A 57,671-nucleotide genomic window follows, 5' to 3' on the forward strand; every position below is an offset into this window, starting at 1 on the left:
GCGTCGGCGCGTGGTCGCGGGCCGAGATCGCCGCGTTCGTGGACAAGGTGGTCGCACCCCGGGCCGCCGAGTTCGATCAGACGGCTCGGATCGACCCGAGCATCATCGCCGAGTTCGCCGGACGAGGCCTGTGGGGTGCGGTGCTGTCGGAAGCCGACGGCGGCACCGGCGCGGGCATGACCACCCTCGCGGAGGTGCACGAGGAGGTGGGCCGCGGCTGTTCGTCCATGCGCAGCCTGCTGACCGTGCACTCGATGGCGCTGTACGCGCTGGACCGCTGGGGGACCGAGACGGCCAAGCAGCGGTGGAAGGCCGACCTCGTCGCCGGTAACGCGCTCGGCGCGTTCTGCCTCACCGAGCCGGAAGCCGGTAGCGACTTCGCCGCGTTGCAGGCCTCGGCCCGGCGCACCGACGACGGGTGGGTGCTCGACGGCCACAAGCTCTGGGTCACCGGCGGCCAGCTCGCCGACGTGCTGCTCGTCTTCGCGCGCACCGCGGTGGGGCCGGCCGCCTTCCTGGTGGAGGCGGCGAACCCCGGTATCAGCCGAATCCCGGTGCGCGACATCACCGGAACCCGCGGCAGCCAGGTCGCCGAGATCGTCTTCGACAACTGCGAAGTCGGCGCCGACGCGCTCATCGGCCCCGAGGGCATGGGGCTGGCCATCGCGACTGGTGTGCTCGATATCGGGCGGTTCAGTGTCGCCGCGGGGTGCGTCGGCATCCTGCAAGCGTGTCTGAATGCCTGCGTGAGTTACGCCAATACGCGCCATCAGGGCGGCGCGCTGCTGCGCGAACACCAGCTCGTGCAGCAGATGATCGCCACCATTGCCACCAGCACCCGGGCGGCCCGGCTGCTGGTCTGGCAGGCCGCGCGGCTCAAGGACACCGGCAGCCCCGACACCATCATGGCGACCTGCATCGCCAAACAGTTCGCCGCCACCGCGGCGGCGGCCGCGGCCAACGACGCGGTCCAATTGCACGGTGCGCGTGGCTGTACCGACGAGTATCCGGTCGGCCGCTACTTGCGGGATGCCAAGGTCATGGAAATCATCGAGGGCAGCACGCAGATGCAACACATCCTCATCGCCGCCGACGCGTGCCGAAATCAGGCGCGCGTCATCCCCATCGACTGATGCACGACCGGAACTGCGCAGAGGCTAAGGAAATTCGATGAACTCCGATGTCGGTAAGCGTCCCCGCCAGATCAAGTGCGTGGTCTGGGATCTGGACCACACCCTGTGGGATGGTGTCCTGCTGGAGAACGCCACGGTCACCGATCTCAAGCCGGGGATCCGGGAAACCATTGCCACGCTGGACGAACGCGGGATCCTGCATTCGGTCGCCAGCCGCAACGATCCGGAGATCGCGCTGGGCAAGCTCACCGAGCTGGGGATCGCCGAGTATTTCCTGTATCCGCAGATCGGGTGGGACAACAAGTCCGCCTCCCTCGCGGCGATCGCCGAGCGGCTCAATATCGGGATCGATACGCTCGCCTTCGTCGATGATCAAGAGCTCGAGCGCGATGAGGTCCGGTTCGCCCATCCCGAGGTGCTCTGCATCGACGCCGTGGACGCCATGTCCCTGCTGGACCGGCCGGAATTCCAGCCGAAGCACGTGACCGCGGACTCACGCATGCGCCGCCACATGTACCGGGCGAGCATCGAACGCACCACCGCGGAGGAACGGTTCTCCGGCACCAATGAGCAGTTCCTGGCCACCCTCGGTATGCGCTTCGCGATCAGTCCGGCCCGCGCCACCGACATCGGCCGGGCCGAGGAACTCGTCGTCCGGACCAATCAGCTGAACTCGACCGGAACCATGTATTCGGCGGAAGAGCTTGCCGCCCTTGCTGAATCCGACGATCACCTGCTGTTGATGGCCGAACTGGAAGACAAGTACGGGACCTACGGGCAGATCGGCCTCGCACTGGTGGAGCGTGGTGCCACACAGTGGCGGCTGAAGCTGCTGCTCATGTCGTGCCGGGTGATCTCGCGCGGCGTCGGGACGGTGCTGCTCAACCATGTGGTGCGGCTGGCCCAGGCCGAGGGTGCGCGGCTGGTCGCCGAATTCGTGCCCACCGACCGGAACCGAATCATGTACATCACTTACCGATTCGCCAATTTCGAGGAGCTCGGCGCGGAGGACGGCGTCACGTTGCTGGGCGCTTCGACGGCACCGCCCCCGCCCCCGCCGGACTATCTGACGGTAGAGACGGCGACCACGGCGGCCCGACTATGAACGCTCCCACCATCGATACCCGCAAGTGGATGCCGTACCCGCCGATCGGCGGCGCGGCGACGACTCTGTACTGCCTGCCGCACGCCGGCGCGGGCGCCTCGACCTACCTGCCGTGGCGCAAACAACTGCACCCCGACATCGACGTGGTGCCGCTCCAGCCGCCGGGCCGCGAAATGCGCACGCGGGACGAGCCTTTCGAGCACCTGACCCCGCTGCTGGACGACCTGCTCGCGGCGATGGCGGGTGCGTGGCGGACGCCGTTCGTGCTGTTCGGGCACAGCTTGGGCGCGCTCATCGCCTACGAGCTGGCGCGTCGGCTCTGCGCGGGCGAGGGGCCGCGTCCGGCGCGGCTGATCGTGTCCGGACGCCGTGGGCCGCAACACCCTTCGCGGTTGCCGTGGATCCGCTTCGCCTCGGACGAGATGCTACTGGATATCGTGCGGATGCTCGGCGGCACCCCGGCGGAGGTGCTCGCCGACGAACAGATGCGGCAGTCGGTCCTCACGCTGACGCGGGCTGATCTGGGAGTCGACCAGACGTATGTGTATCGGTCGGACCCGCCGCTCGATATCCCGATCACCGTGCTGAGCGGCAGCGCCGATCCGCACGTGAACGCGACCGAGCTCGAGCAGTGGCACGAGTGCGGCTCGGCCGGCGTCGATATTCGGATGGTGCCCGGCGGGCACTTCTTCCCGATCTCGCACCGCGATGCCACACTGCGCCACGTCCGGGACTGCGTGGTGGGGTCGCCATGATCGGCGGCACCGTGCTGCGGCGGACGATCGGGGCCGACGAGGTCGAACTTTGGTGGGTGCGGCTGACGGGTGAATATTCCGCCGAGGATCGCCGGGTGTTGTCCGCCGGGGAGTTCGTGCGCAGCACCCGGTTCGACACCGCCGAGTTCACGGCCGACTTCATTCGTACCCGGGCCGCGCTGCGGCGGGTGCTTTCGGCCTATACGGGAAGTCTTCCCGAGGAGCTCGCCTTCACTACCGGTCGCCACGGCAAGCCGGAATTGGCCGACAGTACAACGGCATTCAATCTCACACACACCCACGGGCTCGCTGTCGTCGCCGTTGCCGGGTCGGGATCGATCGGCGTCGACGTCGAGTCGGTGGACACCGATTTCGACCTGGACGGGCTGGCGCCACGGGTGCTCACCGCGTGCGAAGCCGCCAGGGTAGGCACCGATCGGCGGCGATTTCTGCACCACTGGGTTGCTAAAGAGAGCTACCTGAAATGGTCGGGTAGCGGACTGACGGTGTCGCCCGACGCGATCGAGTTGCGCGCCGATCAGCACGGACGCGCCGTGATCGCGGCCGTCGATGGTGAGCTGCCGACGGCGTACGTCCAGCATTTCGCCCTGAACTCGTGGCACGCCGGTGCCTTCGTCGGCGACCACCCCGAACCTCGTTTCACGCTGCGCCCGGCCGAATCGGTCTGTGTCGCAGCGAATCTCCGTCGCCGGATCTCAGGAGTGCAAGCATGACAACCAATTCCCCGGTCGAACCGGCCACCCTCGTCGAGCTGCTGACCATGCGCGCCGCCGCCACGCCGGACGAGGTGCGTTTCCAGCACCTGGGCGACGGTGACGAGGTCACCGCGACACTGACCTTGCCGGAGCTCGACCGCAGCGCCCGTGCCGTCGCCGCGCATCTGGCGGGGATCACGCAGCCGGGGGAGCGGGCGCTGCTGCTCTATGCTCCCGGCCTGGAATTCGTTGTCGCGTACTACGGATGCCTCTACGCCGGTGTCATCGCGGTGCCGGTGGCGCCGCCGCAGCCGAACAAACTGGCGGACAGCCTGGCGCGACTGGCCTCCATCACCGCCAATTCCGGTGCGCGACTGCTGCTCACCGGCGCCGAGATCGAGCCGCTGCTGACCCCGGTGCTGGCCGAGGCCGAAGGGTTCGCGGGGCTGCGCACGGTGGTCACCGATCGCATCGATCTCGCCGAGGCGGACGGGTACCGCGATCCGGGCGTCACGGCGGACAGTGTTGCGCACCTGCAGTATTCGTCCGGATCGACCGGCGAGCCGAAGGGTGTCGTGCTCACGCACCGCAACGTCCTCGCCAACCTGCGGCTGGTCACCGACGAGATCGGCGCCGGTGTCGGGGTGGCCTGGCTGCCGACCTTCCACGACATGGGTCTGCTCAGCATGGTCACCTATCCGGTGTACAGCGGCTCGACCGTTATCAGTATGTCGCCCTTGGCATTTGTGCAGCGGCCCGCCCGTTGGATAGCGGCGATGTCCCGGTTCGGGGCCACCCACACCGTCGCCCCGAACTTCTCCTTCGGGCTCGCCGTGCGGCGGGTGCCTGCCGATCAGGTGGGCAATTACGATCTGTCACCGCTGCGGGTGGCGCTCTGCGGCGCGGAACCGGTGCGCGCGGACACCATGGCCACCTTCGCAGACCACTTCCGCGCGGCAGGCTTCGACGCGCACAGCCTGTTCCCGTGCTACGGCCTCGCCGAGGCGACACTGCTGGTGACCGGCGGCCCGGCCGGCAGCGGGCTCACCACGGTCGAGGTGGACCCGACCGCGCTGGCCAAGGGGCGCGTGGAGCCGGTGTCCAGTGGTGGCCGCCGGCTGGTGGCCAGTGGTCAGCTCAACGATGCCTACGAACTCGTCCTCGCCGATACCGAGACGCTGACGCCGCTGCCGGAAGGGCAGGTCGGCGAGATCTGCCTGCGCGGCGACAGCATCGGCAAGGGGTACTGGGACGCACCGGAGGCGGTGGCCGCCACCTTCGCCGCCACCGTCACCGGTCGCACGGGGCACTTCCTGCGCACGGGTGACCTCGGCTTCGTGCACGACGGTCAGCTGTACGTCACCGGGCGCAGCAAGGACCTCATCATCGTGGACGGGTACAACCACTACCCGTCCGATATCGAAGCCTCCGCGATGTACTCACACCCGGCGCTGCGCCCGGACCGCTGCGTGGCGTTCCAGGTGCTCGACAGCGACGAACCCGCCCTGATCGTGGTCGCCGAGGTGAACCGAGGCGAGAACCCCGACGCCATCGCCAAGTCCGAGATCGTCGCCGCTGTGCGTCGAGCGGTCGGTGAGCATCACGGGTTGCGGCTCAACGACGTGGTGCTGGTGACGACCGGCTCGGTGCCGCTGACCTCCAGCGGCAAGATTCGTCGCTACGCGGTCCGCGAGCAGTATCGAGACGGCGCGCTGACCGTGCTGCCCTGATCCCGTTCATGGCCGGCGCGGTTACCGGTCGGCGCTGTTTCACCTGTGCCGGACAGGGAACGCAGTACCGATGAAGGACTCGTTGGAACGCGAAAGTAAATGGGACGTCGACCCGGCCTGCACGCTGCCGACGCTCGATGATCTCGTCCCCGACAGCCGGGTCGAGAAAACGCAGGTCGAGCTGACGAGCACGTACTTCGACACCACGGACCACGACCTGCTCGCCCAGAACGTCACCTTGCGCCGCCGAACGGGGGCCGACGAGTCCGGCTGGCAGCTGAAGGTCCCGCAGGCGGACGGCCGCGTCGAACTGACCGCCGCGCTGTCCGACGAACTGCCGCGTGAACTCGCCGAGCTGGTCACCGGCGTCGCGCTGGGTAAGGAACTGGCCCCGGTCACCACGATTCGAACCCTGCGCACCCGGCACCGCGTCTTCGGCGCGGACGGCGAACTGGTCGTCGAGGTCGATGACGACACGGTGCACACGACGCCCGCCGAGCAGGATGCGGACCCCCTCGACTGGCGTGAGATCGAGATCGAACTCGGCCCGCAAACCGACACCGCCCCCACGGTGTTGGTGGATCGCCTGGTCGAGGCGGGCGCACGGCCGTCGACGTATCCGTCCAAGCTGTCTCGCGTGCTGTCGGCGCGATCCGCCCGGGAGATAACCACCGATGCCGAACGCGCGATCCACGACTACGTGACCGCCCAGATCGACACGATCTTCGCCGGCGACATCGCGCTGCGCCGCGGCGAGAACCCGATCCACGACACCCGAGTCGCGTCCCGGCGCCTGCGCAGCACGCTGCGCGTATTCGGCAAGTTGCTGGACAGCTCGGCGATCGCCGACATCGAGGACGAGCTGAAGTGGTACGCTGGCCTGCTCGGTGAGGTACGCGACTGCCAGGTGCAACGCCGTCGCCTCGCTGACAAGATCAGCGAACTACCCCTCGAACTCGTGCTCGGCCCGGTCGCCACACGCATCGACACCACCCTGCTCAGCGAGCAGCTCACCAGCCGCAAGGAGCTCGCCGAGGCGATGAACTCTCCGCGCTACCTGAAACTCCTTGCGACGCTGCGGGAATGGAAGTCGAATCCGCCCCTCGGTCCGCGGATCAAGGGCCGGAAACTTGTCCAGCGTGCCGACCGCGCCGCCCGCAAAGCCGATCGCCGCCTCGCGACCGCCCTGCAGGATCAACGCGACGAATCCCTGCACCGCGCCCGCAAGGCCGCCAAACGTGCCCGCTACGCCGCCGAACTGCGCGAACCGGTCCGCGAAGGCGCCAAGGCGAAATCGAACATCAAGCGCTACAAGCAAATCCAAGGCGTGCTCGGCGATCACAACGACAGCGTCGTCTCCGCCGCCTTCCTCTGGCGCATCGCGACCACGGCAGGCACCGCGGCCGACGAAAACGGCTTCACCTTCGGCCTGCTGTATGCCAACGAGAAGCACGCCGCCGCCGACGCACGCGAAAAGATCGCCGAGATCGCCGCGGCCAGGTAGCCGTCGTCCGGCGTTGCACCTGCGAAACGGGAAGTTCTGGGGTGCTTCAGGACTCGCGGGTAGTGGGGATGTCGAGAATGCCTAGGAAGGCGGTGGCGGCCGGGGCCAGGGTGGCGGCGTTCCAGATGACGTATTCGATGCGAGTCGGCGCATCGGGGATGTCGATCGTCACGACGTCGGTGAGGCGGGGAGCGTAGGCGGCGGGCAGCATGGCGATGGCCAGACCGGGGGCGACCAGCCGGGTGATGTAGTCGGCGGTAGTGACCTCGAAGGCGACGTCGCGGGTGAGGCCCGCTGCGGCGAAGGCCTGGTCGGATTGGCTGCGGCCCGCGGTGCCTGCCGGCAGGTCCACGAAGACTTCGGTGGCGAGTCTGCGCAGGTCGGCGATGGGTTCGGCGGCGAGTGGATGGTCGGGTGCGACGACGGCCACCAGTCGGTCGCGGGCGAGTTCGTGAACAGCGACACCGTGCGGGGCTGCGGTGCTCGGCAGTCCGAGGAAGGCCAGGTCGAGCGCGCCGTGCTCGACCTGGTCGATCAGGTCGTCGCTGGCACCGACCCGCAAACTGATGCGCACGTGTGGGTAGCGCGCGCGGAAGTCGCGCAGGGCCTCCGGAATATCGACCGCGGCGACGGTAGGGATCAGACCGACCGCGAGACGGCCGCGGATCTCGCCGACGGCCGCGGCCACCTCGGCGGCCGCCCGGTCGGCGGCGTCCAGGCATTGGCGGGCGGCGGGCAGGAACGCCGCTCCGGCCGGGGTCAGCCGCACCCGGCGGCTGGTTCGCTCGAACAGTCGCGCACCGAGTTCCTTTTCCAGCCGGGCGATTTGGTGGCTGAGCGCCGACTGCACCACCAGGCATCGTTCGGCGGCCCGGGTGAAGCTGTTCGTCTCGGCGACGGCGAGGACGTAGCGCATCTGCTGGAGCTCCATGAATCAATCTTGGACCGCGATCAATCGGATGACAAACATGCATTGGACTCATGGATCGCCGCCGGGCCAGACTGAGCGTATGAAAAGTGCAGCAGCGCAGGAGGTTCTGAGATGAGGCGGATGCTCGGCATCGCGGTGGCACTGGCCTGCGTCGGGGCGCTCGCCCCCGCGCACCAGGCGGCCGCCCGAGAACCGTTGTTTCCCAACACGATCGACCTACCGGCGGGGTTTCGGCCGGAGGGTATCGCGATCGGAAAGTGGCCGGTGGCCTATCTCGGATCGATGGCGGACGGCGCCATCTACCGCGCCGATCTGGTGACCGGTCAGGGCGCTGTGCTGAGTCCCGGCACCGGTACGCAGACCCTCGGCCTCCAACTCGACGACCGCGGCAGGCTTTTCGTCGCGGGCGGCACCGGGGGAGACGCCCGCGTAGTGGACGCCGCTACCGGCGCGGTGCTGGCACGTTACCAATTCGGCACGCCGCCGGATACTTTCGTCAACGACGTGGTGCTGACGCCCGCGGGCGCGTGGTTCACCGACTCGCGCGCACCGGTGCTCTACCACCTGCCGATCGGCCCGGACGGCGCCGTGCCGTCGCCGGATGCGGTGGTGCGCATCCCGCTGACCGGCGACATCGAATATGTCCCAGGCGAATTCAACGCCAACGGCATTGTGCGTACTCCGGACGGCACGGCCCTGATCATCGTGCAGTCGGTGACCGGCCACCTGTTCCGGGCCGACCCGGCGACCGGCGTCACCCGGCGCGTGGATCTCGGCGCCGAGTCGGTACCGCACGGCGACGGCATGCTGCTGCGCGGCAACAGTCTGCTCGTCGTACAGAACCGGCAGAACGCGATCGCCGTCATCGACCTCGACCCCGCCGGAACGAGCGGCACAGTCCAACGGCGACTCACGGATCCCCGCTTCGACGTGCCCGCCACCGTCGCCGCGTTCGGCGACCGCCTCTATCTGCCGAACGCCCGCTTCGACACGCCACCGGAGCCGACCACGCCGTACACCGCCGTCGCGGTCGGCGACCCCTGGTAGCGGGCGCTTTACCCGGTGGTCTTCAGCTGACCGGTGTACGCGTCGACCTGCACCTCGTAGTCGTCGTCGGTGGCACCGGGCTGCTGGACATCGAACTCGTACTGCGCCGAGTTGTCCTTGCCCTCGATCTTCCACTTCTCGATCGGGCCGGGGCGGGCCTTCGAGGCGGTGGCCATCGCGTCGTTCAGCGGCACCGCCCGGTCGTAGTCGACCGCCTTGCGGGTCCGTTCGATGCCGCGTTCATCCGCGTCGAGGTTTTCCTTGTGCTCGGAGATGACCGCGCCGGAATCGGCGGCCAGCTGCACGGTGTATTTCTCCGTGTCGGAGAGCAGTTCCACCTTGTACACGTAGGTATTTCGGGTGTTGACGCCCTCGCGCTCCAGTTCGAGTTTCGACAGCGTGCCGTCGAAGTTCTTCTTGCCGGCGTTGAGGGCGTCGGTGGGGCTCACCGGGAACGAGTGGTGCGCCAGGTCGACCTGGGCCGAGTCCGGCGCGCCGGACGCCGTCGAAGTCCCGATCACCGACACCGCGGTGGTGGGATCGGCCGAGTCCTGTCCTGAGTCGTTACCGCACGACGCCGCTGCTACCGCCGCAGCGACCACCATCGGCGTGATCAAAACCGCTTTCATCGCTATTCCTCCCTGTCGAACAAGCCAACTTCGGAATGCGCGCAGCAATCGTCGGCGACGCCGCGACAGGGCCGGTATGCCCCGGGTATGCGGGCGCTAAACAATCGGGTCGAACGCGCGCGTCCGCCGCTGCCTGCCGAGCAGCGCGCCGGGTGCTTATCCGACAAGCGTTGATATTCATATCATCGTTCGACCGACGCCGAGGCGGCCGTTCCGGCGTTATTCTGACCTGAATTGATCATGCCCGGTGGGCGGGTGGCTCCCTCGGTGAGCCGCATATTCATATCGAGTTCAGCAAGGAGCGTGCCGATGTCGACCGGTGTAGCTCCGGAGGACTCGCAAGACGCACGGCAGAAAATTCCGGCCACCTTTACCGATAATCCCGAACGGGTGCGCGAGATATTGGCCGAGCGGGTCGCGGCCGAGGCGCCGAACATGGTGCTGGCCAGCACCTATGTGCCCCCCGACGGGGCCGCGGCGGCGTATCTGCTGCATCGGCTGCTCAGCCGAGGCGATAACACCGGCGTCGCATGGCATTCGGTGTTCGTGAATTCCGGCGTCGAGGCACTCGGCACGGTCGTGAAGTACTTGCGCAACAGGCACAATCGCGCGGGAAGCGCGGGCTCGTGCCGCATTCTGGTCCTGGATCCGACCGGCACCGCGCGCTACGCATTCGGGCACGCGGTCCCGGGCCTGCCCGAGCTCGTCGCCGACGGCATGGCGATCGTCGGCACCGTCGATGAGTTTCTGCACCGGGTCGACCCGGGCTGGTCGGCATATGTCCTGGTCGTCGACGGTCTTGCGCCGGACGAGCTGGTACCGGTGCGTAGCGCGATCGAGGTCGCGCGTGCGCGCGGTGCCGCGGTGGCGTGGGGCTTGCTCGGCGACGCGCCCGCCCTGGAAACTCTGCGCGGCTCGGTGGCCGCCGCCGACCTGGTGTTTCTGGGTGAGGTGGCCGTCGGCAATGAGATGCCCTGCGGCACTGTGTCGTTCACCCGTGCGATGTTCGCGCTCTGGAACAATACGATGGACAGCATCGCGCACGTGTCGACCTTCGGCGGCAACGGCCTCGCAATGCACCTGCTGTGCGAGACACTGACGCGCTGGCGGCCGACGGATCGGCACGAACGCGCGGCGATACACCGCATGCGGCACAACAGATTCACCCGCAGTGCCCGCCTGCGCATGCACAGCAACACCTGGCAGACCCGGTCGATCGATCTGGCGGCCATCAATATGACCTTCGACCGCGCCGAGGGCGTCACGTACCGGCACGGCACGCGCACCTACACCGACCTCGCGTCCGGCACCGGCCCCGCGTTCCGCGGGCACAACAGGCAGTCGCCCGAGGTGATCCGAACAGCGGGCACGGCGGGCGACGAAACATCAAGGCTGGAAAGCGTGTTGGCGCGCCTCACCGGCTTGCCGATAATGCTGCCCGCGGTGAGCGGGCAGAGCGCGGTCGACAACGCGATCCTCGCCGCGCTGTGCTGCAAGCCCGGGCGCGCGACCGTACTCACCTGTCGTGGCAACTATTCCGGCAAGGGCCCGATGTCGCTGGCGTTGAGCAGGACGAGTTCGTTCTTCCGGGACCGCGATGAGCACGCCTTCAGCCCATATCCGGTCGAGGTGATCGAGGTCGATCTCGCGGACATCGACGGGCTGCGGCAGGCCCTGCGGCGCAATGACATCGCCCTGGTCTGGCTGGAACTCGTGCAAGGCTACGACTGTGTCGAGATACCGCGCGAGGTACTCGACGAGATCGAACACCGGCGCGCGACAGCAGGATTCCTGGTCGGGGTCGACGAGGTCTTCACCGGCTTCTGGCGCTGCGACCTAGACAACTTCCTGACCTGTACCGGTCGCGGCTTCCGGCCGGACCTGGTGGCGCTGTCCAAGGCGCTCAGTGACGGGCTCGTCCCGATCGGCGCGGTGCTCACCTCGGCCGAGGTTTTCGCGCAGATGTCGAGCGCGGCACCGGATATGGCGCACTGGCTACGCAACCACTACCGCAACGACATGGCGGCCGGGCTCGCCCGCGCGGCGCTCGAAGCAGCCGAGCACGACCGGCCCGGGGCAGCCGATATCGCGGCGGCCATGGAGGCAATGCTGCGCCGAGCGGCGCGGTCACCGCTGTTCGCGGGCTATCGGCGGGTCGGCTTGCTCGGCAGGCTGGTGCTCTCGCCACGCGCGATCGGCGCGCGCCCGCGCCCGTCGGTGCAGAACTACGCCGAGGCGGTCATCGCCCGGTTGATCGGAAAGCGCTGCGGCGCAATTACATTGCAGATGCGGTTCGCGCCGAGTACGGCGGGTGACGGTGCGCCGGAACTGATCGCCGCCATGGCCGAGGTCGGTGCGTTTCTGGAGCGGTTGCCGCGCTGGACGGTGGACCGCACCACACTCGGCTCATTACTCGGCACGGCGGGCCGCGAAATTGCGGCCGCGGTACTGCGCGTGCGTGAGACCTACGGCGATCGAAAGGACAGGACGTCCGATTGAGAATGGCATCATCGGGGCTTCGATAATCGGCAATGTGCACATCTAGAATTGTTGAATTGCACAGCGATGGCCCGGATGAAACAACGCGGTAATCCAACAATAACGTGCTACCCTGGTGGACATTCGCTGGGATTGATGGGATCGTGAGATGTCTTGTCACGCAATGGAACCAAACCAGCGGAATGGCGTGCACAGCAACTTCCCGGCACGATCACTGGACCTGTTACCGCACCGCTCTCCGGTGCGGTGAGCGAATGTCGTGGATCGGGCATGACGGCGCACAAGCCGGTGACAATTCGCCTGGTGGTCTGTGCGGACAGTGCCCTGATGCGGTCGGGTCTGTGCGTCCAATTCGATCGTGAGCCCGATATCGACGTCGTGGACGACGTGGCCGGTGGGCACAGTCTGCTCGGCGCCATCAAAGCACACGCACCCGATGTCGTATTGCTCGTCGGCGCGGTCGAAGGGAAACACCGCCTCGCGGAAATCGTCGCCGCCTCGAAGGTGATCATGGTGATGTCCGAGGAGGACGTGGCCCGCGCCGTCAAACTGGTTAGGGCGGGCGTGCGCGCTTTATTGTCGTCGGGCTGCTCGCCATTCGAATTGCTCTGTGCCATCCGGGTAGTCGCGGTGGGCAATCGGCTGGTGGTGCCGCCACAGATCATCGGTGGCCTCGATCACGTGGTGGCCTCCAGCGTCACCCGCAACCTCGACATCCAGGTGGCGGGGAGCCTGACCCGGCGCGAGGCCGAGGTGCTCGGCCTGCTCGCGCACGGCCGCTCCAACGCCGAAATCGCCCGCCAGCTGTCGGTTTCGGCGACCACCGTGCGCAGTCACGTGCATCACGTGCTGCAAAAATTGGCGGTGGCGACGCGGGGCCAGGCGGTCGCGGTGGCCTACGAAACCGGATTGATCGCGCTGCTGGACGACAGCGCCGGCAATGGCCGGGCACCGGCCCCGCAGCAGGTCAACGGGCGATCCCGAAGCGGTCAGTGGCCCATCCCGAGCCCGCCGTCCACCGGGATCACCGCGCCGGTGATGTAACCAGCGTCGTCGCCGGCGAGAAAGGCCACCACCCGCGCGATCTCGTCGGCACCGGCGATCCGCCCGAGCGGGATCTTCCTGGTGACCTCGGCCCGCCACTGCGGTGTCAGCGCGGCGGTCATGTCGGTGTCCACGAAGCCGGGAGCGACCACATTGACGGTGATGTTGCGGGCGCCGAGTTCGCGCACGAGCGAGCGCGCCAGGCCGATCATGCCCGCCTTGGACGCGGCGTAGTTCGTCTGTCCCGCCGAACCGAGCAGCGCCGTCACCGAGGAGACCAGGATGATCCGGCCACGGCGCTGCCGGATCATGGTCCGGGCGGCCCGATTGATCACCCGGAACGTGCCCACCAGGTTGGTGTCGACCACGGACGCGAACTCGTCCTCCGTCATCGCCGCCAGCAGCACGTCCCTGGTGATGCCCGCGTTCGCGACGAGCACGTCGACCGGCCCGAGTTCCCGCTCGATGGTGGCGAATGCCGTGTCGACCTGCCCTGCATCGGTGACATCGCAAGGCACACCGAGCAATCCGTCGGGTGGCGCGCCCGAACGCACGGTCACGGCGACCGGTCTGCCGGTGCGTGCGAGCTCGCGGGCGATGGCGAGTCCGATGCCGCGGTTGCCGCCGGTGACGAAGGCGGAGTGGTTCATCAGCGCACCTCCCTGGCGGCTCAATCGGAGCGTTCGCGAATGATCGCGGCGAGGTCGAGGCCATGAACAGCACGCAACCCCGGCAGCAGTGACACGGTCGCGACGGCCAGGATTACGAGCGCGGCGAGGCCGAGCGTGCTCGGCCGGACGACCAGCTCCAGCTGGAACTGGTCATTGGAGTAGGTGGACAGGAAGCTGTGGCCGCCGAGCACGCCGAGCGCCAGACCCGGCGCGATCCCGAGCAGCGTCATCAGCAGGTTCTCGCCGGTGATCAGCCGTGCCAGCATCCCCGGTGGCATACCGCCCGCCCGCAGCACGCCGACCTCGCGGCGTCGCTCGACGATATTGATCGACATCGTGGTGAAGATGATCGCGAAGGCCAGCACACCGCCCAGCGCGAGCATCACCCCGATGAACACGAAGAAGAATTTGGCGTATCGATCGATCAGCCGGTTCAGCGCGTCCAGGTCCTCATACGCCGCGATACCTGCGCGGCCGGACAGCTCGCGCCGGATCTGCTCGGGATCGGCGCCGGGCGCCAGTCGCAGCAGCGCCGAATTGACCGGCACCGGTGCCCCTGCCAGCGCGTCGAGCTGTTCGATGGACAGGTAGGCGAAGGCGCCGATCGGCTCGTCGAGCACCCCGGCGATCGGTACCCGAACATCCGGCACGCCGGGCACTTTCACCGCGACGGTGTCGCCGGGGCCGACTCGCAGCAGGTGCCTGACCCCTTTGCCGATGAGGATGCCGTCGTCGGACAGGGTGGCCGGGGAGCCGGGGACGGGCCGAAGCCCGTGCATCGTGGTGTCGCGGGGCAACGCAATGAGGGCGGTGGCGTACGTATCACCGTCCGCGGTGAGGATGATCGGCAGCTGCACCATCGGTTCGGCGGCTACTACACCGTCGGCGCTGGTCAACTCGGTCAGCTTGCGCTGATCGACCGGGCCGGTGAAATCGACTCGCGCATCGGCGGTTTGCACCTGGCGGAACGAGACGTCCAACGCCGCGGCCATGGTGTCGAGCATCGTCCACGAGGTGAGGACGACCAGCAGTGACAGGGCAGTGCCGAGCACGGTGCTCCAGGTCCGCCGCGGACTGCGGCCGATGTTGCGCAGCACCAGCAGCCAGCGCGCGGGCAGCCGTCGTAGTGCGGGAAATATGCGCTCCGGCAGGCTGATTCGCCCCGGGCCGAGTGGCGCAGAGCCGCGCATCGCGGTGGCGGGTGGCGTACGGAAGGCGAGCACGGCGGGCGCCAGCGCGCCGAGGGCGCCCGCCGCGATGCCGAAGACCAGCCCACCGAGAATGGTGATCGGCAGAACTTCCACGACCGCCGCCGATTCAGGCAGGCCGATCGCCCGGAGATAGACCCGGCTGAGTGCACCGGATCCGGCCAGCCCGAGCATGATTCCGCCGAGCGACCCGGTCGACCCCGCCACGATGCCGAATTGCAGGTAATGCCAGAGGATCGTTCGCCGGTCCATCCCGCCTGCCAGCAGCACGCCGATCACCGGACGCTCGGCCTGGACCCGCCGGTTCAACAGGACATAGGCCACCAGTCCGGCGACACTGAGGAACAGCAGCGGAAACAGATAGGCGAGTTCACCGAAGGCGTCGATGTCCATGCGCAGCAACCAGTTCGACGGCTGTTCGGCCCGGCTCAGCACTTCCGTGGCGCCGAGGGTGTTCGCCATGCTGCTGACCCGGTCGAGCGCGGCCGGGCTCGGTGTTCCGGCGAAGCGGATCAGGACTTGTTCGGTCACACCGCTGGCGGGCAGCGGTTCGGTCGCGAAGATCACCCCGAAGTTGTCGGGCACGGGGAACATCTCCTGGCGGCTGCGCGCGGGCCAGAGGTACTCCGCCGAGGACGCCACACCCGCTACCGAAACCTCCCGCCAGCCATCCGGCCCGAGCATCGACAGCGTTGCGCCGGTGGATAATCCGAAGTGCCCGGCCATGTGGTGTTCGACCAGCACTTCGTTCACCGTCGGATAGTGGCCGGACAGGATCGTCGGAGCGTTGACGGTGGGCGGCCGATCCGCGGGCAGGCCGATGATCCGGCCGCGCAGCTTGTCCGCGCCGACCCGCAGCGGCAGCTCGGCTTGCCCGCGCACGACGACGTCCGCGATGCCAGGCAGCGTGCGTGCGCCGGCGGCGATGGCCGCCGAATCGCCGCCGGTGATCCAGACGTGGGCGAATCGCTCCGCCTCGAACGTCCCGTCATAGGAGGCCGTCAGGTTCCGGTACGCGCCATAGGACGCGGTGAACAGCGCCACCCCCAGCACGATGATGGTCACCTGCGCGGCGAACTGGGACCACTGGGTACGGATGTCGCGCAACAGTTTACAGCGCAGCGTCGGATGCCGGTTCACCAGGAGACCTCGCGCGCGGCCGTCGGCGCGTCCTGGCGCACGGCGGCCACGATATGACCGGAGCGCATGCGCAGTATCCGGTCGGCGATGGCGGCGATGGCCTGGTTGTGTGTGACGAGCACGACGGCATGCCGGTCGCGGTGGCACAGATCTTGCAGGAGAGTGAGGACGCTGCGCCCGGTGTCCAGATCCAGTGCGCCCGTGGGCTCGTCGCACAGCAGCAGCCGCGGCCGATTCACCAGCGCCCGCGCGATCGCCACCCGCTGCTGCTGGCCACCGGAAAGCTGGGCCGGGAAGCGGTCCGCGCACTCGGCCAAGCCGACTTGGATGAGTACCTCACCGACCCGGCGCCGGACCGAACCACCGGTCAATTCGGCTAGGACCGCAATGTTTTCGTAGGCGGTGAGGGTCGGCACGAGGTTGAAGAACTGGTAGACGAAGCTGAGCGATTCCCGGCGCAGCGCCGACATCCCTTTGGCGTCGAGGCGGGCCAGCGAACGCCCATCGATGCTGATCTGTCCCGTGGTCGGCGCTTCGATGCCGCCGAGCACGTTCAAGAGTGTCGTCTTGCCCGATCCCGAAGGGCCGAGTACCACGAGCAGTTCGCCGGCCGCGAGGGTCAAGTCGAACTCGGCCAGCGCATGCACGGCGGTGTCCCCGCTGCCGAAGGTCTTCGACACGCCCCGCAGCACAGCGAGTGTCGGCGCGACCGGCATCGTCGTCGCGCGCCGCTCACGGCCGGAGTGGACCATCGCTCAGCCGGGCCGTTTGGTCGCGTACGCCCGGACCTGCCCGAGTCTGCCCGCCGCCCCCTGGTCCGCGAGCGTCTCGAAGAAGGCCAGTCCGTCGTCGAAGAGCTTGTCGCCGAGCACCTCTCGCCCCTGCGGCTCGAAGAGTCGGTACGACTCGGCCCACCGTCGGTTGATCGCGACGAACATCGCTGTGCTGTCGTCGATATCGATGTCGACGAAGCCCGCGTGCGCCAGTAGACGCCGGTACCCGGACGGCGTCTGCGGGAACAGGCGGCCGTAGACGGACAAGGCGCGCAACGTATCCGCATCGCGCGGGAACGGACCGGTCAATACCTCGTCGGTGAAGACTAGGCGGCCACCGGGTTTCAGCACTCTCGCGCATTCGGCGACGACCCGATGCCGATCCGGCACGATGACGAGGCTGTCCACGCTCACCACCGCGTCGAATGTCGCGGCGGGATAAGGCAGGTCGCGGGCGTCACCGTGCTCGAATCGGATCGGCGGATCGAGGTCGGCCGCGCCGCGCCGAGCGATCTCGATCGCAGGAGCGGAGTAGTCGATGCCGGTCATCGTGCAGCCGGTGGTCCCGGCCACATAGCGGGCGATACCGCCGGTGCCGCAACACAGATCGAGCCCGGCCCGCCCTGGCGTGAGTGCGGTGGCACGGGCCAACTCGCGCAGCTGAATTCCGGTGGTCCAGCTCAGCTGGCCGAGATAGCCGCCCCAGTCCCGCCACAGGTAGGCCATCATGGCCTGACCGGCCGCGGTGAGCGTGATCTGACGATGCGTCAGGTCGTAGATTTCCCGGGTTTCCTCGATCACGGTGCGCACGGGAGCGTCTCCTACTCGTTCGTTATCCGGACGTCAGCGAGGCGCCGCCGTCGACCACGATGGTCTGGCCGCGGATCCAGCTCGCGTCATCGGTGCACAGGAACGCGACCACCTTGGCGAGATCCTCGGGCCGCCCGATCCGCCGCATCGGCGCGGTCTCGGCCACCTGCTGCATCCAGTCCTGCGCGCCCGCCAGTGCGCGCACCGACTCGGTCTCGATGAGCCCACCGCAGACGGTGTTGACGTTGACCCCCGGCGCGAGTTCCACGGCCAGGTACCGGCCCATCGATTCGATCGCCGCCTTGCACACGCCGAGACCGCCGTAGCTGGGTAGATAGCGACGGCCGCCCATGCTCGACAACAGCACGATCGCACCGCGGCCGCCCGGCATCAGCTCATAGGCCGCCCGGCAGCCGAACAACGCCGCGGTGACGTTCGTGTCGAGGGTGTAGCGCCAGTGCGGGGTCTCCAGCGCGAACAACGGCTTCATGATGGCCGACGCGGCATTGTTGACGTAGAAGTCCAACCCGCCCCACTGCTCGGCCACCTCGCCGAAAAGCCGCTTCAGCTGGTCGCTTTCGCCTACATCCACCCGCAGCGCGAGTGCGCGCCTGCCTTTGCGTTCGATCTCCGTGACCACCTCGCGCGCGGCGGAGCGCCGACGCCAGTAGGTCAGGATCACGTCCGAGCCGCGGTCGGCGAACTCCAGCGCGATGGCCCGGCCGATGCCCCGGGAACCGCCGGTGACCAGGACGGTGCGTCCGGCCAGATCCGCTGTCATGCACCCCACCTCTCTTCCTGTCGTGGTGCGCCGAGCACCAGCGCGGCGACCTCAGGTCCGTCCACGTTCCGGCTGAGCGTGACCGCATAGCGCGCGTCGAGTGCGCACGGCCGGTCCGCGACGACGTCGACCTCGCGGGCGGCAGGGTCGACCTTGCCGAGGTTGAGCGTCGGCGGGATGACGCCGTCGTGCACGCTCAGACAGGCGAAGGCCGCCTCGGCGACATCGGTGGCCGGGCCCATGTGGCCGGTGGCGGCCTTGGTGCCGGTGAGCCGGACCCGGCGGTGGCGCGCCAATGTTTCCGCGATGCCGCGTAGTTCGGAGCGATCGCCGTCGGCGGTGGCGTCGCCGTGTCCGTACACGTAGCCGACCTGGTCGGGATCGATGTCTGCGTCGGTGACGGCGCGCGCGATCGCGCCGCGGACGCCGCTGCCGCCGGGATCGGGGGACAGCGGCCTGCCTTGATCGGTGGCCGCCCCGAAACCGACGACCTCGGCCAGCACGTGCGCGTCGTTGGCCCGGGCCAGCTCGAGTTCGGCCAGGACGAGCGCGGCGGCCCCCTCGGCACAGATGTATCCGTCGCGGAACCGGTCGTAGGGCCGGACCGAGCGCACTCCGTTCGCGCAGGCGGAGGTCAACCCGAACTCGCGCAACGCCAGGCGCGCGAATTCGTCGGCGCCCGCATCGGTTCCGCCGCAGACCGCGACGTCCACCCGCCCGTCGCGCACGGCGCGAAAGGCCCGGCCGACTGCGCACAGACCCATGGCCGAGCCATCGACCAATGTGCTGTTGGCGCCGCAGATCTCATGCCGGATGGTGATCTGGCACAGCGCCGCGTTCGGCAGTCCCGACAGCAGGAAGTCGGGCTTCGCACGGCGCAGCGCCGCATGGCCGAGTTGGGCGTAGTCGAGGGTGCCGTCGGTTCTTCGTGCGGTGGCCAGCACTGGGGTGAACCGCTCGAGATAGTTCTGCTCGTCCTCGTTTTCGTTGGAGCCGATGTAGATTCCGCGCCGTGGTGCCGCCGCGGCGCGGAAGACGGGGCCCGCGTCGGCGACCGCCAGGTCGGCCGCGAACACGCCGAGCCGCGATGCTCTGGTCAGTCGCTTGAGATGCTTGCGGTCGGCGGGCCCGACGGGGTGCACGGCATCGTCGACAGCGCCGAAATAGCCTAGCTCCGCCGCACTATCGCTGTCGCGCCGCCGTAATCCGGTCTCGGCGGCCAGAATTCGCTGCCACTGCGCGCGATAGTCGGCGCCGAGGCAGGAGAGTATCCCCGCACCGACCACCACGACGCGGCGCTTCATTTCCCGCTCACCTTCGAACCGTTCAACCGCAGCACTTGGTAATGCCGACGGGTACTTTCGGGATCCTCGAACTCCGCGAGCGGGTAGCTGCGGCATCGGAAGGTCGCGGTGGCGATCTTGCGCCCGTGCGCCTGCGCGGTACCGCGAAAATCGAGTTCCTTTGCCGGGACGGCCGGTCCACCGCCGTCGACGTAGTCCACTTCGATGGTCAGCCGATCGCCCGGCACGGCGAAGTCGATGAACTTGCTGTGCTGCACCGCGCTCAGCACGACGGTGGTGCGGAAGCCGCTGTCGGTGATCACCAGCCAGCGCGCCAGCTGCGTCATCGCCTCCAGCACCAGCACGCCGGGCAGAATCGGTTGCTGGGGAAAGTGATCGGCGAAGTAGTCCTCGCTCATCGCGGCGTTCTTCACGCCGACGGCGCGGCGTCCGTCGTCCAATTCGGTGATCGCGTCGACCATGAGGAACCGCACGGATACTCCTATCCCACTCCGCCGACCAGGATGGCCTGCCCATTGAGGTACGCACTCTCTCGTGCGCCGAGAAAGACCGCCATATCGGCGACATCGTCCGGCGATATCGGTCGCGGCATCGCCGCGCGCCGGGCGAGATAGCCGGCGACCGCGCGGATATCGACCTCGAAGCCGCCGAAGTAGTCCCGGCTGACGCCGCTTTCGGCCAGGGTCGGGCAGATCGCGTTGACGCAGATGCCGCGCCGGCCGACCTCCTGCGCGACGCTGCGGGTGAAGCCGATCACCGCCGCCTTGGCGGTCGCGTACGCGACTTCGTCGGCGCCGCCGGTCAATCCGAGGGCCGAAGAGACATTGATGATCCGGCCGGTACGGCGCGGCAGCATCCGGCGCACCGCCTGCCTGGTGCAGTAGAAGACGGAGTCGAGATTGACCCGGAGCATTCGGTGCCAGTCGGCGTCAGTGTGGAAGACGAGCGGTGAGCGCAGTGCGCTGCCCGCGTTGTTGATCAGCACGTCGATGCGGCCGTACGCGTTGTCGGCATGCTCGAACAGCGAGCCGACCTCGGCGGGTTCGGTCAGGTCGGCGGCGAACGCGGTAACCGGCACGGCGGCAACGGCTTCGACCGCCTTCACTGTCACCCGCAACCGGGTTTCGTCGAGATCGGTGAGCACGAGCATCGCGCCTTCCTCGGCGTACCGGATCGCGATGGCCGTCCCGAAGACACCCGCCGCCCCGGTCACCACGGCCACGGAGTCGCCTAGCCGGTTCATGTGCGCACTCCTTCGGTTCCCGCGAGTAGCACGTAGGCGACGGCATACTCGCCGTCGTGACTCAATGACAGTGCGGCACCGGTGATGCCGAGCCGCCGTGCGCGCGTCATCAGGCGGTTGTGCAGCAGCAACCGTGGTGCGCCGGTCGACCGGCAGACCTCGATATCGCGCAGCCGCCTGGTCGCCGGCGGCAGGCCGAGGCCGACGTGCAACGCCTTCAGCGTCGCTTCCTTGGCACTGAACCGAGCGGCGAAATGCGGTGCCGGGTCCCGGAATGCGGCGCAGTAGGCGATCTCCGCGGGCCGGAACACTCGCTCGGCGAACGTGTTTCCCGTGGCGAGCAGCGCGCGCACCCTGGCGACCGCAGCGATATCGACGCCGACTGTCATCGCTGTCGCGCCCGAGATCGCGGGCAGCAGAACCGATTCCGTGGCGGTCGTCATGGCCGTCGCTCCATGTCGTGTGCGGCGCCGGACCTACTCGCGCCGACAGGCGACCCATAAAGGCGCTCCACGGCTTGCCGATAAGCCAGGTTGAGCCCGATGACGGCTCGCTTCTTCGCCGCGGACTGTGGGCCGGGCAGCGGGTCGGCACCGACGTAGCGACGCAACCGTTGGCGGGTCACCGCACGGGAATAGGTAGTGGTGTAGAGGTATTCGAGGCCGTCGACGAGTTGTCCGACGGTCATCGCGACCGGCGCGACGGATGCGCGTAGGTGCGAGGGCCCGCCTGGGCCAGGGTCGATCATGCGCCCGTCGCGCAGATGTTCCTGGTACAGCGGCACTCCCGGCCCGCTGCCCAGCGGGTTGAAATGGCAGATCTCTATTTCGTTCTCGACAACGAACTCCAGGGTCCGTTCGAACACATCCGGTGTGTCACCCGCGAAACCGAATACGAACGAGCCGATCACCCCGATCCCCGCATCGTGCAGGCGACCGATGAGCGTGCGGTAGTCGGTCGGCCTGCTCCAGCTCTTGTCCGACGAGATCAGATTCTCCGGCCGCACCGATTCCAGGCCGATGAACACGAGCATGCAGCCCGCGCGCCCGGCCGCCTGCGCCAAGGACTCGCGCTGCGCGATGGTGATCGTCGCCTGACTGCCCCACAGCACTCGCAGCGGTTCCAGCTCGCTGAACAGAGTGCGCGCATAGTGCGGATTCCCGACGATGTTGATATCGGAGAACTGCACGAAATCGCCGGCGCGCGCCTCGATCTGGGCGAGCACCTGATCGATCGGCCGGGTGCGGAACACCTCGTGATGGAACCGGGTCTCGATGCAGAAATTACACGAGAACGGGCACCCCCTGGTGGCCTCGACCGGGAAAACGTAGTCGTGCGGCGGCAGGTGCTCGGGACCGTACTGCGGCAGCGTCGCCAGATCGACCGGCCCGCCGAGATAGCAGGGCCGCAGCCGGCCGCTGACCGCATCCGCGAGCACCTGCGGCCACACCTGCTCGACCTCGCCGCGGATGATCGCGGACGCGCCGATCCGCTCGGCTTCGGGGGCATAGCTCGGGAAGTAGCCATCGATGACGACGGGCGTGCCCAGTTCGCCGAAACCGTGCGCCAATTCAGCGGTCCGGCGTTCACCGAAGAACTTCGACGTGACGGCCACCAGGTCGACATCGTCGAACGCGGCGAAATCGGTAATGGGCGTGGAGTTCTCGTCGATCACCGTAACCCGATGCTCGACCGCGGTCATGGCCGCGCGGTAGCCGAGGTTGACCGGAACCGGATTGAGCATGCGGTTGCCGTAGATCACGCTCTTGTCCCGGACGTCGGGGTTCACGAACAGCACGTGCATCTGCGCCGATCCCATCCTCAGACTGGTGCCATCGAGTCGTCGTCGGCCCGGCGCACCACCAGGCTGCCGTTCTGTCCGCCGAGGCCGAACGAATTGGTCAGTGCCACTTCCACCGGCAGTCGCCGCGCCGAGCCGGGCACATAGTCGAGATCGCATTCGGCATCGCGATGGCGATAGTTCACCGTGGGCGGCACGGTGGCGGTGCGCACGCTCAGCACGGTGCTGATGAACTCCACGGCACCGCATGCGGCAATGAGGTGCCCGGTCATCGATTTGTTCGCGGTCACCGCGAGTTGTGTTGCGGCGCTGCCGAAGACCTGTTTAATCGCGATGGTTTCCACCCGGTCGTTGAGGACGGTCGCGGTGCCGTGGGCGTTGACCAGCCCGACCTGGTCCGGGCGTACGTGCGCGTCGGCCAGGGCCGCGCGCATCGCCAGTGCGGCGCCCGCGCCGTCGGGATGCGGTTCGGTGAACCGGTGCGCGTCGAGGGATCTGCCGAATCCGGCGACCTCGGCGTACCAGGACGCCGACCGGCGGCAGGCGTGCGCCTCGGTCTCCAGCACGACCATGCCCGCCCCCTCGCCGACCACGAAACCTGTTCGGGTGGCGTCGAAGGGCCTACCGGTCCGGCCCGGGAGATTGTCGGTGGACGGTGCGCCGAGCGCGACCAGCCCGGCCATGCCGAGCGGGTTGATCATGGAATCCATTGCGCCGCAGAGCACTACATCGAGACCGCCGCGTCGGAGCAGCCGGAATGCGGTACCGATGGCGTGTGCGCCCGCCGCGCAGGCCGAGGTGATCACCGTGGTCGGCCCGGTGATGCCGAGGTGCTCGGCGAGCAGTCCGATCACCAGGTCTTGGGGATCACGGATCAGCGATACCGGATCGATCGTCGAGTGGTCGGCCAGGGGAGTGGGCAGCCGGAACCGGCCGTCGTCGTCGAGATGCCCGGCGATGTCGGCCATTCGGACGAGGCCGAGTCCCGCGCCGATCACCAGGCCGACCCGGTCGGCCGCGATGGGCGGGCCTGCCTGGGCCAAGCCGCTGTCGGCCCAGGCCATGGCGCAGGCCGCGAGAGCGAAGCGGGCCTGCCGGTCGGCACGGAGCTCGACGGGGAAGGGGCCGTCCCAGTAGTCGTCGACCTCGAAATCGCTGACCTCGGCGGCGATCCGGGTCGGCAGCGCGGAGGCATCGAACAGCGTTATCGGTGCCTCACCCGAGGTGCCCGCGACCAGGTTGTCCCAGAATCGGCGGTAGCCGAGACCGACCGGGGTCACCGCACCCAGCCCGGTCACCACCACCCGGTTCACCGGGTCACCGTCTCGGTCGGTACCGCCCGGATCCGGTCCAGCGGCCAGCCGGAGTAGTAGCGGAACCGGTTTTCCTCCGCCGCGACCTCGGCCGGGTCGTGGATGTCCTGCAACACGTAGTTCAGCCGGGCGATCCGCGCCACGAGCACGCCCTCGTCGTACGCGGTGCAGCTGAGCTGCGCCCAGCGTTTGCTCAGGCCGAGCATGCGGGCCTCGACCCGCATCGCGCGCCCCGGCGGCACCTCGCCGACGATCTCCGCCCGATCGATGAGGCACAGGAAGGCCGACACGGTGAAGTCGGTGCTGAAGTGCACCAGCCAGCCCGCGACCTGAGCCATCGACTCGAGCAGCAGCGAACCGCTGAGCAGCCTGCGGCCCGCGTAGCCGTCGCCCAAATGGTCCTCGGTGAGTGACACATGCTTCACCGCGACCATGGATTCGCCCTTGGTCGCTTCGAGCACTCGGTCGTAGAGCAGGAATCGCATCAGGCCCCCCTCGCCTCGAACGCGCCGAAGACGACGCACTCGCTCTGTCCGCGGAACCCGGCGCCGAGACACGCGATGGCATCGCCGGTGCTGATGCGTCGCGGACGGCCGCGTACCAGGTCGAGGCCCGAATTCGGTTCGGGATGACGAAGATTGGTGGTCGCGGGCAGATACCGTTCGACCAAGCTGTGCACCGCGAAGACACTGTGCAGCGGCAGCGCGGCGGCCAGCAGATGACCGGTGGCTCCCTTGGTGGACGTCACGGGGCAGTTGGCGGCGTGCCTGCCGAGTACCGCACTGATCGCGGCCGCCTCCACCGCATCGCCGGACGGCAGTCCTGGCGCGTCGGCGTACACAGCGGCGAGCCGGTCCGGCGTCAACTCGGCATCGTCGAGGGCGGCGGCGAGCGACTGGTCGATCGCCTCGTGGGGTGGGTGCGATTCCCCGACTGGCGGAACACCCACGGCCGCACCGTGGCCGAGCACCTCGGCGAGGATGTGCGCACCTCGGTCCCTGGCGTGCGTGAGCGTCTCCAACACGAGCATCGCAGCGCCCTCGCCGGGCACGGTGCCGGTGCGGTCCCGATCGAACGGCTTGCACGATCCAGCGGCCGGATCGGTCGTCTCCGCGACGACGCCGAGGTAGAGAAAGCGTTGCAGCGCCGAGAGATTCAACCGGGGACTGACCCCGCCCGCGAGCATCACCTGTGCGTCGCCTTCCTGCAGCATGCGCAGCGCCGCACCGATGGCCTGCCCGCCCGCCTCGCCGAACGGGCTGAACGAGGCGTTCGGCCCGTGCAGCCCGTACTGCATGGCGATCTGGCAGAGCGTGGCATTGTTCAGCATCACGATCGAGACCATGGGGGAGATGGCGCGCCAGCCGGTCCGGCAGAACCGTTCGATGTCGAACCCGATCGGATCGTGCAGGGAGCGCCGTGCGGCGAGCTCCAGATCGGCGATGTCGTAGTCGATCATGGTGACCCCGAGCGTGATTCCGGTCGCGTCGGCGTCCACATTGTTCCGGTGGATCTTCGCCGATGTCATGGCCTGCCCGGTCGCGGCGAAGGCCATGTGCGTGTGCAGGCGCATGGCGCGGGCGGCCTTGCGATCGCTGATCCAGTCGCGCGGGTCGATCCCGTGCACCCGCCCGGCGGCGAGCGGCCGGTCGGCGCTCTCGCCCAGGTTGATGTCCTCGGCGAGACCGTGCAGCGCGCCGACGCCGGATGCGCCGCGCAGCAGCGCGTTCCACTGAGTACGCGGCTCGTTGCCGAGCGCCGACACCGCACCGACACCGGTGACGACCACGCGTTCACCCATGGCCGTTGCCGTCCGCTCGACCGGGCCACTGTCGCAGCACGATGCTCGCGTTCTGTCCGCCGAACCCGAACGAGTTGCTCATCGCGACGCGAACCTGCTGCGCGCGACTGGTATTCGGCACATAGTCCAGATCGCAGTCCGGGTCCGGGAATTCGTAGTTGATCGTCGGCGGCACCAGCCCGGTGCGGAGCACGTGCAGGCAGGTGACGCATTCGATGGCGCCCGCCGCGGCGATCGAGTGACCGATCATCGACTTCTGCGAGCTGATCGGAATCGAGGTCGCCCGGTCGCCGAAAACCTTGTGCACGGCCCGGGTCTCGGCGCGATCGTTGATCAGCGTCGAGGTGCCGTGCGCGCTGATGTAGTCGATGTCCTCGGCGCGGAGCCGGCCGTCGATGAGGGCGCCCGACATCGCCAGTACGGCGCCCTCACCGTGCGGCGGGCTGTCGGTGATGCGGTAGGCGTCGCAGGACGCGCCGTACCCCGCCACCTCGGCCAGCGGCTGGGCACCGCGCCGTAGCGCGTGCTCGAGCTCCTCCAGCATCACGAAGGCGGCGCCCTCGCCCATCACGAAGCCGCATCGCCTGCGGTCGAACGGCCGGCTTGCCGCGGCGGGCCGGTCGTTGAACCGGGTGGCCAGCGCGGTGAGCAGGTCGAACGACGAGATGCCGAGGAAGGTGAGCAGCGAATCGCAGCCACCCGCCAGCACCGCGTCGGCGTCGCCCTCCCGGATCCAGAGCGTGGCCTCGCCGATCGCCTGGGTGCCCGAGGCGCAGGTCGCCGACACCGTCATGGTCGGCCCGGCCGCGCCGCAGACATTGGCCAGCGTGGCGGCCGCGGCGTTCTTGCGCATGCTGTGGCGTTGCGCGGCCAGCAGGCCGATGAACTCCCGCCCGGGACCCGCTGTGCCGGCGGCGAATTCCCTGCTCCGCAGCAAGCCGTCCAGTGCGTCGATGTCGTACATCTGACCGGACGTCCCGACACACACGCCGAACCGCTCGGCGGGCGTATCGGTAAGCCCCGCCCGGTGTTTCGTGGCCGTCCCCGCGGCGAGCCCGAGCTGTACCGCACGCGGCGCCGTTCTCGACAACTCCTCGGCACCCGCCAGATAGCCGGCCGACTCCGCCGCGGCGAGAAATCCGTCACCGACCTCGGCCCCGACCTGGGAGCCGAGGCCGGACGCGTCGAACCGGGCGATGGTGCGAACCCCGGAGCGACCGTCGACGAAGCCGCGGAAGGTCGTCTCGGCATCCCAGCCGAGCGGCGTCACCATCTCCGCCGCCGTGATGACCACCCGTCGCGTCTGCGCCTCGCCGAACATCGGTCACTCCGCGACAGCGCTGGCCGGTGCGGGTGCGCTCGCCTGGGCGGTCGCGGCTTCCGCTTCCGCCGCTTGCGCGCGGCTCTGCTCGACCAGTCGCGCGACCTCGTCGAGTTCCCGGATCTCCTCGAACCACTGCTGGTTCAGTTCGTCGCCGGGTATCGCGGTGAGTTCGGTTGCGCAACTGTCGCATTCGGCATGGAACTCACCGTCGGCATTGCGCACGAAGGTCCGGCTGCCACCACAGACCTGGCACCTTTCCGGGATGGTATCGAGCAGCCGCTGACACAGCCCACTCCAGGTCCGCACCGTCCACAGCGCGGCAACGTCCTCGACCCGCATCCCGGGCTCGACCTTGCTCAGGTCGACGCCGAGGAGACGTTCCCGGACGAGATAGGCGCCCAACGGCGTCAGCCTGCGCAGTGTGTCGACGGCGGCGCCCGCGCCGAACACGTCCTCGGCCTGTTCGTTGAGGTCGTCGCGCGGCACGGAGATGGGCAGGAATTGTTCGAGCCGGAACGTGATGTCCAGGAAGTCGATCGACTCCGCGCCGAGCTCCGGGATCAGCAATTTGTCCGACGTCACGTCGGCCGGTTCGACGGCGAGCGCCAGCGCGACCGCGCTCCGGACGATATCGGAGAGTTCCTCCGAACTCAGCATGGATCCCACGGCGTTCCTCCTCGGATCGGTGTACATGGTGGGTTGCTCTGTGCGGTAACGGGTTCAGCCCTTGGCGGTGAGGCGGGAATAGCGGGCGAGCACGCCGTCGAGGCGTCGATAGAGCTCGTCGACCTCCTCGGTGGTGATGGTGAGTGGCGGGACGATGCCGATGGTGCCGCCGAGACCCTCCGCGCCCTGACTGCCGATGATCAGTCCGCTCAGCGCGAGCCGATCCTCGATCACCTGCCATTGCTGTTGCGGGATAGGCTCTTTGGTCGCCCTGTCCTTGACGAGCTCGATGCCCATCAACAGTCCCGCGCCGCGAATGTCGCCGACGATCGCGTGCTCACGCAGATTCTCGAACTTGTCGAAGAGGTACTTGCCGGTCTGGCGCACCTGATCGACGATGCCGTCGCGCTCCATGATGTCGAGGGTGGCCAGTGCCGACGCGCAACACAGCGGGTTGCCGTTCGTCGTGCTCCCGGTGGCGATGAAACCGTCTACCGCCGAGAGGAATTCGCGATACACACCGTCGTGCACGACGACGGCGCCGAACGGCAGGTAGCCGCTGTTGATGCCCTTGGACAGCGCCATGAAATCCGGTCGCACACCGAAGTAGTCGGCGCCGAACCACTCGCCGAGCCTACCGAAGCCGGTGATCACCTCGTCGTAGGCGAGCAGGATGTCGTTGCTGTCGCAGATCTCGCGCAGCCGCTCGTGGTACTCGCGGGTCGGCACGATGGCACCGCCGACGCCGAGCGCGGGTTCGACCAGCACGCCGGCGATGTTCGCGGCACCCAGCCGCTCGACCATCGTCTCGACGGCATCGGCGCACGCCAGCGAGCACGTTCCGGCACAACCGGATTCGCAGCGATACGCGTACGGCGTCGGCGCGTGGTGGAAGCCCGGCACCAGTGGCTCGAACTGTCTCCGGAACCGGAGGAAAGCGGAGCCGGTGGCACTCAGTGCGCCGTAGGTGACACCGTGATAGGCCCTGTCCAAGGCGATGATGCCGAGTTTCGTGGTGTCCTCACCGAAGCGCAGCCGTTGATACTGGCGCATCATCTTGATGATGGTCTCGTTGGCCTCGGAGCCGGTGGTCGCGTAGAAGACGGTGTTCATGCCCTCGGGGGTCACCCTGGCCAGCCGGCGGGCGTACTCGTCGGCGGCCTGATGGGTGGCGCGCTCGATCGGGAAGTACAACAGCTTGCCCGCCTGCTCGCGGATCGCCTCGATGATCTCCGGGTGCGCGCCGCCGAGGCTCAGATTGCACAGTCCGCCGAATGCGTTGAGGTACCTGTTGCCTTCGGTGTCCACCACCCATACGCCCTCGGCCGAGGCGATACTGATGCCGCGCCTGCGGAAGCCGCGCATATTGGTGAATCCGTGCCAGAAGGTCGAATCGGGCTCCGACGCACTATGATTCGACATGACACTCCTTGCGTCGGCACTGCGGAAGCTGACCAGGATGGAAAATGCTCCGGCAGAACCGATCCCGTCTGAGACGACGATATCCTTGGGTACGGCCCTGTTTCCTCGGCCGAATGGTCACTCCTGTCTCAACGCTTGATGGAGGTCGCCGCGGCGCTCCGCTGAGCATCGAGAGGCGCTGTCCGGTCGGTGGACAGGGTCGCGAGGTCCCATCCGGCGCGGCGGCAGCGCAGTCCCGCCTCGGTGGCCTCGGCGGCGATCGTCCGCATATCGAGGGCCCACCACTGCTGGGTGCTCACCGACTCCCGGACGGTCTGCCCGTCCCGCAGTACCCGGCACGTCGTGGTCAATTCGATCCGGCCCTGGACGTCGACCGGGCGGGAGGCGAGCCAGATCTCATGCTGTCGCGCAACGAATCTCGCGACACCTACTCGAATCGGCCGGACCTCCCGAGTGGCTGGAAACGGTGCGGCATCCACCACCGCGCAGCAGTCGGGGGCGAGGCGGTGTGCGAGCAACCGCCAGAGCCGTCGCCGCTCGTCCGGCGTGAAGTACCCGAGCACGCCGCACGCGACCACGCCACCGAGCCGGTCGGGCAGGGTCGTGTCCGCGAGGGTGGTCGCTTCGATGGTCACTCGCCGGGCGAGTGCCGGATTCGCCAGGACTCGACTGGCGAGTGCGGCGCGCATGGCGGGCGAGGGTTCGATCGCGAGGATCGGGACTTCGGTGAGCGCGGCGCCGACGATTTCGACCACGAGTCCGGTGCCGGCGCCGATATCCACGATCGGCGAATTCGTTTGTGCCGCAGCGGCGAACGCCTGCGTCAACGCGCTGGTTCGCGGCTTCCAGTAGGGGCGACCGGCGATATCGTAGAACTCCGCCGCGGTGCCGTAGCTGTCGGCCATAGCCGGCTCACCGCCCGCCGACCGGTGCCGAACCTACCCGCAGGCGATGTTCGAGAATCAGTTGCATATTGCGCAGTTCCAGCACGTCGCAGGCGTGGAAGAGCGGCCAGAACGACCCGGGCCAGACGCGGCCGCGCCGGGGTGACAGGTGCGGGTACGGATTCTTGGCGTAGTACGGGTGGCGCCAGATCGTCCACGACACCAACGCCCCGCTGCGGTTCTGCACCCGGCGGGCGGACAGGACGCGGCCGCAGAACACCATCCACAGATCGTCGCCCTGGTCGAACGCCGACTCGTAGTCGACGGTCCCGACCTCGGCGTTGCCATGGATGCGCATATGGATCTCGGTGGCCGGGTCGGTCGCGTCCTCACCCACGTACCGACCATCCGTCCCGGCGGGCCGGAAATTGCGCATGCTGTAGGTGAACTCCTCGACGCTGCGGATGTCGAGCAGGTAGTCGTAGAGCATCTCGGGCGGGCAGTCGACGTGCTGATGCACCGTGTACACGTCGTCGTCGGCGCGGCCGCGCAACTGTTTGGTCAGCGCGAGCAACTGTGCGGTGGCGTCGGTGCGCGAGACGGTCTCGCACCGGAAGAGTCCGGGGATATCGTCCAGCTGCGTCGTTGTCATGGGTGCTCCTCGGCTTGGTGCGTTTCAGGTCGGAATGTTGTTCCAGCGGTCGAGCTCGCGGCAGATCACCGGCGTCGGGAAGTAGCGCAGGCCCAGGTCGCGGCAGTGCCGGGCGATCGGCGATTGCAGCATCATGAACTCGCCGAACACCCTGGCTCGGTGCTGCTCGGCATCGACTCGAGGCATGCGCCGCCGGGCGAAGCGGGTCAGCGCGATGTCGATGTGCGCGGTGTCGACGCGCACCAGTTCGTCGTCGAGCACCGCCGCCGACTCCATCGCGAGCGACGCGCCGATCCCCGTGGTCGGCACCAGTCCGGCGGCGGCGTCCCCGAGCAGCACGATGCGGCCCCTGATCCACTGGGGGACAGTGACTTCCACCAGGTCCAGCCAGTCGACCCGATCGGCGTCGGGCAGAGTGCGCAGAATCCAGCCTTCGTCGGTGCGCCGCGGGTCGCTCGGCGGCCACTGCCCGGTGCCTGCCGAGGGGCTCGCGCTGTCGAACGAGCCGGCGATCGCGACGAAGCAGGCGACCCGATCCTGGGTCGGGTACGCGGACATGATCCGCCGCAGCTCCCACGTTTCGTGCAGTTCGCCGGGTGGGGTGACACCACGTTGGGCCCACCACCACCAGAGCCGCCAGCCGAACCGATGTTCGGCAGTGTCGAGCTCGGCCTGCTTCCTGGTACGCGAGCGGAGACCATCCGCACCGACGACCAGGTCGAAATCGCGTTCTCGGCCGTCGTCGAACCGGACCCGCACGGTGGACCCGATCTGGCGCATCCGCTGCACCTCGGTCTCCAGATCGACCGGGGTGCCGCCGTTGGCCGACTCGAGCACGGCAAGCAGCTCGGCGCGCGGGGTGGCGCGCGGCAATCCGTTGCGCGCCTCGAGCCGCTCCAGATCGAAGGTGCGCAGGACCTCGCCGTGGCGATCGTGCACGACATAGCGCCACAGCGGCACGCTGGTGTCGATGAAGGAGTTCCACAGGCCGAGCCCGTGCAGCACGCGACTGCCGGTCGGCCACAGCGTGATCGCCGTTCCGGCGCGGCCGTAATCGCTGATGGTGTCGATCACGGTGGGGCGCAGCCCGCGCTGGCGCAGCCGGGCCGCGAGGGTGAGCCCGGCGATCCCGCCGCCGACGATCAGAATTCGCACCGGGTGGCTCCCTGCGGCACCGAAAGCAGTGCTGCGGCAGCACTTTCGCCGGAGCGGCAGCAGGCCTCGAGCGAGGTGCCGAGTAGATAGTCGCCCGCCAGGGCGATACGGGGGAGTGCGGCGGACGCTGCAGTGAGCGTGTCCAGAAAGTCGCTGTAGTGCGGCAGGTAGCCACAGTAGGCCTGGGGCCAATGCCGCACCACCGCGGCTGTTCTCGGCTGTCGCGCGGTGCCGAGGTGGGTGCGCAGTTGTTGTTCTGCGTCGGTGACCAGGTCGAAGACCTCGGTGTCGGTGGGATCGGTCAACCGGCCGTATCTGCCCGAGAAGGTATACCGGACAATGTTTCTCGTTTCTTTGCCGTAACTCCCTGCGTTGCTGCACGGCTGGCCGTCCAGCGCGATAGCGCGGACGTCGGCGGCGAAGACGTCGTGGACGTAGCGCACAACCGCGACGGTGGCCGGGAAGTACCGCACCGACTGCAGTAGGTCGGCGAGCGGTGCGAGAAGCGGCGCTGCGGCATGGGCAGGCGTGCCGACGACGACGGCGTCGTACCGCGCCTGTCTCGGCCGACCCGCCGCGTCGACGAGGTCGAGAACCACGCCATCATCGGACTGTGTGATCCGGGTAACTGTTGTCCGATAATGGATTTCGACGAACTCGGTGATGCGGGCGAGCAAGGTGGACAGCCCGATCGTCGGCTGCTCGAACTTGTCGAGCAGCATCCCCATATTGGTGGGAAAGTTGCCGTAATACGCCTCGTCCGGCTCCGCGCCGTTCATCCGGACCGTGATCGGCCGCAAGAAGTTGGCGGTGGTGCGCTTGCCGAAATGCGCGGACAGCGGCAGGTCGTCGTGGCGGCCGAGCTTTCTGGCGAGATCGGAGCCGAGGAAACGGGCCGAGTCCGCCGACCGCACCTTTCGGGCGAGGCTGTCGAGGGTGCTCAGATCCCGCCAATCACACATGCGCAGAATGCCGTGCAGCGTCTCGGCCCGGTTGTCGCTGTCCAGGCTGACGAGCCGGCCCGCGACCAGCCGCGAGGTATTGATGCCGAAGGGCTCGTAGCCGGTGCCACCGAGCGCGTCGAGCATGGCCCGGAATTGGGAGTAGTTGCGCCCGATGTTCTTGCCGCCGAGCAGCACCTCGCCGCCGTCCAGGTCGGCGAAGCCGAGTCGGCCACCGATGCGATCCGAGCGTTCCAGGATCTCGACGGTGCGGCCCGCACGGTGCAGCGCCAGGGCAGCGGCGATACCGGAGACCCCGGCCCCCACCACCGCGACTCGTTCAGGTGTCCTCACCTGGTGCCCCCGTCAGCCGGAGCCGGATAGGTCGAGCACCTCGAGGATGATGTCGCCGAGCGACTCTCCCGCCTGTTCGAAGGTGACGCGCACCCGATGCCGCCGACTCGGGCCCGGATCGCCGGAGCCGACGATCGCGGCACGGCAGCCGGTGGCCAGATCTGGTTCACAGAAATTGCCGAAGTCGACCTCGCAGCCGACGATCAGGCAGCGGCGCGGATCGGCGCTCCGATGCTCGGACAGCGTCGCCAGGCTCGCCTGCCTGGCCGCCTCGAGCATCAACATGCCGGGAACGTGGTCCATCGGATGGTCGAAGAACACCGGATGGGTCTGGTCAACGACGAGCAGGAATGTCATGGTGTCGGACTCGGACACGATGCCGTTGGCCAGCAATACATTTCGAGGTTGGCCTCGGCCGACTCGGTCTGGTGCGAGCATCGCCGACGGATCGACCGGACGCGCCGGTTCCGGGCTGCGGGCCAGGGTCTTCTGCCGCGCCCGCTCGCGAATGTACTCGTAATAGTGCAGCGGCAACGGCAGCCACCGCCCACCGGCCCGACCGCACTCGTGGCCGTCGACGATGATGCTCACCGGGTGCTGCGCGAGTCGCTCGGAGGTGCGCGCATTGACGATGGTCAGCACACGCGCCGGCGCGGGCCCGGCCCGCAACCGCTCGGGCGCGAAAATGTCGATCCGCATGTCGCGGAAGACCAGGAACTGGTTGTCCGGCACATGGACGAACCGGTGTGCCACGTACTCGGTCACCTGCCGGGTGACCTCCATGATCGCGATCGTGTCCAGGTAATCGGGGTTGCCGCCGTCGTTGAACAGCATGTGGCTGCGCGGGAGCATGGCCGCGACGGCCCATTCGCGTTTGCCGATGGCCACACCATCGGTGAGGAAGACCTCGTTCACCGCAGCGCGATGCACCAGGGCACGCGGCACCGTCTGCTCGAAGCTCAACGCCGCCAAGGCAGCTCGGGTGTCGTCCGGCGCGGGGCGGGTGGTCACTGCTGTTTCGTCCACGGTTTCCTCTCGTCGAGGCGCTGTCCGTGCCGCGGCCGGTGTCGCACACCGGGCTTCGCGTTTCGAGCTACCGCGAGCGTATCGACGTGACCTGCCCGGATCATCGTGCGTTCGCTGAAGCGATCTCAACGTCTGACCGAATACCGGTGCCGCGGTAGTCGATACGCTCGAACTGTGCTCGATACCCGGTCCGCCGACTGTGCGGTGATCTTTCCCGGCCAGGGCGCGCAGCGGCCCGCCATGGGCGAGCGGTGGCGCGACACCACGCAGTGGCGGATCGTCGGTGAGGTATCCGAATGGACCGGCTACGACATTGCCGAGCTGGTATTGCGGACGGGCGAACAGCGGTTGCAGAGCACCGATTCGGCGCAGTTGTCGATCTTCACGATGTCGTTGATGGCGATGGACTATCTGATCGAGCACCGCATGATCGGCCGGGTGCACGCGTGCGCCGGGCACAGTCTCGGTGAGTACACGGCGTTGGTGGCGGCGGGGGCGATATCGGCGTACGCCGGTGCGCGGTTGGTCGCAGCCCGTGGTGCGGCGATGCGGACGGCCACCGGGCAGCGGCCGGGGACGATGGCGGCGATTCTCGGGGCGAGCGGTGCGGTCGTCGAAGAGTTCGCCGCCGCAGCGCGTTCCGAAGGCGCGCAGGTGTGGGTGGCCAACGTGAACGGCCCGCGGCAGGTGGTGGTGTCCGGCACGGTCGATGGGGTCGAGGCGGTCGCGCGGGCGGCGCGGGAGTCCCGGCTTAAGGTCGTGCGGATCGCCGTCGACGGTGCGTTTCATACGCCGCTCATGGCAGCTGCGGCACCGCAGCTGCGTGCGGCCTTGGCCAAGGTCGAATTCCGCGCGACCGGCACGGCGGTGGTCGCGAATGTGGATGCGGGACTGTATACCGCCGCGCGGTGGCGCGAGCTGGCCGAGCGGCAACTCACCGCGCCGGTGCGCTGGACCGACGTTATCCAGACGCTCGCTGGATTAGGGTGCGCGCGGCTGGTGGAGGTCGGGCCGAGCCGGGTGCTGGCGAAATCCATCGGACGGGGCGAGTCGGCGCCGACCGTACGGTATTTCGGCTATCCGGGGGAGCTCGGACCGTGAGCTCACGGCTGCGGATTCCAGCGGGTGATCTCCGATATCACCAGGTTTTCGGGCATCGCGCGTAGCAAGGCGTTGCGCACCGCGGTGCCGAATCGGGTGCGGCGCAGCATCACCGGGATGAGCCACCGTGACCGGTTCTGCACCGCGTCGACCCGGGTACGTCGTCGTTGCACATAGTGCCGCAATGCATCGGGTGCCTCCGCCGCATCCATCTTCGAGAGTTCCTCGGCGAGAACGAGAGCCGACTCCATCGCCATCGATGCCCCGACGCCTGCTGTCGGTAGGAAGGCGGCGGCCGCGTCGCCGAGCAACACCACCCGGCCGAACTGCCAGTGCGGCATTCGCAGATCGTCGAGGTCGAAAGAGCCGATCTCATGGATGTCATCGAGTGCGTCGATCATCCAATTCATCGAGCCCGCAACGCCGTCGAGGCGGTCGCGGAGCTGCTGCGGGGTCGCCGGGGCGCCCGAGGCCGGCAACGCAGCCGCGCAGCCGACCGGCCCGGTGGTCGGGTTGTAGCCGAAATATCGTGCCTTGCCCCAGAACTCGTGTGACTCGTCGGGGGCGACACCGGCGCCGGACGTCCACCAGGTCCACAGCCGCAACCCGGTGCGGTGCATGGGCAGATCGCCCGCGACCAGCCTGCGCACGCCCGAGTCGATGCCGTCGGCCCCGACCACCACGTCGTATTCGGCGGTCGCACCGTCATCGAAGGTCACGACGACGTGGTGGTCGTCCTGCTCGATGGCGGCCACTGTGCGTGCCATCCGCACGTCGGTGCCGCCGCCATAGGTGCCGAGCAACTCGATCAGTTCGGACCGTTTGAGCGCGCGCGGGACACCGTCGCCGAGACGGCCGCGGAAGTCGAAGGTTCGTAGTGCGCGCCCGCCGTCGATGTGCGTCGAGTAGGTGTTGATCGGCACGGTGCGCTCGTCGAACTGCCGACCCAATTCGAGATGGTCCATGACCAGTCGGCCCATCGGCCACAGCGTGATCACATATCCGACGTCGCCGTACCTGGCGACCCGTTCCACGACGGTCGGTTCGATCCCGTTGCGCCGCAACGCTGCCGCGAGGGTGAGGCCCGCGATACCGCCGCCGACGATCAGCACCCGCGGCGCGCTCATGGTGACTTCCCGGGCGAACCGTCGTTGTTCCTACCGGAATCCGCTCTGTTCACTGACGAAACCTTCCGCAGGCACTGACCGCGAGTCTATTTCCGTCGACGCGATCCGATCATCAGTCGAACGTTGATCCTGAGCAGCGCCGGGTGCGGTTCGTTGAGTACGGCTCAGCTACCGATGTGTGCCGGTCCGCGTGGCGGGCAATAGCAGCTTGTTCAGCAGATAGGCCGCAGCGGCGATCAGTAACGCGGCATCGAGGTAGTGGCAGGCCATCGCACCCAGATAGGTCGGCCCGCCCCAGGCGTTGACGGTGAAATTCGGGTCCAAGCCGGCGAGGACCTGCACACCGATCCGGAACGGGCAGTAGACCAGCACGACCATGGCCGGGACGGCGAGCAGGACGCGCAGTAGAACGCTCGGGTGACGCGGGATCGCACGCAGCGTGTTCCCGAGCCGTCGCGCCGCAGTGGTACCGAGCGGAGCGAGCAGCAGCAGGATCGTTGCCTCAACGCCGCGCCGGCGCAGGATGACGGTGCCGACGACGGCGGCCAGCGCGAACAGCACGAGGTGTGGCAACCACGCGGACGTGCCGTCGACGGGCATCGCGAGCTCCGGGGAACGGTTGAGGTAAATCGTGCCGCCGAACACGATGCCCGCGGCCAGGGCGGCGGCGGCGATTGCGACCAGTGGACGCGAGAACTGCATTCGGAGGCCGTCGGCGACGCGCTCGGTGTCGTAAGTGTTCATGCCCCAACTCTGACGCGCTGACCTGCACGTTGTCGTCAGCCGCCGGCCGCGAACTCGGTACCCACCATCGGCGGATGCCGCCGACCCGCTGCGACTTGCGGATGACCCGAACCGGCGACCTCGGAGCGATGTTTCCGCCGCGTCCGCCGGATACCGTCAGCGCTATGGCGATTACTTCTCTGCCGCACCCGGACACCCGACCGGCGCCGTGGTACCAGCGACTCACCGCACGCCTGCACCGCAGCGATCCCGGACCCGACGGGGTCGACCTCGGCATCGCCATCGTCTGCTTCGCGGCGTTCACGCTGCCCGTGCTGATCGGCGCGACCAGTGGGCACGGGTCGCCACTCGCCATCGCCGCCCTCGGTGCCGCCGTGGTTGCGCCGCTGATCCTCCGTCGCCGCTGGCCGCTGGCGGTGCTCGTCGCCGTGACGGTCGTGCTGTGTCTCGCCGCGGTACTGGGTGTGCGATTCACACCGTGGGTGAGCAATGCCGGTCCCGCCTTCGGCGTCGCCGTGCTCACGCTGGCCGACCGGTGGCCGCGGCGCGAATCCGTGCTCGCCACCGTCGGGGCACTTGTCGCTATCTACATCACCGCGATGGTCGCCGCGCCACTGCACCCCGACCAGGATCAGAACTTCGTCGAGCTGTTCATCGCGATCCCCGCCTGGCTGGCCGGTGACATGCTGCGAACCCGCCGCGACTATCGGAACAGTCTTGCCGTGCAACAACTTCGGCAGGCCGAGGAAGAGGAGCGCCGGATCCGGGCCGAGGAACGGTTGCGGGTGTCGCGCGACGTACACGACCTCATCTCGCATACCTTGAGCATGGTCGCCGTCCGTTCCGGGGTGGCGCGCCTGCTGATCGACGAGCAACCCGGCGAGGCGCGGGAGGCGCTGAGCACCATCGAGACGGCCAGCCGCTCGGCATTGCGTGAGCTGCGGCGAGTGCTGGCGCAGATCCGCGAGCCGGGGCCGCAGGACGAGCCGGGGGAACCCGGGCTCGCCGAGATCGCGACTCTCGTCGAGGGGCTGCGCCACAACGGTCTGACCGTGGAGTATCAGGTAGTCGGAGCGCCCGTTCGCTATCCCGCCTTGTTGGAGACGACCGTCTACCGCATCGTGCAGGAGGGCCTGACCAACGTCGTCAAGCACGCGCGGACCGATCGCGCGCGGATCGAGATTCGGCATGCGCCGCGCGAGCTGACCGTGTCCATCGCCGATGATGGACCGGTGACGCACTCAGCCGGACAGCCGATGGACAGCGAAGGCAGTGGTCTCGGACTCGTCGGGATGCAGGAGCGGGTGTCGCTGTTCGGCGGTCGCCTCGACGCCGGGCCACGACCCGAGGGCGGGTTCGCCGTCACCGCGCGCTTCCCCGTCGATACGGACGACCATGTCTGAAGACGAGTCTCGAAGCGCGATCCGCGTGCTGATCGCCGACGACGAAGCCCTCGTCCGAGCGGGGTTCCGGGTGCTGGTCGATTCCGCCACGGATCTCACCGTCGTCGGCGAGGCCAGCAACGGCGGCGAGGCGGTGCGGCTCACTCGCCAGCTGCGCCCGGATGTCGTCCTGATGGACATTCGCATGCCGATCATGGACGGTCTCGAGGCGATGCGGCATATCGCCGCAGGGGAGACCCAGGGCCCGCACGTGTTGATCGTGACCACCTTCGATCAGGACGAGCATGTCTTCCAGGCGCTGCGCAGCGGCGCGAGCGGGTTCCTGCTCAAAGACTCACCGCCCGAAGAACTTCTGCACGCGATCCGGGTGGTCGCCAACGGTGACGCTTTGCTGACGCCGAGTGTCACCCGCCGGATGATCAGTACGTTCGCCCGGCAACCCGTGGCACCGGCCGCGCCGCCGGAGGTCTTGGCCGCGTTGACCGACCGCGAACGCCAGGTTTTCGAACATGTCGCGGCGGGCCTGTCCAACGCCGAAATCGCGAACACCCTCCATCTCAGCGTCGCGACCGTCAAAACTCACGTCGGACGCCTGCTCACCAAGCTGGCCGTGCGCGACCGCGCCCAACTGGTCGTCCTGGCCTATGAAACCGGAATCGTGGTGCCGGGCAACCGCTGACCGGGGGATGCTCGCCGTTCGCTGTTGTGCCCGCAGGCGGACGCGGGTAGTTTTGCAGGAGGTTCAGACACGAGCCGATGGTGGCCCCACACCTCGATCGGCTCGCGGCAACGCGGCCCAGCCGGGTGCGGGCTACCACCGAATCACGCTGGGTGGCAGATCCGTTCGGCGCTGACCCGGAGCGTTGCGCATGACGAAACAGCTAAGCCCTCGCCAGCCTCGAATGTCTCGACGGCTGCTGTCGCATTCCCATCCACCGGCGAGCATCAGCGAATACTCGCAGGGGCAGCTTCGAATCCGTGTCAACACCACATCGCGGGGCATCCACCTGCTCACCATCGTCGGCGAGCTCGACCTGGCCACCGCCCCGCTACTGGAACTGGCTCTGCGCGACAGCCAACACGCGCGGGCCGTCGTCGCGGACCTGAGCACAGTCGGCTTCCTGGGTTTCGCCGGTGTCGACGTGCTCATCCGTGCTGCCGTACGCGCCGACAGCCGCCTACGCCGGTTCGCCGTGGTGGCATCGACCCGCCCGACGCAGCGCGCCCTCAGCCTGACCGACGCGTACGACCGCATATCCTGTTATCCCCGGGTGGATCTCGCGATGCGGGCGGTCGCGGAACAGTGACACGGTGGCCACCCTCTGCTCCCGTGGCGAGCAGGCGGTGGCCGAACTGTGTGTCCGGTGCCGCCGCTCTTCGGCAGGTGTGTTGCGATGGTCGGTATGACCTCGGGTGCAGTGGAATCGTCATCGGCGGATGGTGTGCGGGCGTTCGACGGGTTGGCCACGGAGTGGTCGCGGGGCATGGGGCTGCGGGTGCCGTTGGTGAACGCGCCGATGGGGGGAGTGGCGGGCGGACGATTCGCGGCGGCGGTGACGGCCGCGGGCGGGTTGGGGATGATCGGCATGGGCAGTGCCGGGTCCGCGCAAGCGCTGCAGCGGGAGCTGCGCGAACTGGGCGACGTGCGCGGTCCGTTCGGGATCGGGGTGGTGGATTGGGTCGTCGGTGCGGAACCGGAGTTGCTCGAGGTTGCCATGGCGGCCGCGCCTGCGTTGATCTCGGTGAGTTTCGGTCAGGACCTGTCCTGGGTGCAGCGGGTGCGGGAAGCCGGAATCCGCACGGCCACACAGGTATACACCGTGGATGACGCGCGTCGGGCCGAGGACGCGGGCATCGATCTCGTGGTAGCGCGCGGCGCTGAGGGCGGCGGCCACGGTGCACCGGCGATGGCGACGCTGCCGTTGCTGGACGCGGTGGTCGGCGCGGTCTCGGTTCCGGTCCTGGCCGCAGGCGGTATCGGCTCGCCGGCGAGCCTCGCGGGCGTGCTCGCCGCAGGGGCCGACGGCGCGTGGGTGGGTACCTGTCTGGCCGCGTGTTCGGAGTCGTTGCTGGCCGATGGCGCGCGCCGGGCGATGGTCGCCGCCGCGGGCACCGACACGATGCTGACGCGGGTCTTCGACGTCGGCATGGAATGGCCTTGGCCGACAAGGTTTCCCGCCCGGGTACTGCGCAACGAGTTCGCGAACCGGTGGACCGGCCGGGAACAGCGCCTGTCCGACGACGAGCAGGCCAAGCGGGCTCTCGCCGCCGCGATGAGCGCGGACGACCCACGGATCGCGCCGGTCGATGCCGGGGAGGCCGTCGGGATGGTCGCCCGGGTCGAACCGGTCGGCGCGGCGATCGAGAATCTCTGCGCCGGTGCCGCCCGATTGCTCGAAGGACGCACGCGGCGGCGGTGATCACCCGCCCGAGTTACCGTCCTCGATACCGGCTCTCGACGTGTTAACAAATGTAAATCGCCGGAGAACCCACGGTTTCCGAATGATCACCGGAACGGCGGTGAAACATCCGTACCGTGCGGTATTTCCGCTGCATTCCGGGTTTTCACGCAGGTGGGGCTGTTACGGGAGATAACGTGCGCCCGGCCTCCGATGACCACGACATTGCCGCCGCCTCACAGCGCACAATGCGCCGCAGCGGGGTGTGAGGAAACTGTTTGGACGCACGTCCCGGCGTCCTTACAGTCGGAGCACCAGCCCGATTTTCACAGCTCGAAGGGGGCGTCGTGGCACCAGCACGGACCGACCGACCATCCGCCGACGCCGGCGACGCACTTCTGCGATTGGGCAAGTATTTTCACCGCGGTGAGATTTCGGCGGACCAGCGCACGCTGCACAAAACCGGTGGCCGCGGCGCCGACGAGTTCTATCGCGACCGCTGGTCGCACGACAAAGTGGTGCGTTCTACCCATGGTGTGAACTGCACGGGATCGTGCTCCTGGAAGATTTACGTCAAAGACGGCGTGATCACCTGGGAATCGCAGCAAACCGACTATCCCTCGGTCGGCGCGGACAAACCGGAGTATGAGCCGAGAGGTTGCCCGCGCGGCGCCTCGTTCTCCTGGTACACCTATTCGCCCGCCCGCGTGCGCTATCCGTACGTGCGCGGTGTGCTGCTGGAGATGTACCGCGAGGCCAAGTCCCGGCTCAAGGACCCGGTCCTCGCGTGGGGCGAGATCGTCGAGGACGCTGAGAAAGCCAAGCGCTACAAGTCATCTCGGGGCAAGGGCGGCTTCGTGCGCGCCGAATGGTGGGAAGCCGCCGAGATCGCGGCCGCGGCGCACGTCTACACGATCAAGCAGTACGGCCCGGACCGGGTGGCGGGCTTCTCGCCGATTCCCGCCATGTCCATGGTCAGCCATGCCGTCGGCGCGCGGTTCATCTCGCTGCTCGGCGGCTCGATGCTGTCGTTCTACGACTGGTACGCCGACCTGCCGGTGGCCTCACCGCAGGTGTTCGGCGACCAGACCGACGTCCCGGAGTCGGCGGACTGGTTCGACGCGGGCTACCTCATCATGTGGGGCTCGAATGTCCCGGTGACCCGGACCCCCGACGCGCACTACATGACCGAGGCGCGCTACCGCGGGCAGAAGGTCGTGGTGGTCTCGCCCGACTACGCCGACAACACCAAGTTCGCCGACGAGTGGGTGGCGGCGCGGCCGGGAACCGATGCGGCCCTTGCCATGTCGATGGGACACGTGATGCTCAAGGAGTTCTTCGTCGACAAGACGACGGACCGCTTCACCGACTACGTCAAGCGCTACACCGATCTGCCGTTCCTGATCACCCTCGACGAGCGCGACGGCGCGCACGTGCCCGGAAAGTTCCTCACCGCAGCCGATTTGGCGGCCGCCGGTACGGTTGCGCAGGGGGCAACCGAACCACGCACTCCCGGGGCGGAGGGTGACGATTTCCGCACCGTGCTACTGGACGCGGACGCGAACCCGGTGGTGCCCAACGGATCTCTTGGCGACCGGTTCGGCGCTTCGGGTACCGGACGGTGGAATCTGGACCTGGCGAACATCGATCCGCTGCTGACGCTGCACGGCCGTACCGACGATGCTGCGGCCGTGCGGTTTCCCCGCTTCGACACCGATGTGCCCGGTGTGCTCACCCGCGGTGTGCCGACGATAGTTGTTGCAGGCAAGCGGGTTACCACGGTGTTCGACCTGTTGCTGGCGCAGTACGGTGTCGGCCGCGACGGCCTGCCCGGCAACTGGCCGACCGGCTACGACGATGCGTCCGAGCCGTACACCCCGGCCTGGCAGGAGGCCATCACCGGCGTCCCCGCCGTGCAGGCGACACGCATTGCCCGCGAATTCGCGGACAACGCGGACCGTTCCGGCGGCCGCTCGATGATCCTGATGGGCGCGGGCACCAACCACTGGTTCCACTCCGACCAGATCTATCGCGCGTTCTTCACGCTGACCCTGCTCACCGGCTGCCAGGGCGTCAACGGCGGCGGCTGGGCCCATTACGTCGGCCAGGAGAAGTGCCGTCCGGTGACCGGCTGGTCCACCCTGGCTTTCGCCTCGGACTGGCAGCGGCCGCCGCGGCAGATGCAGGGCACGGTCTTCTGGTATCTCACCAACGACCAGTGGCGCTACGACCCGTTCACCGCCGAGACCTTCGCCTCGCCGTTGAACCAGGGCCGGTTCGCCGGCCGCACCGCCGCCGACAATATCGCGCTGGCCAGCAGGCTCGGCTGGATGCCGAGCTACCCGACGTTCGACCGCAATCCGCTCGATCTGGCGGACGAGGCCGAGCAGGCGGGCAAGTCGGCGCCCGAGCACATCGTGGACGAGCTGAAGTCCGGCGACCTGCGCTTCGCCTGCGAGGACCCGGACGCGCCGGAGAACTTCCCGCGGTGTCTGACGGTCTGGCGGGCGAACCTGCTCGGCTCCTCCGGCAAGGGCAACGAGTACTTCCACAAGCACCTGCTCGGCGCGGACTCGAATCTGCAAACCACCGACGTCACCGGTGTGCGCCCGCAGGAGCTGGTCTGGCGCGATCAGGCGCCGACCGGAAAGCTCGATCTGCTGCTGTCGCTGGATTTCCGGATGACCAGCACCACGCTGTTCTCCGATATAGTGCTGCCCGCCGCGACCTGGTACGAGAAGCACGACCTCTCCTCCACCGACATGCACCCGTTCGTGCACGCCTTCTCCCCGGCGATCTCGCCGCCGTGGGAGGCCAAGACCGACTTCGACGCGTTCCACCGGATCGCGCGCGGGTTTTCCTGGATGGCGGAGAAGCACCTGGGTGTCCGCAAAGACATCGTCGCGGTGCCGCTGCAACACGATTCGCCCGACGCCATGGCGCAGGCGGGCGGCCGGGTTCTGGACTGGAAAGCCGGTGAGTGCGAGCCGATTCCGGGCAAGACCATGCCGAAACTGGTCATGGTGGAGCGCGACTACCCGAAGATCGCGGAGAAGATGGCGGCCCTCGGCCCGCTGATCGACACCCTCGGCCTGACCACCAAGGGCGTCACCACCTACCCCGACGAGGAAGTGAAGTACCTCGCGGCGACCAACGGCACCGTGGTTTCCGGTGTGGCACAGGGGCGTCCGTCGCTGGCCAAGGACACCCACGCCGCGGAGGCGATCCTCGCGCTGTCCGGCACCACCAACGGCAGGCTCGCGGTACAGGGCTTCGAGGCGCTGGAGCGGCGCACCGGCACCGAGCTGGCCGACCTGGCCGCCGAACACGAGGGCAAGCGAATCACCTTCGCCGACACCCAGGCTCGGCCCGTCCCGGTGATCACCTCGCCGGAGTGGTCCGGCAGTGAGACCGGCGGGCGGCGGTATTCACCGTTCACCATCAACACCGAGCGGTTGAAGCCGTGGCACACCCTCACCGGACGCCAGCACTTCTACCTGGACCACGACTGGATGGTGGAACTCGGTGAGCAGCTGCCGATCTTCCGGCCGCCGCTGGACATGACCGCGTTGTTCAGCGAACCCGATGTGGGCGCGGTGACCGAAAAGGGCGTGACCGTCCGGTATCTGACGCCGCACTCGAAGTGGTCGATCCACTCGGCCTACCAGGACAACCTGCACATGCTCACGCTGTCGCGTGGCGGCCAGTCGATCTGGATGTCGGAGAAGGATGCCGCGAAAATCGGTGTCGCCGATAACGATTGGATCGAGGCCGTCAACCGCAACGGTGTGGTCGTCGCGCGGGCCATCGTGTCGCACCGGATGCCGGAAGGCACCGTGTTCATGTATCACGCGCAAGACCGAGCGGTGGACGTGCCGCGCATCGAGGATCGGCCGGAGGTCAACGACGCCCGCGGCAAACGCGGCGGCATCCACAACGCGCTGACCCGGATCATGATCAAACCCTCACACCTCATCGGCGGCTATGCGCAGCAGTCCTTCGCGCTGAACTACCACGGCCCCACCGGAAACCAGCGCGACGAGGTTACGACCATTCGCCGTCGCTCGCAGGAAGTGGAGTACTGACATGCGCGTCATGGCCCAGCTCGCCATGGTGATGAACCTGGACAAATGCATCGGCTGTCACACCTGCAGCGTCACCTGCAAGCAGGCATGGACCAACCGCGGCGGCACCGAGTACATGTGGTTCAACAATGTGGAAACCCGTCCGGGACAAGGGTATCCGCGCCAGTATCAGGACCAGGAGAAGTGGAAGGGTGGCTGGCAGCTCAACCGCCGCGGCAAGCTCACCCTGAAATCCGGCTCGCGGATGAAGCGGCTGCTCAACATCTTCGCCAACCCGGACCTGCCCACGGTGGCGGACTACTACGAGCCGTGGAGCTACGACTACGACAACCTGCTGTCGTCCCCGGCGATGGACACCACCCCGGTCGCGCGCCCGAAATCGCTGATCACCGGCGAGGACACCAAGATCACCTGGGGCGCCAACTGGGACGACGACCTCGGCTCCGGCCCGGAACAGGTGGGCAAGGACCCGTTGCTGTCCCGGCTGTCCGATCAGGTGAAGCTCGAGTTCGAGCAGACCTTCATGTTCTACCTGCCGCGGATCTGCGAGCACTGCCTGAACCCCTCGTGCGCGGCCTCGTGCCCGTCCGGTGCGATCTACAAGCGCGCCGAGGACGGCATCGTGCTCGTCGACCAGGACAAGTGCCGCGGCTGGCGCCAGTGCGTCACCGGCTGCCCGTACAAGAAGATCTACTTCAACCACAAGACGGGCAAGGCGGAGAAGTGCACCTTCTGCTACCCGCGGGTCGAGGTCGGCATCCCCACGGTCTGCTCGGAGACCTGCGTCGGCCGGCTGCGCTACATCGGCGTGATGCTCTACGACGCCGACAAGGTCCTGGAAGCGGCCTCCGTCACCGAGGACAAGGACCTGTACCCCTCGCAGTTGGGCGTGTTCCTCAACCCGCACGACCCCCGGGTGATCGCGGAGGCGGAGCGGGCCGGTATCTCGCCGGAATGGATTCAGGCGGCGCAGGATTCGCCGATCTACAAGCTGATCGTCGACTACCAGATCGCCTTGCCGCTGCATCCGGAGTACCGCACCATGCCGATGGTCTGGTACGTGCCGCCGCTGTCGCCGGTGGTGGACGTGCTGTCGGAGACCGGCCACGACGGCGAGGACGCACGAAACCTGTTCGGCGCGATCGACGCACTGCGGATTCCGGTGGAGTATCTGGCGGAGCTGTTCACGGCGGGTGACGTCGGCCCGGTGCGCGCCGCGTTGCAGCGGTTGGCGGGGATGCGGGCGTTCATGCGGTCGGTGAACCTCGGCGAAGAACCGGATCCGGCGATCGCCCCCTCGGTGCGGCTGGAGCCGGAGGAGATCGAGGCGATGTATCGGCTGCTGGCGATCGCGAAATACGAACACCGGTACGTGATTCCGTCGGGTGCTGGTTCGGAAGCGCATCAGCTGGACGCGTTGGCGACCGGGTGCAGCCTGGACAACGACGGCGGGCCGGGGATGACGGCGTTCGACACCATGGTGGAGAAGTTTCACCTGACCGACACCAATGGTGCTGCGCCGGAGGAGAAGTCGAACCGGGTCAATCTGCTCAACTGGGATGGGCAGAGCACCAACGGGTTGCTGCCGTCGCCTGCTAACGGCAAGGCTCCGGGCAACGGTGTAGCCGCGAATGGCAGCAACGGCTCGGCGGCGAACGGCAGCAACGGCTCGGCCGCGAATGGAGGCAACGGTGCCATACCCGACGGTGTGCCGCCCGTAGCCACGACTACCGGAGCACCCCAATGAGCGCGCGCGTCCCGAATTCGAGCGAGGGTCCGTCATGTCGCTGCTGAAGGTACGCCGCAGGCCCGAGCCCGCGGTGCCGATGGCCGAACGGGACCGGCGCGTGGTGTGGCGGATCGCCGCGCTGCTGCTCGACTACCCGAGCGAGCAACTCCTCGCGATGACCGACGATCTGGTAAGTGCCGCAACGCAATTGCCGGAGCCAGTGCGGGATCATCTGATCGAATTCCTCACCCACCTACGCGCAAGCGCACCGCTGGACCTGGCGACGCGCTACGTCGAGACCTTCGACATGCGCCGCCGCTCCAGCATGCACCTGACCTTCTACGCCTACGGCGACACCCGCAAGCGGGGGATGGCGCTGCTCCGGTTCAAACACGCCTATCGGCACGCGGGTGTCGAGCTCGGCGACGAGGAGCTGCCCGATCACCTGTCGGTGCTGCTGGAGTTCGCCGCGACGGTCGATCCGATCGGCGGTGAACGGTTGCTCGGCGAGCATGTGCCGGTCATCGAACTGCTCCGGCTCTCGTTGTCCGACAGCAGGTCTCCCTACGCCGCCGTGCTGGCGGCGGTGGTCGCCACGCTGCCTCCGCCGACCACGGCGGACCGGCGGCGCATCGCCGAGCTGGCCGCGCAGGGACCACCCGAGGAAGAAGTGGGACTGGAACCGTTCGCCATGGATCCCACCATGTTCGCGCAAGGAGAAGGCCGCCGATGACCAGCACCCTGTGGTTGACCCTGCCGTATGTGGCATTCACCTCGTTCGTCCTCGGTCACCTGTGGCGTTACCGGAACGACCAATTCGGTTGGACCACGCGCTCTTCGCAGATCTACGAGAGTCGCCTGTTGCGCCTGGGCAGTCCGCTGTTCCACTTCGGCATGCTCGGGGTGATCGGCGGCCACGTGATGGGCGTGTTGATACCGGCGTCGTGGACCGCCGCGGTCGGCATCTCCGAGCATGCCTACCACCTGGTCGCGGTGTCGGCGGGTTCGGTGGCGGGTGCGGCGGTGCTGGCCGGTGTCGGCATCCTGCTCTATCGCCGGTTCACCGTGCCCGCGGTCCGCAAGGCCACCACCGCCAACGACAAACTGATGTACGCGCTGCTGGCTGCCGCGTTGATCACCGGCCTGCTCAATACCTGGGGGAGCAACCTGCTCTGGGGTACCTACAACTACCGTGAGACCGTATCCCCTTGGTTCCGTAGCCTTTTCACGCTGAATCCGGAGCCCGGCCTGATGGTCGGTACGCCGTGGACCTTCCAGGCGCATGGCTTGGTCGTGCTCACCCTGATCGGTATCTGGCCCTACACCCGCCTGGTGCACATGTTCAGCGCGCCCCTCGGTTACCTCACGCGCCCTTACATCGTTTACCGCCGCAAGGAATCCAACGCCCCTGACACTCGTCGCTACGCCCGCGCCTGGGACGCGCCTGTCACTCCTGAACACTGGCGTTGATCCACGTTCCGCGACGCACCTGAAACGCCGCTGTGGCAACGCATCTGAGGAGATGCGTTGCCACAGCTGCGTTCTCGGTCTCAGTGGCCGACTACGACCAGCACGAATTGCTGGGTCGGATTGTTCTGCGCCGGACGGCTCACCACGCCGAAGTCCTTCTCGGCGTATTCGTGTGCGTCCACGTAGCGATTGTTGGACGCCTGCTGCATCGTGTATTTCCCGCCGCCGAGTGCCCGGATGTGCCACACCTGCGTGGGATTGCTCTGCGCCGGGCGGGTGACCAAGCGGTAGTCCAGAGACTCGATCTCGTGCGCGTCGAGGTAGCGGTTGCTGCTCACCTGCTGCACCGTGCCGGTTCCGGTGCCGCTGTCGTCCCAGCGGATCCGCCACTGCTGGCTGGTGTCGCCCTGCTTCGGGCGGGTGACCACGTTGTAGTCGTGGGTGTCGTCGTTCCACGCGTCGAGATAGCGGCCGCTGGACACCTGCTGGATCGTGACGATGTCGTCGGGCTGTGCGGCGTTCGCGGTAGCGGGAACAGCGACGAGGCCGACCACGGTCAGTGTGCCGAAGAACAGTCCTGCTGCTGCGCGGCTGAGGGAGTGTGTCAAGTGCTGATCTCTCTGGTGGAAGGGCCTGTCCACTAAGGTTCGGGCACACGGAGCCGCTCCGTAAGCCACCCTGGGAGGTAGCCAGGCCGACACAGGGTGCGGAAATCACCCCGGAGGGTGGCCGCCGATCGCGTTGAGCGGGCATGTGCTTGGGTGGACGCGTGCGGAAACGGACCTGGCTCAGCATCGGTGGCGGTCTTGTCCTGGCGATCCTGTGGGGTGAGTGGGAGAACTGGCGCGCGACGCGCAGGGTGGTCGGGTCCGTCGCGGGTGACTCCGAGGCCGTGGTCGTGCTCGGGTATCGCGACGCCGGCACGCGCGCCAACCTGATGAATCGGTGGCGGGTGCGGGCGGGGCTGCGGTCGATCGATCCGGCCGCCGCTCGGACTCGGCTGGTGCTGTGTGGCGGGGCGTGTGCAGGTCCGCATACCGAGGCGGCGCTGATGGCGCGCTATGCCACCGACACCGGTGGGTATCGCGGGGAGGTCGTCCTGGAGGAGTCGAGCCGAAGTACTTGGGAGAACATCGCTTTCGCGATTCCGTATCTCGAGGACGTCGAGCGGATCAAGATCGTCTCGTTGCCGTTCCATGCCGAGAAGGCCAGGCGCTATCTGCGGAAGCAGCGCCCGGACCTGGCCGACCGCCTGGTGCACGGCAGCGAGTATCGGTTCGGCGACCTGCTGCCGTTCACGCCACTGCTCGCCGTCTACGGGCGGCTGAAGGACGCCCGCGACGTCCCATGACGCAGGACTGAATCAGCCTGTGCGCCATAGGGACTCGCCGATCAGCGCTGACCGGCTCCGGAGAGTTCGAAAGCCTCGGCTTCGGGTTCCCGGGTCGCGCGCCAGTAGCTCGTGCCGGTGCCCGGCCAGGACTGCCGGTTGCGGCCGGTGTGATCGAGGAACCAGCTGTGGCACCCGCCGGACACCCACACGGATTTGTCGAGTTTGCCGTGCAGCCAGGTGTTGAACTCGCGCTGCACCTCGTCGCGCACCTCGAGCCGCGTCGAACCCCGGTCCTCCATCATGCGCAGGCATTTCACGATGTAGCGCACCTGGGATTCGATCAGGAACAGAATGGATTGCGCGCCACCACCGGAATTGGGGCCCATGATCATGAAGAAGTTCGGGAAACCCGCCACCGTCATGCCGTAGTAGGCCTGCATGCCGTCGCGCCAGGCGTTCTGAATGGTGAGCCCGTCCCGGCCGACGATGTGCTCGTCGGCGCAGCGGTTGCCGGTGGCGAAGCCGGTGCCGAGCACGACCACGTCGGCCTCGTGCAGTTCGCCGTCGGCCGTGCGGATTCCGGCTTCGGTGAATTCCTCGATGCCCTCGGTGACCAGGCTGACGTCCGGGCGTTGTAATGCCGGATAGAAGTCACTGGAGAACAGGATGCGCTTGCAGCCGAAGGTGTAGGTCGGGGTGAGCTTCGCGCGCAACTCAGGGTCGGGCACCTGCTTCTTCAGCTGGTGCAACGACATCCATTTGAGCAGTGTGTTCAAGCGGGGGTGGAAGTAGCCGGCCACCGGCGCCTCGTGCAACCAGAACGCGGCATTGCGGTAGATCTTCATCGCACCGGGGAAGGCCTTGAACAGGCGCTGCTCCACAGTGCTGACCGGGCGGTCCATCTTCGGCAGCACCCAGTGCGGGGTGCGTTGGAAGACCTCGACATGCGCTGCGGTATCGGCGATTTGGGGCACCAGCTGGACGCCGCTGGAGCCGGTGCCGATGACCGCTACTCGTTTACCGGTCAGATCCACCGAATGGTCCCACTGCGCGGAATGGAACACCGGGCCCTTGAAGGCGTCGCGCCCCTTGAACTCCGGAATATTCGGGACGTGCAGCGCACCGTGCGCGGCGACCACCGCGCGCGGCCGATACTCGTCGCCATCGGCGGTGCGCACCACCCAGCGGTCGCTCGTGTCGTCGAATTCGTAAGACACGGCCTCGGATTGGAATCGGATATACGGTTCGAGCTCGTAATCCTTGACCACCCGCCGGATGTAATCGAGTATCTCCGGCTGCGGGGCATACATCCGGGTCCAGTCGGTATTCGGCGCGAACGAGTACGAATACATCATCGACATGATGTCGCAACCGCAACCGGGATAAGTATTCTCCCGCCACACGCCACCGACCCCATCGGCCTTCTCGAGAATGACGAAATTCCGCTCGCCCGCCTCCAGTAGCTTGATCGCCATTCCCACACCGGCCAACCCCGTACCGACGATGAGAACGTTCGGATCCTGCCCGCTAACCTGATCCATCGACGCCATGTTTTCCCTTCACTGCACCTAGACGGGAAGGTTAGCGTTCCAGGAACCCCCCAGTACACCCCCCGAGCAGGTGGATTTTCCGGGGGTTAGCCGGGAACGAGTTCCCCGATCCGGGCACGCCTCATATCGCGTTGAGGGCGTCCACGGCTGCGGCTTGGGTGGCGAAGTTGGGAAGGTCGTCAGATCGACGCGGACCTTGCCATCGGAAACCGAACTCATCGGTGTCGGCGGGCAGCGACTCCGCTTGGCGGATGAGGAATTCCATTGTGGCGGAACGGGAGTGGCCGCTGTCCAGCAGCTGCCGGTAGTTGCGAACGAACACCCCCTTGAAGGTTTCCGCATCCCGGCACCGGGGGCCGGGGCAATTCGTGGCGCTGGGTTCTTCCAGAACACCGTCCCGGATGAACGGTGACCCGGCGCGCGTCACCGCCGAGGCGATCGTGTCGGCCGTGGTGAACAGATCGCTCTGTCCGGTGGCCTGGCCCAGCGCCACCAATCCGCCGATCACCGCGCCTTGAACGTAGGTCCATCGCGTGCTCTCGTCGGCGAGCACGCAAGTGTCACCGTCCGGGGCGAGGTCGAGGTGGTCGTTGATCAATCCGGATCGGTCGATCAACGCGCGACCCGCCCGTGTGGTGAACCAATCCCACATCGTCTGCGCGCGAGCGAGATACGACGAGCGATGCGAGGGATCGACCCGCGTGCTCAGCTGGGCGGTCGCCGTGAGATACAACGCGTTGGTGATCGCATTCACCTGGGTCCACGGGCGCTGATCCGGATCGACACCCACGCGTGCCCACGCCATCCCGCCGTCGCAGAACGACGCGCGCTGATCATCGAGGCCGTCGACAACGACCTGCGCCGCCGTGAGGTAGCGCGGATTGTGGGTGAGGTCGAAGGCACGCAACCACGCCAACGCCCACCATAATTCGTCGTCGTTGTAGCCGGTCCGTCTGGGAACTCCTATTCGAGCAACGTCGCCGTGCCGGTAGATGTCGTCCACATAGGCGAGGTACTGGAGGTCATCGGTGCGCGCCGCGTAGTCGATGACAGCGGTCAGCGCGTTGGCGCTCTGCCAGGTACTGGCGTCGTTCTCCCAGAGCCCTGTCCCGAGGTCATAGCGGTCCAGCAATCGGTCGACGGCCCGCAGCCGCCGGTCCGGTGGTGGGTCGGCTTGCTCGGTCCATCGGGTACAGCGGACCTCCGGCCGGTCACCGGCCTTCCCGCAAGCGCGCAACAGCCCGTCGTCGTACCGGTAGAACCGCGTATCCGCGGCGGTGGCAGCCGCGGCAATGGTTGCCGCCGACCTTTCGTCTCGGCTGCTACGGCCAGTGCGATCGAGCCACACCGAATCGCCGGGCTGCCCGTTCACGATGTTCGCCCAGGCGCCAGTGCCTGTGGTGGTCAAGGTGATCGTGCGCGCCCACACTCGAACCTGCGGATTCACCCGGCGGATGCCGGTTGCGGTCCGGGGGTCATCCCCGTCGCAGGGCCGGTCCACGCATCCCGGCACCTCCGTCGACAGCCCATCGCGCAAGGACTGCGGCTTCACCACCAGGTATGCCCCCAGCGTCAAGCTGACGACAACCCCGACCACAACGGCCCGCCGAGCCCGTTTGCGTTCGATCACGGCCCACACCCTAGCCAGGTTACGAAAGTGTGTGCGCTGTGGCGATCGGGTCTAGGCGGGGTGGTTGGAGACTGAGATGACGGAGTTGTCTACGCGGACTTGGTATACCGGCAGGTGGACCGAGTCGTCGTCGAGGCAATGCCCGTCGATCAGCGAGTACGCCTGCTTCAGTAGCGGTGAGATGACGACAGGAGTGCCGTCGCGGTCACCGACGAGCCCTCGGGAGATCACGGCAGCGCGGCCGATGGGATCGATATTGCCGACAGCGGCGAGGGTGTCGTCCGACAGGCGGAACAAGGCTGCTTGGGCGGCAGTCGCGCCGTTGCCCAGCAGCACCGCTACGCCGCGGCCGGGGATCAACCGGTCGATGCCGCATGCTCGGGTCCACCCGGCGCTGAGAGATGCAGCGCTGCTGAGGGTTTCGACGGCGGTCATCGGGTGCTGCTCGCCGCGGCCTCGGCCTCCAGCACGAAGGTCTCCGCCTCGACCACCACGTCGGCCTCGGTGCGGTCGCTGGGGCGGCGCAGGAAGACCGCCCAAACCACCACGGCGCAGGCGACATAGAAGCCCATGAAGACCCAGAACGCGGTGGTGGCCGACTGGGTGGACGCGTAGGACGAGCGCAGCATCAGGTTGATGCCGACGCCGCCGAGCGCACCGATCGCGCCTACGAAACCGATGAGCGCGCCGGAGGTGTTGCGTGCCCACGCCGCCTGCTCGTCCCGAGAAACGTTGAGACTCTTGGACTTCGCGTCGAACACCGACGGGATTATCTTGGTGACGGACCCGTTGCCGATGCCGGACAGAATGAACAGTGCGATGAAGCCGGCAATGAGTGTCACCATCGCCGCGCCGCTCGGCACGCCGCCGTTGCGATCACCCAGCGTGCTGGCCACCACGACGGCCACCGCGGCCACCATCATCGCGCCGAAGACATACATGGTGACCTTGCTGCCGCCGATCCGGTCGGCCCACTTACCGCCGTACGGGCGGGCCAGCGACCCGAGCAGCGGTCCGATGAATGCGATCTGCGCGGCGTGCAGCGCCGCCTGCGCGGCGGTGTCACCACCGGCCTTGAAACTGATCTGCAGCACCTGGCCGAAGGCGAAGCTGTAGCCGATGAACGAGCCGAACGTGCCGATGTAGAGGAACGCGATCGCCCAGGACTGCGGCACCTTCAGCGCCGCGACCATGTCCGCCAGGTCGGCCTTCTGGTTGCGCAGGTTGTCCATGTAGAGGGCGGCGCCGAGCGCGGCGAGCGCCACCAGGACCAGGTAGATCGCGCAGATCAGCGAGGCGTAGCCGTTGCCGAGGGTGGCGATGATCAGCAGCCCGAGCAGCTGGATCGCCGGAACGCCGATATTGCCGCCGCCCGCGTTGAGCCCGAGCGCCCAGCCCTTCAGCCGCTGCGGGTAGAACGCATTGATATTGGTCATCGACGAGGCGAAGTTGCCGCCGCCGAAGCCGGCGAAGGCGGCCACGACCAGGAATGTCGTGTACGAGGTGCCCGGCTGATTGATGAAATACAGCGTGAGCAGCGTCGGGATCAGCAGCAGGAACGCGCTGAAGATGGTCCAGTTGCGGCCGCCGAACTTCGCGGTGGCCACGGTGTACGGAATCCGCAGGATCGCGCCGACCAGGGTCGGCACCGCGACCAGGAAGAACTTGCCCGCCGGATCGATGCCGTAGGTCTCGGTGGGCATGAACAGCACCATCACCGACCAGATCGACCACACCGAGAAGCCGACATGCTCGGCGAAAACAGACCAGATCAGGTTCCGCTTGGCAACGTCCTTACCGCCGGCTTCCCAGGCCACCACATCTTCGGCATCCCAGTTCTCGATGTCACGGTTACGCGTCAGCGTGCTCAACTCAGGCCTCCCACAATCGGTTGTCTCCGACGGTAGGCAGCGGGTATTGCCGACATGATTCGTGGAATGACCGGGAGATCAACGGTTGCTCACGGAGCGCTGAGTGGGCGCGTGATGCTGGGTGCCGCTCGCGCGGTTTCACCGGTCAGTTGGCGCGCGGCCTGAGCACGTCCTCGAAGAGGGTATCCACCAGATCCTGGGGGACAGGGGAGCCCGTCAGCGCGCGGAAAACGAGGGGCCTGACCAGGGTGGTCGGTCATCGCCACCACCCGACAGGGCGGAGGGGAGCTGCCAGCGAAGGCTGATGCGTCGAACGGGCAGCTGATTGTCGGAAATTGACGAGCCCTGACCAGCTGGCCGCTCTACGCGAGCGCCTGGCCGACCGCCGGCTCGATCTTCTCTTCGTCAACGCCGCCATCGACCGAGGCGATTTCCCGATTCACGAGGTCCCGACCGACATGTTCACCGAGGTGGTGATCACCAACGCCCTGAGCCCGTTGCGCGCCGTCGAGACCCTCCGCGAGCTGGTCGTCCCCGGCGGAACCGTCGCGATCATGTCCTCCGAGCAGGGCCGCATCTCGCAGAACACCGAAGGCGGCTACGAGCTCTACAAGGCGAGCAAGACCGACGGGCACCACACCCGCTGCCCACCTCGAGATAAGTTATCGACGCTGTCACGCGCAGGGTGGGCACGGCATAGAACTTGGGGGATTGCGATGTTTCGACGGTTGGCACTGATCGCGGTACTGATGGTGAGCGTGGTCGCCTGCCAGCAGAACGCAGCGAACCCGCCGGAGCCCCCGGTCGCGACCGGGCCGGACGCGGAGATGTTGGCGCGGTTGCGCACCACCGACATCTGCGCACTGGTGCCGCGCGCGGAGCTGGCGAAACTCGGCCCGGTCACGGCCGTCGGCACCGATCAGTTGTACGGGTGCAGAGCCAAATTCGGCACCGACCGCAGCACTGGCACCGAAGTGGATTGGCTGGTGCGCGCAGTCGATCAAACCGGGCCGGACCAGGGTGCCACCGTCACCATCGACGGCATGACCGTGAACCTGCTCGGCGACAACGATGTCCGCTCACCCGAGGAGGTCGCGAGTGCGTCGACCCGCACCTGCACCGCGTACGCACAACTGCCGACCGGCGGCTCCATGTCCCTGATGGTCACGATCCCGCCGGGAACCGAACCCTGCCCGGCCGCGCAATCCCTCGTCACCGTCGCGCTGACCGAGTGGAAACGGCATCCGCGAGTGGGTGATTCGCCGGACACGGTACGCACCACGGTCACCGGCAAAGATCCGTGCGCGGTACTGACGAAGCTGCCGGATGCGATCCGCGGCGATTCCGAATGGGTCGATCGCTGCTGGTTCAGGCTCGACGGCGACGCGATCTATGTCGGGTACGGGCACTCGGCCGACCGTGAGTTCAAGAACTACGAGCGCGTGGAAGTTGCTGGGCAGCACGCATACTGGACATCCAACCAAGCCAATGGCAGCTATCGGATTCGCGTCGGCCAGACCTTCGATCCCGTCGCCGACAACTCCGATTACGCGAGCGTGCCCGCCGTGACAATCAACGGCCGCGATCGGGCAACCCTCGAAAAGGTCACCGCCGCAGTCCTAGAAGTGCTACCAGCAGTGAAATGACCAGTGCCCGAACGACATCGAGCAACCGCCGCGGTGTAGACGACTCGACCGGAAAGAGCGGCGTCGGACCATGGCAGACGACCTGATCGTGACTCGGTTGCTGGTGATACCCGCATCCGAGCTACACGAGCGATTCTCCCGGTCGTCCGGCCCGGGCGGCCAGCACGTCAACACCACCGACAGCCGAGTAGAACTATCATTCGACCTCGCCAACTCACCCTCGGTGCCGGAGTGGCTGCGCACCCGCATGCTCGACCGCCTGTCCACCCGCCTGGTCGACGGCGTGCTCACGACTACCGCATCAGAGCACCGGGCACAATTGCAGAACCGCGCAGCCGCCCGCGAACGCCTGGCCGCACTACTCCGTGAAGCCGCCGCCGCCCCACCCCCCGCCCGCCGCCCCACCAAACCCTCACGCGGAGCAAAAGAACGCCGCATCTCCGCCAAGAAGCGGCGCGGCATCACCAAACGAAACCGCCGCGCGTCCCCCGACGATTAACCCGACGGGCACTTCCCGCTTCGAGATCTAGAGGCCGCGACAGCCCTCTCGGCCGGCCACGTGGAACCGGCTTGTCCGCTGCTACTAGACGATGGTCCCGGGCCAGATGTCGGTGGCTCATGGCAGTGTCAGCCGCTGTGATTGCTTCAGCTGATGACGACACCTCGTTGCCTGATCATGGACGGTGTTTCCCTACCTTGATCGCGATCAACGAACTGGGGGCGTGGTGAACACCGCGACCGGTGGCCTCGAGTGGCTGTACGACAGAGATCTGCCGCTGGTCAGCTTCACCTTCGCGCGTCAGGTCAGCGCCCGGGAGCTGTTGGAGCGGATGGGCGTCGACCAAGACACGGTGGCGGTGCGCGGGATGGACGACTTCCATTACGAGCTGGGCGGCCTTCTCTACGAACGTGACGGATATGTGGTCACCGCAGGGCATTACCGAACCTGGGCGTGGGTCCAGGAGCGCGGTAGCTGGAAATCGTTGGAAGACCGAGGACTGGTGCTGCGCGCCTCGATCGGAACCGCGGCACTGGAGCTGCATGCCTCCATGAAACCGGGAGCGGTGTTCGGATACGCCGAGAACGGCCGCCTCATCACCGGCCTCGACACCACCGACCTCTTCAAACGGACAGGCAGTGACCCGCACCGCTTCGACACCGAGATCCAGGCCCTCGGCGCCCGACCCGAAGAACACGAATACGGCCCCCGGGGGTCCCTCG

The 57,671-nt window shown here is 67.6% G+C and carries 52 protein-coding genes (2 of these 52 cut by a window edge); 22 read left to right on the plus strand and 30 right to left on the minus strand.

The genetic code is table 11. The features are described from left to right. The 6 genes from IBX18_RS08045 to IBX18_RS08070 form a co-directional block, all read left to right on the plus strand. On the plus strand, positions 1–1,133 hold the 3' portion of the coding sequence (locus tag IBX18_RS08045) for an acyl-CoA dehydrogenase family protein (RefSeq protein WP_194833102.1). Its footprint begins 22 nt before the window's first position; 1,133 of the gene's 1,155 nt are visible here — the last part of the coding sequence; the start codon falls outside the window, past its left edge; the stop codon is at positions 1,131–1,133. 37 nt (positions 1,134–1,170) lie between these two features. Next, a complete protein-coding gene (locus IBX18_RS08050; protein ID WP_194833103.1) occupies positions 1,171–2,238 on the plus strand; it encodes an HAD family hydrolase in 1,068 nt (355 codons plus the stop codon). Beyond that, a complete protein-coding gene (locus IBX18_RS08055; protein ID WP_194833104.1) occupies positions 2,235–2,993 on the plus strand; it encodes a thioesterase II family protein in 759 nt (252 codons plus the stop codon). The genes IBX18_RS08050 and IBX18_RS08055 overlap by 4 nt, the downstream gene beginning before the upstream one ends. Continuing rightward, positions 2,990–3,727, plus strand: a complete 738-nt coding sequence (locus tag IBX18_RS08060) for a 4'-phosphopantetheinyl transferase superfamily protein (RefSeq protein WP_194833105.1) — start codon at positions 2,990–2,992, stop codon at positions 3,725–3,727. Before IBX18_RS08055 ends, IBX18_RS08060 begins: the two co-directional genes overlap by 4 nt. After that, on the plus strand, positions 3,724–5,439 hold the full coding sequence (locus IBX18_RS08065) for a fatty acyl-AMP ligase (protein ID WP_194833106.1): 1,716 nt from the start codon (positions 3,724–3,726) through the stop codon (positions 5,437–5,439). Before IBX18_RS08060 ends, IBX18_RS08065 begins: the two co-directional genes overlap by 4 nt. A 70-nt stretch (positions 5,440–5,509) precedes the next feature. Continuing rightward, positions 5,510–6,943, plus strand: a complete 1,434-nt coding sequence (locus tag IBX18_RS08070) for a CYTH and CHAD domain-containing protein (protein ID WP_194833107.1) — start codon at positions 5,510–5,512, stop codon at positions 6,941–6,943. Between the two features lie 46 nt (positions 6,944–6,989). Here IBX18_RS08070 and IBX18_RS08075 read toward each other — a convergent pair whose 3' ends face one another. After that, complete coding sequence (locus IBX18_RS08075; protein WP_194833108.1) at positions 6,990–7,874, minus strand: LysR family transcriptional regulator; 885 nt, start codon at positions 7,872–7,874, stop codon at positions 6,990–6,992. A gap of 111 nt (positions 7,875–7,985) precedes the next feature. Between IBX18_RS08075 and IBX18_RS08080 the strand changes: the two genes are divergently transcribed. Then, entirely contained in the window at positions 7,986–8,921 is a 936-nt protein-coding gene (locus IBX18_RS08080) for an SMP-30/gluconolactonase/LRE family protein (RefSeq protein ID WP_194833109.1), read from the plus strand. Between the two features lie 8 nt (positions 8,922–8,929). Here IBX18_RS08080 and IBX18_RS08085 read toward each other — a convergent pair whose 3' ends face one another. Then, positions 8,930–9,550, minus strand: coding sequence for a PepSY domain-containing protein (locus IBX18_RS08085; protein WP_194833110.1), 621 nt, complete (start codon positions 9,548–9,550; stop codon positions 8,930–8,932). 309 nt (positions 9,551–9,859) lie between these two features. Here IBX18_RS08085 and IBX18_RS08090 point away from each other — a divergent pair, with 309 nt between their 5' ends. Together IBX18_RS08090 and IBX18_RS08095 are read left to right on the plus strand one after the other, a co-directional pair. Next, complete coding sequence (locus IBX18_RS08090; RefSeq protein ID WP_194833111.1) at positions 9,860–12,049, plus strand: aminotransferase class III-fold pyridoxal phosphate-dependent enzyme; 2,190 nt, start codon at positions 9,860–9,862, stop codon at positions 12,047–12,049. A 270-nt stretch (positions 12,050–12,319) separates the two neighbouring features. Next, a complete protein-coding gene (locus IBX18_RS08095; protein WP_194833112.1) occupies positions 12,320–13,093 on the plus strand; it encodes a response regulator transcription factor in 774 nt (257 codons plus the stop codon). Here IBX18_RS08095 and fabG read toward each other — a convergent pair. The 21 genes from fabG to IBX18_RS08200 all read right to left on the minus strand — a co-directional run bounded on the left by fabG (position 13,039) and on the right by IBX18_RS08200 (position 34,362). Then, positions 13,039–13,743, minus strand: a complete 705-nt coding sequence (gene fabG, locus IBX18_RS08100; RefSeq protein WP_194833113.1) for a 3-oxoacyl-ACP reductase FabG — start codon at positions 13,741–13,743, stop codon at positions 13,039–13,041. The two genes, IBX18_RS08095 and fabG, sit on opposite strands and share 55 nt — an antisense overlap. A gap of 20 nt (positions 13,744–13,763) precedes the next feature. Continuing rightward, entirely contained in the window at positions 13,764–16,112 is a 2,349-nt protein-coding gene (locus IBX18_RS08105; RefSeq protein ID WP_194833114.1) for an FtsX-like permease family protein, read from the minus strand. Further along, a complete protein-coding gene (locus IBX18_RS08110) occupies positions 16,109–16,792 on the minus strand; it encodes an ABC transporter ATP-binding protein (protein WP_306796191.1) in 684 nt (227 codons plus the stop codon). The genes IBX18_RS08105 and IBX18_RS08110 overlap by 4 nt, the downstream gene beginning before the upstream one ends. Positions 16,793–16,867: 75 nt before the next feature. Further along, positions 16,868–17,695 (minus strand): class I SAM-dependent methyltransferase, encoded by an 828-nt coding sequence (locus IBX18_RS08115; RefSeq protein WP_194833115.1) that lies wholly within the window; start codon positions 17,693–17,695, stop codon positions 16,868–16,870. Between the two features lie 22 nt (positions 17,696–17,717). Continuing rightward, on the minus strand, positions 17,718–18,476 hold the full coding sequence (locus IBX18_RS08120; RefSeq protein WP_194833116.1) for an SDR family oxidoreductase: 759 nt from the start codon (positions 18,474–18,476) through the stop codon (positions 17,718–17,720). Then, entirely contained in the window at positions 18,473–19,780 is a 1,308-nt protein-coding gene (locus IBX18_RS08125; RefSeq protein WP_194833117.1) for a beta-ketoacyl synthase, read from the minus strand. Before IBX18_RS08125 ends, IBX18_RS08120 begins: the two co-directional genes overlap by 4 nt. After that, positions 19,777–20,253, minus strand: coding sequence for a 3-hydroxyacyl-ACP dehydratase FabZ family protein (locus tag IBX18_RS08130; RefSeq protein ID WP_194833118.1), 477 nt, complete (start codon positions 20,251–20,253; stop codon positions 19,777–19,779). The genes IBX18_RS08125 and IBX18_RS08130 overlap by 4 nt, the downstream gene beginning before the upstream one ends. 8 nt (positions 20,254–20,261) lie before the next feature. Then, positions 20,262–21,023, minus strand: a complete 762-nt coding sequence (locus IBX18_RS08135) for an SDR family NAD(P)-dependent oxidoreductase (protein ID WP_194833119.1) — start codon at positions 21,021–21,023, stop codon at positions 20,262–20,264. Then, a complete protein-coding gene (gene acpS / locus IBX18_RS08140) occupies positions 21,020–21,466 on the minus strand; it encodes a holo-ACP synthase (RefSeq protein ID WP_228540595.1) in 447 nt (148 codons plus the stop codon). Before acpS ends, IBX18_RS08135 begins: the two co-directional genes overlap by 4 nt. After that, positions 21,463–22,842 (minus strand): radical SAM protein, encoded by a 1,380-nt coding sequence (locus tag IBX18_RS08145; protein WP_194833120.1) that lies wholly within the window; start codon positions 22,840–22,842, stop codon positions 21,463–21,465. The genes acpS and IBX18_RS08145 overlap by 4 nt, the downstream gene beginning before the upstream one ends. Positions 22,843–22,844: 2 nt before the next feature. Beyond that, a complete protein-coding gene (locus IBX18_RS08150) occupies positions 22,845–24,137 on the minus strand; it encodes a beta-ketoacyl synthase (protein ID WP_194833121.1) in 1,293 nt (430 codons plus the stop codon). Further along, the gene (locus tag IBX18_RS08155) at positions 24,134–24,622 is read right to left on the minus strand and encodes a hypothetical protein (RefSeq protein WP_194833122.1); all 489 of its coding nucleotides are present in this window, start codon (positions 24,620–24,622) and stop codon (positions 24,134–24,136) included. Before IBX18_RS08155 ends, IBX18_RS08150 begins: the two co-directional genes overlap by 4 nt. Then, positions 24,622–25,938: a beta-ketoacyl synthase gene (locus IBX18_RS08160; RefSeq protein WP_194833123.1), complete on the minus strand. Its 1,317-nt coding sequence runs from the start codon at positions 25,936–25,938 to the stop codon at positions 24,622–24,624. Before IBX18_RS08160 ends, IBX18_RS08155 begins: the two co-directional genes overlap by 1 nt. Then, on the minus strand, positions 25,931–27,259 hold the full coding sequence (locus tag IBX18_RS08165; protein WP_194833124.1) for a beta-ketoacyl synthase: 1,329 nt from the start codon (positions 27,257–27,259) through the stop codon (positions 25,931–25,933). The genes IBX18_RS08160 and IBX18_RS08165 overlap by 8 nt, the downstream gene beginning before the upstream one ends. 3 nt (positions 27,260–27,262) lie before the next feature. Beyond that, complete coding sequence (locus IBX18_RS08170; RefSeq protein ID WP_228540713.1) at positions 27,263–27,919, minus strand: acyl carrier protein; 657 nt, start codon at positions 27,917–27,919, stop codon at positions 27,263–27,265. A gap of 63 nt (positions 27,920–27,982) precedes the next feature. Next, entirely contained in the window at positions 27,983–29,350 is a 1,368-nt protein-coding gene (locus IBX18_RS08175; protein WP_194833126.1) for an aspartate aminotransferase family protein, read from the minus strand. 128 nt (positions 29,351–29,478) lie between these two features. Continuing rightward, on the minus strand, positions 29,479–30,255 hold the full coding sequence (locus IBX18_RS08180; RefSeq protein WP_194833127.1) for a trans-aconitate 2-methyltransferase: 777 nt from the start codon (positions 30,253–30,255) through the stop codon (positions 29,479–29,481). A 7-nt stretch (positions 30,256–30,262) separates the two neighbouring features. Then, a complete protein-coding gene (locus IBX18_RS08185) occupies positions 30,263–30,886 on the minus strand; it encodes an SRPBCC family protein (protein WP_194833128.1) in 624 nt (207 codons plus the stop codon). Positions 30,887–30,910: 24 nt separating this feature from the next. Further along, positions 30,911–32,041, minus strand: coding sequence for an NAD(P)/FAD-dependent oxidoreductase (locus IBX18_RS08190; RefSeq protein ID WP_194833129.1), 1,131 nt, complete (start codon positions 32,039–32,041; stop codon positions 30,911–30,913). Beyond that, positions 32,029–33,336 carry an FAD-dependent oxidoreductase gene (locus IBX18_RS08195; protein WP_194833130.1) on the minus strand — a complete coding sequence of 436 codons (1,308 nt, stop codon included), beginning with the start codon at positions 33,334–33,336 and terminating at the stop codon, positions 32,029–32,031. Before IBX18_RS08195 ends, IBX18_RS08190 begins: the two co-directional genes overlap by 13 nt. A 12-nt stretch (positions 33,337–33,348) precedes the next feature. Then, on the minus strand, positions 33,349–34,362 hold the full coding sequence (locus IBX18_RS08200; RefSeq protein ID WP_194833131.1) for a ScbA/BarX family gamma-butyrolactone biosynthesis protein: 1,014 nt from the start codon (positions 34,360–34,362) through the stop codon (positions 33,349–33,351). 174 nt (positions 34,363–34,536) lie between these two features. Here IBX18_RS08200 and IBX18_RS08205 point away from each other — a divergent pair, with 174 nt between their 5' ends. Continuing rightward, the gene (locus tag IBX18_RS08205; protein ID WP_194833132.1) at positions 34,537–35,463 is read left to right on the plus strand and encodes an ACP S-malonyltransferase; all 927 of its coding nucleotides are present in this window, start codon (positions 34,537–34,539) and stop codon (positions 35,461–35,463) included. A gap of 2 nt (positions 35,464–35,465) precedes the next feature. On the opposite strand, the gene IBX18_RS08210 is transcribed toward IBX18_RS08205, so the two are convergent. Together IBX18_RS08210 and IBX18_RS08215 are read right to left on the minus strand one after the other, a co-directional pair. Next, positions 35,466–36,590, minus strand: a complete 1,125-nt coding sequence (locus IBX18_RS08210; protein ID WP_194833133.1) for an NAD(P)/FAD-dependent oxidoreductase — start codon at positions 36,588–36,590, stop codon at positions 35,466–35,468. Positions 36,591–36,758: 168 nt separating this feature from the next. Further along, positions 36,759–37,334 carry a hypothetical protein gene (locus IBX18_RS08215; RefSeq protein ID WP_228540597.1) on the minus strand — a complete coding sequence of 192 codons (576 nt, stop codon included), beginning with the start codon at positions 37,332–37,334 and terminating at the stop codon, positions 36,759–36,761. A gap of 164 nt (positions 37,335–37,498) precedes the next feature. Here IBX18_RS08215 and IBX18_RS08220 point away from each other — a divergent pair, with 164 nt between their 5' ends. From IBX18_RS08220 to narI, 8 genes are all read left to right on the plus strand, one after another. Then, positions 37,499–38,737 (plus strand): sensor histidine kinase, encoded by a 1,239-nt coding sequence (locus IBX18_RS08220; RefSeq protein WP_194833134.1) that lies wholly within the window; start codon positions 37,499–37,501, stop codon positions 38,735–38,737. After that, positions 38,730–39,416: a response regulator transcription factor gene (locus IBX18_RS08225; protein WP_194833135.1), complete on the plus strand. Its 687-nt coding sequence runs from the start codon at positions 38,730–38,732 to the stop codon at positions 39,414–39,416. Before IBX18_RS08220 ends, IBX18_RS08225 begins: the two co-directional genes overlap by 8 nt. 223 nt (positions 39,417–39,639) lie before the next feature. Continuing rightward, positions 39,640–40,044, plus strand: coding sequence for an STAS domain-containing protein (locus tag IBX18_RS08230; RefSeq protein ID WP_194833136.1), 405 nt, complete (start codon positions 39,640–39,642; stop codon positions 40,042–40,044). Between the two features lie 96 nt (positions 40,045–40,140). Continuing rightward, the gene (locus IBX18_RS08235) at positions 40,141–41,157 is read left to right on the plus strand and encodes a nitronate monooxygenase family protein (RefSeq protein WP_194833137.1); all 1,017 of its coding nucleotides are present in this window, start codon (positions 40,141–40,143) and stop codon (positions 41,155–41,157) included. A gap of 326 nt (positions 41,158–41,483) precedes the next feature. Beyond that, on the plus strand, positions 41,484–45,221 hold the full coding sequence (locus IBX18_RS08240; RefSeq protein WP_194833138.1) for a nitrate reductase subunit alpha: 3,738 nt from the start codon (positions 41,484–41,486) through the stop codon (positions 45,219–45,221). A gap of 1 nt (position 45,222) precedes the next feature. After that, entirely contained in the window at positions 45,223–46,968 is a 1,746-nt protein-coding gene (gene narH, locus IBX18_RS08245; protein WP_194833139.1) for a nitrate reductase subunit beta, read from the plus strand. A gap of 34 nt (positions 46,969–47,002) precedes the next feature. Next, positions 47,003–47,683 (plus strand): nitrate reductase molybdenum cofactor assembly chaperone, encoded by a 681-nt coding sequence (narJ, locus tag IBX18_RS08250; RefSeq protein ID WP_194833140.1) that lies wholly within the window; start codon positions 47,003–47,005, stop codon positions 47,681–47,683. Continuing rightward, positions 47,680–48,420: a respiratory nitrate reductase subunit gamma gene (narI, locus tag IBX18_RS08255; RefSeq protein WP_194833141.1), complete on the plus strand. Its 741-nt coding sequence runs from the start codon at positions 47,680–47,682 to the stop codon at positions 48,418–48,420. Before narJ ends, narI begins: the two co-directional genes overlap by 4 nt. Before the next feature lie 80 nt (positions 48,421–48,500). Here narI and IBX18_RS08260 read toward each other — a convergent pair whose 3' ends face one another. Beyond that, on the minus strand, positions 48,501–49,028 hold the full coding sequence (locus IBX18_RS08260) for an RICIN domain-containing protein (protein WP_194833142.1): 528 nt from the start codon (positions 49,026–49,028) through the stop codon (positions 48,501–48,503). Positions 49,029–49,189: 161 nt separating this feature from the next. Between IBX18_RS08260 and IBX18_RS08265 the strand changes: the two genes are divergently transcribed. After that, entirely contained in the window at positions 49,190–49,771 is a 582-nt protein-coding gene (locus IBX18_RS08265) for a YdcF family protein (protein ID WP_306796192.1), read from the plus strand. 41 nt (positions 49,772–49,812) lie between these two features. Here IBX18_RS08265 and IBX18_RS08270 read toward each other — a convergent pair whose 3' ends face one another. From IBX18_RS08270 to IBX18_RS08285, 4 genes are all read right to left on the minus strand, one after another. Further along, complete coding sequence (locus IBX18_RS08270) at positions 49,813–51,294, minus strand: NAD(P)/FAD-dependent oxidoreductase (protein ID WP_228540598.1); 1,482 nt, start codon at positions 51,292–51,294, stop codon at positions 49,813–49,815. Positions 51,295–51,424: 130 nt separating this feature from the next. Next, a complete protein-coding gene (locus tag IBX18_RS08275) occupies positions 51,425–52,933 on the minus strand; it encodes a glycoside hydrolase family 76 protein (RefSeq protein WP_194833145.1) in 1,509 nt (502 codons plus the stop codon). Between the two features lie 51 nt (positions 52,934–52,984). Beyond that, positions 52,985–53,368, minus strand: coding sequence for a nitrite reductase small subunit NirD (gene nirD, locus IBX18_RS08280; protein ID WP_194833146.1), 384 nt, complete (start codon positions 53,366–53,368; stop codon positions 52,985–52,987). Beyond that, entirely contained in the window at positions 53,365–54,804 is a 1,440-nt protein-coding gene (locus IBX18_RS08285) for an MFS transporter (protein WP_194833147.1), read from the minus strand. The genes nirD and IBX18_RS08285 overlap by 4 nt, the downstream gene beginning before the upstream one ends. Before the next feature lie 335 nt (positions 54,805–55,139). Between IBX18_RS08285 and IBX18_RS41975 the strand changes: the two genes are divergently transcribed. The 3 genes from IBX18_RS41975 to IBX18_RS08300 all read left to right on the plus strand — a co-directional run. Further along, the gene (locus IBX18_RS41975) at positions 55,140–56,450 is read left to right on the plus strand and encodes a hypothetical protein (protein WP_228540599.1); all 1,311 of its coding nucleotides are present in this window, start codon (positions 55,140–55,142) and stop codon (positions 56,448–56,450) included. A gap of 70 nt (positions 56,451–56,520) precedes the next feature. Beyond that, the gene (gene arfB / locus IBX18_RS08295; RefSeq protein ID WP_194833148.1) at positions 56,521–56,949 is read left to right on the plus strand and encodes an alternative ribosome rescue aminoacyl-tRNA hydrolase ArfB; all 429 of its coding nucleotides are present in this window, start codon (positions 56,521–56,523) and stop codon (positions 56,947–56,949) included. Positions 56,950–57,172: 223 nt separating this feature from the next. Beyond that, positions 57,173–57,671, plus strand: partial view of a DUF6461 domain-containing protein gene (locus IBX18_RS08300; protein WP_194833149.1) — the 5' portion only. The gene runs 110 nt beyond the window's last position; the window shows 499 of its 609 coding nt (coding positions 1–499); the start codon lies at positions 57,173–57,175; the stop codon falls past the right edge of the window.

Origin of the sequence: Nocardia sp. XZ_19_369 (assembly GCF_015355715.1) — a bacterium.
Classification (GTDB): domain Bacteria; phylum Actinomycetota; class Actinomycetes; order Mycobacteriales; family Mycobacteriaceae; genus Nocardia.

Bases quoted from the DNA above. Each gene is read 5' to 3' on its own strand.
- IBX18_RS08050 (WP_194833103.1), top strand. From the start codon at position 1,171: ATGAACTCCGATGTCGGTAAGCGTCCCCGCCAGATCAAGTGCGTGGTC.
- IBX18_RS08055 (WP_194833104.1), top strand. From the start codon at position 2,235: ATGAACGCTCCCACCATCGATACCCGCAAGTGGATGCCGTACCCGCCG.
- IBX18_RS08060 (WP_194833105.1), top strand. From the start codon at position 2,990: ATGATCGGCGGCACCGTGCTGCGGCGGACGATCGGGGCCGACGAGGTC.
- IBX18_RS08065 (WP_194833106.1), top strand. From the start codon at position 3,724: ATGACAACCAATTCCCCGGTCGAACCGGCCACCCTCGTCGAGCTGCTG.
- IBX18_RS08070 (WP_194833107.1), top strand. From the start codon at position 5,510: ATGAAGGACTCGTTGGAACGCGAAAGTAAATGGGACGTCGACCCGGCC.
- IBX18_RS08075 (WP_194833108.1), bottom strand. From the start codon at position 7,874: ATGGAGCTCCAGCAGATGCGCTACGTCCTCGCCGTCGCCGAGACGAAC.
- IBX18_RS08080 (WP_194833109.1), top strand. From the start codon at position 7,986: ATGAGGCGGATGCTCGGCATCGCGGTGGCACTGGCCTGCGTCGGGGCG.
- IBX18_RS08085 (WP_194833110.1), bottom strand. From the start codon at position 9,550: ATGAAAGCGGTTTTGATCACGCCGATGGTGGTCGCTGCGGCGGTAGCA.
- IBX18_RS08090 (WP_194833111.1), top strand. From the start codon at position 9,860: ATGTCGACCGGTGTAGCTCCGGAGGACTCGCAAGACGCACGGCAGAAA.
- IBX18_RS08095 (WP_194833112.1), top strand. From the start codon at position 12,320: ATGACGGCGCACAAGCCGGTGACAATTCGCCTGGTGGTCTGTGCGGAC.
- fabG (WP_194833113.1), bottom strand. From the start codon at position 13,743: ATGAACCACTCCGCCTTCGTCACCGGCGGCAACCGCGGCATCGGACTC.
- IBX18_RS08120 (WP_194833116.1), bottom strand. From the start codon at position 18,476: ATGACAGCGGATCTGGCCGGACGCACCGTCCTGGTCACCGGCGGTTCC.
- IBX18_RS08125 (WP_194833117.1), bottom strand. From the start codon at position 19,780: ATGAAGCGCCGCGTCGTGGTGGTCGGTGCGGGGATACTCTCCTGCCTC.
- IBX18_RS08135 (WP_194833119.1), bottom strand. From the start codon at position 21,023: ATGAACCGGCTAGGCGACTCCGTGGCCGTGGTGACCGGGGCGGCGGGT.
- acpS (WP_228540595.1), bottom strand. From the start codon at position 21,466: ATGACGACCGCCACGGAATCGGTTCTGCTGCCCGCGATCTCGGGCGCG.
- IBX18_RS08145 (WP_194833120.1), bottom strand. From the start codon at position 22,842: ATGGGATCGGCGCAGATGCACGTGCTGTTCGTGAACCCCGACGTCCGG.
- IBX18_RS08155 (WP_194833122.1), bottom strand. From the start codon at position 24,622: ATGCGATTCCTGCTCTACGACCGAGTGCTCGAAGCGACCAAGGGCGAA.
- IBX18_RS08160 (WP_194833123.1), bottom strand. From the start codon at position 25,938: ATGGGTGAACGCGTGGTCGTCACCGGTGTCGGTGCGGTGTCGGCGCTC.
- IBX18_RS08165 (WP_194833124.1), bottom strand. From the start codon at position 27,259: ATGTTCGGCGAGGCGCAGACGCGACGGGTGGTCATCACGGCGGCGGAG.
- IBX18_RS08170 (WP_228540713.1), bottom strand. From the start codon at position 27,919: ATGCTGAGTTCGGAGGAACTCTCCGATATCGTCCGGAGCGCGGTCGCG.
- IBX18_RS08175 (WP_194833126.1), bottom strand. From the start codon at position 29,350: ATGTCGAATCATAGTGCGTCGGAGCCCGATTCGACCTTCTGGCACGGA.
- IBX18_RS08180 (WP_194833127.1), bottom strand. From the start codon at position 30,255: ATGGCCGACAGCTACGGCACCGCGGCGGAGTTCTACGATATCGCCGGT.
- IBX18_RS08185 (WP_194833128.1), bottom strand. From the start codon at position 30,886: ATGACAACGACGCAGCTGGACGATATCCCCGGACTCTTCCGGTGCGAG.
- IBX18_RS08210 (WP_194833133.1), bottom strand. From the start codon at position 36,590: ATGAGCGCGCCGCGGGTGCTGATCGTCGGCGGCGGTATCGCGGGCCTC.
- IBX18_RS08215 (WP_228540597.1), bottom strand. From the start codon at position 37,334: ATGAACACTTACGACACCGAGCGCGTCGCCGACGGCCTCCGAATGCAG.
- IBX18_RS08220 (WP_194833134.1), top strand. From the start codon at position 37,499: ATGGCGATTACTTCTCTGCCGCACCCGGACACCCGACCGGCGCCGTGG.
- IBX18_RS08225 (WP_194833135.1), top strand. From the start codon at position 38,730: ATGTCTGAAGACGAGTCTCGAAGCGCGATCCGCGTGCTGATCGCCGAC.
- IBX18_RS08230 (WP_194833136.1), top strand. From the start codon at position 39,640: ATGTCTCGACGGCTGCTGTCGCATTCCCATCCACCGGCGAGCATCAGC.
- IBX18_RS08235 (WP_194833137.1), top strand. From the start codon at position 40,141: ATGACCTCGGGTGCAGTGGAATCGTCATCGGCGGATGGTGTGCGGGCG.
- narH (WP_194833139.1), top strand. From the start codon at position 45,223: ATGCGCGTCATGGCCCAGCTCGCCATGGTGATGAACCTGGACAAATGC.
- narJ (WP_194833140.1), top strand. From the start codon at position 47,003: ATGTCGCTGCTGAAGGTACGCCGCAGGCCCGAGCCCGCGGTGCCGATG.
- narI (WP_194833141.1), top strand. From the start codon at position 47,680: ATGACCAGCACCCTGTGGTTGACCCTGCCGTATGTGGCATTCACCTCG.
- IBX18_RS08270 (WP_228540598.1), bottom strand. From the start codon at position 51,294: ATGGATCAGGTTAGCGGGCAGGATCCGAACGTTCTCATCGTCGGTACG.
- nirD (WP_194833146.1), bottom strand. From the start codon at position 53,368: ATGACCGCCGTCGAAACCCTCAGCAGCGCTGCATCTCTCAGCGCCGGG.
- arfB (WP_194833148.1), top strand. From the start codon at position 56,521: ATGGCAGACGACCTGATCGTGACTCGGTTGCTGGTGATACCCGCATCC.